The following is a 57,671-nucleotide window of genomic DNA, read 5'->3' as shown; positions in this document are numbered from 1 at the left end:
TGCGGTAAGGTATCCAAAGCGCCTGAGCTAATAGCGACAACACGATGTAATTGTTCTGGGTTGACACCTGCATCGATGTAGTGCGGCGCCACTAAAGGTAACGCAATGGCTTGCCCACCGGATGCCGAACCGGTTAAACCGGCTATTACACTTACCGCCACCGCGGCGCCAAGTAACTCATTACCCGGCATCTGTGTCATCATCTCGACCGCTAATTGAAATGCCTCGGTGTTTTTTGCTACCGCACCAAAACCCACTACCGCACTGGTATTACCGATAGCAACTAGCGCACCTGTTGTACCTAAGTTAATCGCGGCTCCCATGTTGTGAAAATGCTTAAAGTTAATCGCGACAATACTGAGTACACCGCCTAGCAACGCTACAATGAGTGCACTTTGCTGCAGCACATCATGAAGTGTAAAAGATAAAATCAACACCACGATTAAAGGCAGTACACCAGTGATTGGATGAGGATAGTTACGTTCATGGATTTCAGGGTCATCTTCTTTCGCCTCAAAGTGCTCACCATTTGCCACCGCTTTGGCTATCATCTTTTTCAACCACCAATAACCCATAATGGCCATAAATGTGGCGACCACTAGACTGACTTCCCAAGCTGCATAAGGTGAGGTACCCAAATATTTTATTGGGATCCAGTTTTGGATTTCAGGGGAGCCTGCCGAAGTCATGGTAAAGGTGACTGAGCCGAAGGCCAGAGTTGCGGGAATAAAGCGCCTTGGTAAATTGGCATCTTTAAATAAGCTAAGCGCCATAGGATAGACAGAGAAAGCGACAATAAAAACACTGACGCCGCCATACGTTAACACAGCACAGGCAATCACCACCGCTAATACCGCATGTTTCATACCTAACTTGTCGACAATATAGCGTGCCACGCTGTCGGCAGCACCGCTGTCTTCCATGAACTTACCGAACAAAGAGCCAAGCAAAAACATGAAAAACCAAGCACTCAAAAAGCCAGCAAAGCCATCCATATAAAGTGTAAGAAAGCTGCTTTCGACAGCTTCTGTGGGAAATAGCGCAACGCCACTCGTTAATGCGACCAATAAAGCGCACAGTGGAGCTGCGATAAACAAGTTTACGCCACGGAGAGTTAGCCAAATAAGCAGGCCAAGTCCTCCTGCCAGTCCAAGCATACTGAGCATAAGGGCTTCCTTTTATTGTTATTAATGCCCGTTATAAGTTGATGTGTTGGGCATACTGTTGATGAATATCAGTGTGGCGTGCAGGCGCAATAAAAACCATAGTACTAAGGTTATAGAAGCCCTACACCCCGTGTTAATCCTAGCGTATCAAGGCATTAGTACTAAGGTACTAATAGAAAAACTTTACAACTCCCCTATGCTTTGGTGTGACAACAAGCACCCAAAATGACAATAATAGGGACCACAGGATGAACATTTACCAACCTAGATATTCAGCTATCGCGTTGGCTATTACACTCGCAACTCAAGTCAGCCCAGCGGCAGCAGAACAAGCAACACAATCAGAAGGCAAGCTAGAACGCATTGAAGTCACGGCGCGTAAGACGGTAGAAAACCTTCAAACCGTTCCAGTTGCAGTGACTTCTATCGGTGAAACCGATCTACTTGAAAATGGCATTTCGGTCCTCTCTGAAGTCCAGCAGTTTTCACCCAATACCACGCTTCAAGCTAGCCGTGGCACTAACTCCACCCTCACTGCCTTTATTCGTGGTGTCGGGCAACAAGACCCATTGTGGGGTTATGAACCTGGTGTCGGCATTTACGTCGATGACATTTATTTAGCAAGGCCGCAAGGGGCTGTACTCGACCTCCTTGATGTACAACAGATTGAAGTACTACGAGGACCGCAAGGAACTTTATACGGCAAAAACACCATTGGTGGCGCAATAAAATATGTCACTAAGGAAATGTCTGGCGATGCGACATTTAACGTGGAGGGAACGGTTGGTAGTTATAATCAACGCGATCTTAAGATCACAGGTCAACTGCCGCTCGTGGAAGACACGCTCTACTTAGGTTATGGCTTTGCCACTTTGAATCGAGATGGCTTTGGTGAATTCAAGGTTTCAACGCTACCCGGCCAAGATAAAGAAAACTACAATAAAGAAATTCAAGCTGCGCGGTTAACCTTGGAATATCGTCCAAGCGATGATTTGTTCTTCCGTTTAGCATGGGATAAAACCGACGATGACTCCAACTCTAAAGGAGGTTATCGCTTGTTGCCGAGCTTACTGACTGACGCCCCCGTGCCTGACAGCGTATTTGATTCTTACACCAGTATGCCAACCTGGAATAAAGTCGAACTTGAGGGATATAGTTTGACCGCTCGCTGGGATCTTTCTGACGCCACCACAATAAAATACATCGGTGCTAGCCGAGAGAGTTACTCCCCGACTAATATCGACTTTGATAATACGCCACTGCGGATTTTTGATGTACCCGCCATTTATGATGACGAACAAACCACGCATGAGATACAACTAAGCCATGCAGGTAATGGCTATAAATTTGTCTCAGGTCTATATTATTACGATGGCGAGTCATGCGGCCAATTCCAAGCAATTTTGGAAGTGTTAGGACAAAGCTTAGGTGCCCCCGGTCTTACGCGAGAAGTTAGTGGCTGTAACAACTCAAATAGTAAAGCCGCCTATATTCAAGGCACCATTGATTTAGCAGAGCAGTGGTCGCTCACATTGGGCGCTCGTTACACTAAAGACAGCAAAGAGGCACAAGTCAGCAACGGTTTGGTCTTTGATGTCGTGTATCCCGAATCAAATTGGATCCCAGGTTATACACGCCCTGCAGGTGAGCTCGTACCGTCAGTGCTTGATGATGAAGAAGATTGGTCACGGTTTACGCCAAGAGTGGGAGTGGAATATCAATACAACCGCGATATCATGTTCTTCGCCAGCTACGCTCAAGGGTTTAAATCTGGTACCTTCAACCCCAGAGCCAGCACCGCGGAGCCTGCTGCAGACCCTGAAATCGTAGATTCATTCGAAATCGGTATGAAAAGCGAGTGGCACGATAATCTGAGAGCCAATATCACACTATTCACATTAGATCACAAAGACCGCCAATATATTTCCGTGTTGCCCGGTGCAACTTCTGCCGATCTAAACCAACGACTTGGCAACATTGGTAAGTCGACAGCAAATGGTATTGAAGCCGAGCTGAGCTATGTCGCTACCGAAGCGCTGAGTTTTGACGCCGCGATAGGATATATAGACAGCGACTTCGAAGAGGTACTCGATACTAACCCAGACACGGGGGCGACATTTGACAAATCTGACCGCTTTAGTATTTCTAACACCCCTGATTTAACTTTTAACCTTGGGGCGACATACAAACTCTACAGTGATATTGGCGACTGGGTGTTCAATGCCAGCTACTACCATCGTGGTGATTATGTTTTATTTGAGGAAGATAGCCTACTGACGCAGGATAGCTATGGTTTAGTTAATCTGAGTATTAATTGGTATAGCGCAGATGGCAATTGGCGTGTTGGTCTTCATGGGAAAAACCTGACCGATGAAGAATATATGATAGGAGGCTATCAGTTCGTGACACCAGACCCAAGCGATCCGAGTAATGTGAGTAAATATACGCCGGGGCTTGGTGGTGATAATACCTTAATAGGCTACTTTGGCGACCCAAGAACCGTTTCGCTTACCGTGGGTTATCGTTTTTAGCACCGCAAGCGAGGCTGTAAGGGAGCCTCGCTATCTCAATCACTTGATGTAGTTTCGGAAATACCCTATAACAACGGATACTAGGAGTTAGTTAAGGATGTCTCAGGTGCAAGCAATCATCGCTGATGACCACCCATTATTTCGCAGCGCACTCAAACAAGCCGCTGCACAAGCGATTGGTCATGAACCCATCAAAGAAGCCAGTACCTTAGACAGCTTATTCGAGATGTTGCTCGCGCATCCTGAGACAGAGCTAGTATTTTTGGACTTATCTATTCCTGGTGCGAAAGGTCTCGAAGGTCTTGCCCGGTTAAGAAATCAATACCCTGACATATTAGTGATCATGGTTTCAGCCAACGAATCGGCAGCCATTATTAGCCAATGCATTGCCCTCGGGGCAAGCGCTTATATTCCCAAATCGTCCTCTCTAGAGTTGATCAGTGATGCCATCAAGCTCGTTATAGAAGGAGAAACTTGGTTACCCGAAATCGTAGATATCGCGCCTGAAAATGACAGCGAACAAGCACAATTTGCACGTAATTTAGAAAAACTAACTCCCCAGCAATATCGAGTATTAACGATGATTGCCGATGGCCTTTTGAATAAGCAGATTGCGTATGCAATGTCGATTCAAGAGACCACCATCAAACAGCATGTTTCAGCTATTTTAAAAAAGCTCAATGTGTATAACCGCACCCAAGCTGGGATCCTCTTTAATCAGCTGGCTACGGATGTACATCTCGACGATGAAGCGAGCACATAAACAACTAGATTAGTCGCTTAATCATGCGCTTTAGAGCTGGCGTTTTAAGTGGTTTATAGAGTAATGGGATCCCTGCATCACTCACTCGCTCGCGGATGGCCTCGTCATGGTTAGCCGTATTAATAATGATTGGCATATCATCAAGCTCAAGCGCTGCTATTACCTCAAGTCCAGTGACACCATGATCAAGCTGATAATCTGCGATCAGCATATCTGCCCGACTCGTTGCTTGCAGCGCACTAAGCTCTGCTTCATCTCGCGCCACAGCTACTTGGCATCCCCAACTCAGTAACACTTGAGATAATGCATTAAGTGCATTGGCATCATTATCGAGCAACCAAATAGACAGACCCGATAGTTGCGAATCACCGCTGAGTTTATCAGCGGTTACTTCGGCCATTTGATCCGTCTGCTTCCCATAACTTGGTAGTGTTAAGGTAAATTGGGTGCCTTTATTAAGTTGTGAGCCAAGGGTGATGGGAATTTCCAACACTTCGCATATCCGTTTACTGATAGCAAGCCCGAGCCCTAACCCCTGCGCCAGCTCTTTACTGTGGAGCTGTTTGAACTCTTGAAATATGGCGTCCTGATCTTGCTTTGCAATGCCCACTCCAGTGTCTTCAACAATGATAGAAACACTCCCCCCCTGACATTCAGCGATAAGTCTTACCGTACCAGACTCAGTGTAACGGATAGCGTTGCTCAGTAAGTTTCCCAATACCCTTTTTAGCAGTGCTTTATCGGTGTAGAGCATGACATCACAAACCCGCACTGCAAACGCTAATCCTTTGTCTTTTGCTACTGCCCCATATTCATTTTCCAATGGTTCCAGCAGTGACGACAACGCAAAGCGCGAGCGATTAACCTTAAATGCCCCAGCCTCTAACTTTGTGAGCTCAAGAATGCTCGACAACAGTTCTTCAGCACTTGCCAATGAACTTTTGATGCTTTGCGAAAGCTCAGCTAAGTCGGTCCCTTGGGCCTTTTCACTCATCAATGAGCAAAACAGGCTCGCTGCGTTGAATGGCTGTAACAGATCATGACTCGCTGCGGCGAAAAAGCGGGCCTTACTCTCCGTTGCATGCTCCGCTTGGCGTTTCGCAGAAGATAAAGCACGGTTGGCGTCTATCAACTCTTTGGTCCTTGCCGCGACCGTTTCTTCTAGGTTTACATTAACTTGCTCTAGTAAGGATTGTTGTTTTACAAACTCGGTGATATCCGTATAGGTCGTTACAAATCCACCTCCTGGTAATGGGTTTCCTTGCATTTCAAACACTCGGCCATCATGGTGCTCTCGACGGTAGCGATACGCATTGCCTCGTCGTAAATGTGATAGACGCTTCTCTACTTGCTGCTCGACATCGGCATCACCAAATAGTCCACGCTGCGCATTGTAACGAATAAGCTCAGCCACAGGACGCCCGATAAACAACGCATTGTCTGGATAATTAAACATTTCTGCGTAGCGCTGGTTCCAAGCGACCAATTGCAGTTGGCTATCTACTACACTTATCCCCTGACTGACGTTTTATATCGTCGACTGCAGTAAGTCGCGATTAAAACGTAGCACCTGTGACGCTTCATCGACAAATTCTGCAACTTGCTCTAAAGGCTGGCGTTTTTCATCTTTGGCGACATCTAAAATCAGTTTCGCAGATGCCCCTCCAACGAGCGTCGACATCTCCCGCTCGATCATATTTTCAACTTGCAATGGCGCTGGCTGTTTCCAGTTTGCAGGCTCTTTAGGAAAATGAAGCTCAACAAGCTGCTGCGCACGTGCTTGCTCGCTAAAGCGCTGCAGTAATGTTGCCAAGTCTTGGTAACTCAATACCGTGTTTGCGGATTGTGCAGATTTGGACGGCATTACAAATTTATTGCTTTGTAAGCGCTCAGCAAGACGTGCAGATGAAATAAACGGCACCAGCAAATAAACCAACAAATTTGCACTTAAAGAGATCAGGACGGACTGGCTCGTACTGTCTAACCCCAGACCCAAAAAATCTAAAGGCGCTAACCATATGATATTCATAGGTCCTGCACTCAACCAGTGACTTTCGAAGTTAAAGCCACTAATGAGGCTCGGTAACAACAGCGTGTAAAACCAAATAGCAAACCCTGTCACAATCCCCAATTGCGCGCCTAAGCATGAAGCCCCACGCCACCATAAACCAACCACCATCGCGGGCGCAAACTGCGCAACCAAGGCAAATGACATGAGCCCCATATTGGCCAACGTGTTGCCCTCAGCAAGCACGCGATGACTGGCATAACTCAGTAATAAAATGCCAACAATGACCACCCGTCGAGCATTGAGCAGATTAAACTTAGATAAACCCCGATGGCTCGAATTTAACTGCGAGCGGCGCAACAAAAATTGATTGATAAAGTCATTGGTGATCATGATAGATAGCACGATGGCTGAGACTATCACCATGCTCGTCGCCGCAGAGAACCCTCCTAAAAAGGCTATCAAAGCGACTAACGGTGCGTCAGATCCCAGTGGTAAGGCGAGCACAAACGTATCGTAGCCAACATCTTGACCATTAAAATACACCAGTCCGGCGTAGGCGATTGGCAAAATAAACAAATTAATCAACAACAAATAAACGGGAAATAACCAGCGTGCGGTCTTAAATTGGTTTTGTTCATCATATTCAATAAAAGAGGTATGAAACTGCCTCGGTAAACAAAGCGTTGCCAATACCCCTAAAAGAACATGGACTAAATAAACATAGGTTGGGCTAGCCGATGCCTCTATTTGCTTGGTAATTCCCTGCAGCTCCGCTTGGTTAAATAAGTGAGTGGGCGATTCAAAGAGCACAAAACAGACATAAACACCGACAGCAATAAACGCCAGCAACTTAACTAATGACTCAAAGGCGATGGCAGTCATCAATCCCGGGTTATACTCACTCGGTCTTAGCCTACGTGTGCCAAACAAAATAGCAAAAAGGACTAACAGCAAGGTGATGTAAAAAGTACTATCCTGCCAAAACGCGACACTCACCCGCTGAGTGTCGCTTGTTAGCATACCGATACTGGCGCTGGTAGCATTGAGCTGAAGGGCAATATAAGGCACGACCGCAATAACAGAGATCAGAGAAATGAGTCCAGACAAACTAGAAGAATTACCGTAACGAGTGGCTATAAAGTCCGCCATGGAAGTGAGCTGCTGCTGGCGGCATATTTCAGCAATTCGTGTGTAGACTTGCCAACCAAATATAAACAGTAAAATCGTGCCAACATAAGTTGGGGCAAGCCACCAGCCATTATTTGCCGCTTGCGCGGTAGTACCAAAAAACGCCCAAGAAGTGCAATACACCCCTAGTGACAAGGCATAGGTGACTTGCTTGGCGCGATAAGATCTAAATTTAGTACTCGCCCTATCTGCGCCCCATGCAATGGTAAATAAAAGCGCTAAATATAGCAGCGCAATAAGACTGATCAGCCCGATAGAAAACATAACTGTGATGATTTTTTATTGTTTGCTCTAGCATAACGGCTGTACAGTAAAAAGACAGCACACTTTAGTGCTATCCCCCAATGCTTGGTATCATCACTTATAATCTAAAACTGCTCACCGACTTATCTAGTGCGCGGGATAAAGACAACAGTGATAACGCTTCCTCTGATGCCCGCTCCGCTCCCGTTGCAGTCTCTTGCGCGGTTTCGCTGATTTCTGTCACACTTTGCGAAATTTGCTGTGTAACCGTATTTTGTTCCTCAGAAGCACTGGCTATTTGTAGATTCATATCTTTAATCGTACTCACAGATGAAGAAATCGCTTGTAACACTTCATCCGTTTTCGCCGACTTGTCCGCTGTATCTTTAGCATCTTTAACGTTCTCTCGCATCATGCCAACGGAGCGCTTCGCTTCATTTTGCAACTTAGAGATCATCTCTTGAATTTCGTCCGTGCTCTTTTGGGTGCGACTCGCAAGGCTTCTCACCTCATCTGCCACTACGGCAAAGCCACGCCCTTGTTCACCAGCCCTTGCAGCTTCAATTGCTGCGTTGAGCGCTAACAGATTAGTTTGCTCCGCTATACCCCTGATGACATCCAAAATAGAACCTACCGACTCTGTTTCTTGTTCAAGATTCTCAATGGTCTGGCTAACATTTTCTATTTTACCCACTAGACCTTCCATTGCTTGCTGTGTTGCAACGACAACTTGAACACCTGAATTAGATTGAGAATCCGCATCGGTTGCGGCATCCGCTGCGAGTTGAGCACTTTGGGTTATCTCAGCAATCGTGGCAGCCATTTCATTCATCGAAACAGCACTATGACTGAGTTGCTCCATTTGGTTGTCCGCCCCTTGTTTGGACTGGGCGGTGATAGCACTAAGCGTTTCTGACGAGGAAGATAGTGCATGTGTAGAGCTTTGAATTTCTGCAATGATGGCTTTTAGTTTGTCAGCCATATCACGCATTGCCAAATAAATACCGCTGACTGATTCCCCTCTGTCAAATTGTATAGTGAGGTCGCCACTGGCAATCCTTGATGCCACTTCCGCGATTTCTTTTGGCTCCCCACCAATAGGGGCTTTGATTAGTCGTGTGATATACCAACTTAAAAAGCAGCCTAACAAAATTACCACAACAGATACTGCAATAATAATTGTTACTGTCTTCCTACTCTCAGTTTGAGCTATGGGGCCCAATTCATCCTGCCTTTCCTTGATCGATTCTTTCACACGTGCCAAATGCTCTGCGATATTTTGACCATTAATATTTAGTACTTCGGTAATCAGTCGATTTCTCTCTGTGATAATATCTTGTACTTCTCTCACTCCATCTAAGTAGCGTTCTCCTGATTGTTCTATATCAAGCAGTAAATTTTTTGCATTTTCATTCATAAACCTAGACTTAGACTGAGTTAGAAACATCTTCTCTTGCTTTAGTTCATCCATGGCTCTGTTGTAGTCATTTAACTGGTTACTCACTAAGAATTTCGTTACGAAAAGTCTTCCTAGCAGCAGCTTTTCCTGCATATGTGTAGCAGCGGCAAGTCCTTCAAAGTCACTCATATCAATGCTAGATTCTATTAATTGCGAAATATTCTTGCGCATTTGAGGGCCTATTTTATCCAGCCCGTCATGAACCACAGTATTTCTACGACCATAAAGTGCCATAATGTCTCTAAAAGCAGTTTCATATGTAACCAAAGCTGTTTTACTTTTCTCAATAAGCTGCTTGCTTTCTTTTTGACTAAGAGCCTCCTTGGCTTCCGCTAGTTCATCATGTAAAAGCCTTACCTTCTGTTCAAATTGTTCAATATCGTCTTTTGATTGCTGCTTCAAATAATTCAGCACATTGATCCTAAGTGAGAGCAAATTCGCTTCTAATGTACTTGCTAGATTGCTAGCCCTTGCCAAAGAGCGATACTCAACAAAATTACTATAACCGCCATTCAATCCAACATAAGCGACGCTAGAGAGTGCAACCATAAGTACAATCATTACTCCAAATGAAGTAGATAATTGTTGGCTTAACCTTAACTTAGAAAGCATAAAAGCACCTGACATTGTATTTATAGATAAGCCCATCAGCATTCATAGATGCCAAAACTATTAGCTTGTATTTAATACAATAATCATTGTCGTGTTTTTTGATTTAGTAAAGAAATGTACCGATTAGAAATCGAACAAAGTAAAGTAACGATCCTTAATGCTCCATATTTATGATTGGCTTGTTGAATAAGGAGCGACGCATTACGTCCAGCACTGTGATAAAACTATCTACTCTGGAACAAATATGTATATAGAGGTAATAACCAACCATCTTCGTTGCGCTCAAACATACATCCAGAAACGCAAAAGCCCCAGCAGATGCTGGGGCTTTATCAAAGTCTAATTTAGTTAAAAACTAAAATTAAGCTTTCTTAGGACGTTCAATCACGTCAACTAGCGTCCAAGATTTTTTCTTAGAGATTGGCGCACATTCGCGAATAGTCACGACGTCACCTGTGAGTAGCTGTGTTGTTTTCATCGTGTGCGTGCAACTTAGTTGTACGCTTGATGCTTTCTTTCTATAAAGAGTACCGTAGATCGGGTGCTTAATACCAATTTGACTTAATACTTGCTCAATTTGAAGGAGTAAATCTGACGCTAACAGCGTTAAAAATTTCTCATTTAGAACAACTAAATAGCAAAATTTTTGCCTTGTTATCGACAAGATTTTCTCGCCTCAAAATAGACCACTTAATTAAACAAATTGGTATAACCTGACGTTCGATAGCTATTTATAAAAATTATCCAGAAACGCAAAAGCCCCAGCAGATGCCGGGGCTTTATAAAAGTCTAATTTAGTTAAAAACTAAAATTAAGCTTTCTTAGGACGTTCAATCACGTCAACTAGCGTCCAAGATTTTTTCTTAGAGATTGGCGCACATTCGCGAATAGTCACGACGTCACCTGTGAGTAGCTGTGTTGTTTTCATCGTGTGCGTGCAACTTAGTTGTACGCTTGATGCTTTCTTTCTATAAAGAGTACCGTAGATCGGGTGCTTAATACCAATTTGACTTAATACTTGCTCAATTTGAAGGAGTAAATCTGACGCTAACAGCGTTAAAAATTTCTCATTTAGAACAACTAAATAGCAAAATTTTTGCCTTGTTATCGACAAGATTTTCTCGCCTCAAAATAGACCACTTAATTAAACAAATTGGTATAACCTGACGTTCGATAGCTATTTATAAAAATTATCCAGAAACGCAAAAGCCCCAGCAGATGCTGGGGCTTTATCAAAGTCTAATTTAGTTAAAAACTAAAATTAAGCTTTCTTAGGACGTTCAATCACGTCAACTAGCGTCCAAGATTTTTTCTTAGAGATTGGCGCACATTCGCGAATAGTCACGACGTCACCTGTGAGTAGCTGTGTTGTTTTCATCGTGTGCGTGCAACTTAGTTGTACGCTTGATGCTTTCTTTCTATAAAGAGTACCGTAGATCGGGTGCTTAATACCAATTTGACTTAATACTTGCTCAATTTGAAGGAGTAAATCTGACGCTAACAGCGTTAAAAATTTCTCATTTAGAACAACTAAATAGCAAAATTTTTGCCTTGTTATCGACAAGATTTTCTCGCCTCAAAATAGACCACTTAATTAAACAAATTGGTATAACCTGACGTTCGATAGCTATTTATAAAAATTATCCAGAAACGCAAAAGCCCCAGCAGATGCCGGGGCTTTATAAAAGTCTAATTTAGTTAAAAACTAAAATTAAGCTTTCTTAGGACGTTCAATCACGTCAACTAGCGTCCAAGATTTTTTCTTAGAGATTGGCGCACATTCGCGAATAGTCACGACGTCACCTGTGAGTAGCTGTGTTGTTTTCATCGTGTGCGTGCAACTTAGTTGTACGCTTGATGCTTTCTTTCTATAAAGAGTACCGTAGATCGGGTGCTTAATACCAATTTGACTTAATACTTGCTCAATTTGAAGGAGTAAATCTGACGCTAACAGCGTTAAAAATTTCTCATTTAGAACAACTAAATAGCAAAATTTTTGCCTTGTTATCGACAAGATTTTCTCGCCTCAAAATAGACCACTTAATTAAACAAATTGGTATAACCTGACGTTCGATAGCTATTTATAAAAATTATCCAGAAACGCAAAAGCCCCAGCAGATGCCGGGGCTTTATAAAAGTCTAATTTAGTTAAAAACTAAAATTAAGCTTTCTTAGGACGTTCAATCACGTCAACTAGCGTCCAAGATTTTTTCTTAGAGATTGGCGCACATTCGCGAATAGTCACGACGTCACCTGCTAGTGCTGTGTTGTTTTCATCGTGTGCGTGCAACTTAGTTGTACGCTTGATGAACTTACCGTAGATCGGGTGTTTAACCTGACGCTCGATAGCAACAACGATTGACTTGTCCATTTTGTCGCTAACTACACGACCTTGTACAGTACGGATCTTATCGCTCATTATGCACCTGCCTTCTGGTTGATAACCGTTTTCACACGCGCAATATTGCGACGTACTTTCTTAAGCTCGTGAGTTTGAGCTAGCTGACCAGTGCTCGCTTGCATGCGCAGGTTGAACTGCTCACGAAGAAGCTCTAGAAGTTCAGCATTTAGCTCTTCTACGCTTTTGTCTTTAAGTTCGCTAGCTTTCATTACATTACCGTCCGAGTTACAAATGTTGTTTTGAAAGGTAATTTACGAGCAGCTAGGTCGAATGCTTCACGAGCAAGCTCTTCTGAAACACCTTCCATCTCGTAAAGTACTTTACCAGGCTGAATTTCAGCAACCCAGTATTCAACAGAACCTTTACCTTTACCCATACGAACTTCAAGCGGTTTCTCTGTAATTGGTTTATCTGGGAATACACGGATCCAGATTTTACCTTGACGCTTGACGTGACGTGTCATAGCACGACGAGCTGCTTCGATTTGACGAGCAGTCATACGGCCACGGCCAGTCGCTTTCAAGCCGAAAGAACCGAAGCTAACTTTGTTACCGCTGGTAGCCAGACCACGGTTGCGGCCTTTGTGTACCTTACGGAATTTTGTACGTTTTGGCTGTAACATTAGTCGCTACCTCTTACTTAGCACTTTTTTTAGCTTTCTTCGGCGCACGTTTAGCTGGCTTCTCTTGCTCTTGAACTAGTGGAAGACCACCAATTACTTCGCCTTTGAAGATCCAAACCTTAACACCGATGATACCGTAAGTGGTCAAAGCTTCTGAAGTTGCGTAGTCGATATCAGCACGTAGAGTGTGTAGAGGTACACGACCTTCACGGTACCACTCAGAACGTGCGATTTCAGCACCGCCAAGACGGCCGCTTACTTCAACTTTGATACCCTTCGCGCCTAGACGCATTGCGTTTTGTACTGCGCGCTTCATAGCACGACGGAACATAACACGACGCTCTAGCTGAGAAGAGATACCGTCAGCAACTAACTGTGCATCTAGCTCTGGCTTACGTACTTCTGCGATGTTGATTTGCGCAGGTACACCAGCAAGCTTAGTTACAGCTTGGCGAAGCTTTTCAACATCTTCACCTTTTTTACCGATAACAACACCAGGACGAGCTGTGTGAATTGTTACACGGATTGATTTAGCTGGACGCTCGATAACGATCTTAGCTACAGAAGCACTTTTCAATTCCTTAGTAAGGTATTGACGTACTTTGTGATCGCCAAAAAGCTGTTCAGAGAAATCTTTTGTATTCGCGTACCAAGTAGATACCCAAGGCTTTGAGATACCTAGGCGAATACCAGTAGGATGAACTTTTTGTCCCATTACTTATATCTCCTAGCTATCCGATACCACAACAGTGATGTGGCTTGTACGCTTAAGGATGCGGTCTGCGCGTCCTTTAGCACGTGGCATAATACGTTTCATTGTAGGACCTTCGTCTACAAATACTTTAGCCACTTTAAGCTCATCAATGTCAGCACCTTCGTTGTGCTCCGCGTTCGCGATAGCAGACTCAAGTACTTTTTTAACTAATACAGCCGCTTTCTTCGGGCTGTACGCCAGGATTTCTAGCGCGCGATCAACCGGAAGTCCACGGATCTGATCTGCCACTAGACGTGCTTTCTGCGCCGAACCAGAGGCGAATTTGTGTTTAGCTAATGCTTCCATCATACCCTCCGATTAACGCTTCTTAGCTTTCTTATCCGCAGCGTGACCGCGGTAAGTACGTGTAGGTGCAAATTCACCCAGTTTGTGACCGATCATTTCGTCTGTGATGAACACAGGAACGTGCTGACGACCATTATGGACAGCGATGGTCAATCCGATCATGTTAGGTATGATCATTGAACGACGGCTCCAAGTTTTAATTGGCTTCTTGTCACCGCTTTCCAACGCTTTCTCTACCTTCTTCAGCAAGTGTAGGTCAATAAATGGACCTTTCTTGAGAGAACGTGGCATGGCAATTCCTCAACTATTATTTAGTACGACGACGTACGATAAACTTATCAGTACGCTTGTTCTTACGAGTCTTGTAACCTTTAGTAGGTACGCCCCATGGAGATACAGGGTGACGACCACCAGAAGTACGACCTTCACCACCACCGTGTGGGTGGTCAATCGGGTTCATGGCAACACCACGAACTGTAGGACGGATACCACGCCAACGATTTGCACCAGCTTTACCTAGTGAACGTAGCATGTGTTCTGCGTTACCTACTTCGCCAAGAGTCGCACGACAATCAGACTCAACCTTACGAACTTCGCCAGAGCGAAGACGTAGTGTTACGTATTGACCTTCACGAACAAGGATCTGTACGTAAGCACCAGCAGAACGTGCAATTTGTGCACCTTTGCCAGGTTTAAGTTCAACGTTGTGTACAGTAGAACCTACAGGGATATTACGCATAGGTAGTGTGTTACCAACCTTGATTGGTGCATCAACACCAGATTGGATTGCATCACCTGCTTTAAGACCCTTAGGTGCAATAATGTAACGACGCTCACCGTCTGCATATAATACAAGAGCGATGTTTGCGCTACGGTTTGGATCGTACTCTAGACGCTCAACTTTAGCTGGAATGCCATCTTTTGTGCGTGTAAAGTCGATTACACGGTAGTGTTGCTTATGACCACCACCGATGTGACGAACCGTGATACGACCGTTGTTGTTACGACCACCTGATTTAGAGTTTTTCTCTAATAGCGGAGCGTAAGGCTTACCCTTGTGTAGATCAGGGTTAACCACTTTAACGACGTGACGACGACCCGCAGAAGTTGGTTTACACTTTTGAAGTGCCATAATTCTAACTCCCCTTATTACTCGGCGCCGCCGACAAAGTCTAGCTCGCTACCTTCTTTAAGAGTAACGTATGCTTTTTTCCAATCGCTACGACGGCCAAAACGCATACCAGTACGCTTTGTCTTACCCTTAACATTTAGAGTGCGAACACCAGTTACTTCTACTTCGAAAAGCTTTTCTACAGCTGCTTTAACTTCAGCTTTAGTTGCATCTTTAGCTACTTTGAAAACGATAGTATTGTTTTCTTCAGCAGATACAGTGCTCTTCTCAGAGATGTGTGGAGCAAGGATTACTTTTAAAAGACGTTCTTCACGGATCATGCTAGCGCCTCCTCAAGTTGCTTAACAGCAGCAGCAGTAATCAGAACCTTATCGAAAGCGATTAGGCTTACTGGGTCGATGCCAGCTACGTCACGCGTGTCAACCTTGTACAGGTTACGTGCAGAAAGGAATAGATTCTCATCTACTTCTTCAGTCACGATTAGTACGTCTTTAAGCTCAAGTTCTTTAAGCTTAGCTACTAGTTCTTTAGTCTTTGGTGCTTCTAGACCAAAGTTTTCAACAACTACTAGACGATCTTGACGAACAAGCTCAGAAAGAATGCTCTTGATCGCACCGCGATACATTTTACGGTTAACTTTTTGGCTGTGATCTTGCGGCTTAGCTGCAAAGCTCACACCACCGCTGCGCCAGATTGGGCTGCGGATTGTACCAGCACGTGCACGGCCAGTACCTTTTTGGCGGAATGGTTTCTTACCACCACCGCGTACTTCAGAACGTGTCAATTGAGCACGAGTACCTTGGCGAGCACCTGCTGCATAAGCAACAACTACTTGGTGTACCAATGCTTCGTTAAACTCACGTCCAAAAGTAGCTTCGGAAACTTCAAGCGCGCCAGCGCCTTTAATTGCTAATTCCATCACTAAATCTCCAGGACTTATGCTTTAACAGCTGGTTTAACGATAACGTCACCGCCGATAGCGCCAGGTACTGCACCTTTAACTAAAAGCAAGTTACGCTCTGCGTCAACACGTACTAGTTCAAGGTTCTGTGTCGTTGAACGAACATTACCCATTTGACCGGCCATTTTCTTACCTTTGAAAACTTTACCAGGAGACTGGTTTTGACCGATTGAACCAGGAGCACGGTGAGATAGAGAGTTACCGTGAGTTGCGTCTTGCATGCTGAAGTTCCAGCGCTTAACACCACCTTGGAAACCTTTACCTTTTGAAGTACCAGTAACGTCTACTTTTTTCACTTCAGTGAAAAGTTCAACAGTTAGCTCTGAACCTACTTCAAATTCACCTTCACCGCCGTTAAGACGGAATTCCCACAGGCCGCGACCCGCTTCAACGCCAGCTTTAGCGAAGTGACCCGCTGCTGGTTTGTTTACACGGCTTGCTTTTTTCTCGCCTGCAGTAACTTGAAGCGCGTTATAACCGTCAGTTGCGTCAGATTTGATCTGCGTAACACGGTTAGGAGTCGCTTCGATAACTGTCACAGGGATAGATACACCATCTTCAGTGAAGATACGTGTCATACCCACTTTACGACCGACTAGACCTAATGCCATTTTCCTAAAACCTCTCTAATCTTCCGATTAACCCAGGCTGATTTGAACATCAACACCAGCAGCAAGGTCTAGGCGCATTAGAGCGTCTACAGTCTTGTCAGTTGGTTCTACGATGTCGATCAGACGTTTGTGGGTGCGGATTTCATACTGATCACGCGCGTCTTTGTTTACGTGCGGAGAGATCAATACTGTGAAACGTTCTTTGCGCGTAGGTAGTGGGATTGGACCACGAACCTGTGCACCAGTGCGCTTCGCTGTTTCCACGATTTCCGCCGTTGATTGGTCAATCAAACGGTGGTCAAAAGCTTTTAGGCGAATACGAATGCGTTGATTTGACATTCTTAAACCTCAAAATAAAAAGAGCATTTAAAAAGAGCATAAAAAAACGACCGAGACTAACTCAATTATTCCTGAGAAGTCGGTTGTTAATTTATTTCTACCGTTGAACTCACAATTGGAGTTCCTGTTCATAGGGCCTGAAATCCAGACCTTTCATTTACTTTCCTAGACGCTACGGTCAAGAAAGTCTGCATATTATAGTGATATTGGTGATAAATGCAACAACTAATATAAAGTAATTTTATCGCTCGGATCCATAGGCGCTATCACGCAGATAAAGCACATTGAGCATCCACAATATTTCACTCACAAAAAGCATTTAGAACAAAATTCACTCTACTCATGCATTCGCTTCTGTTAGTCTTCTACAGACAAATATTGCGACAAGAAAACATGGATGACGCCTTTGTAAATGGTCAGTCCAGTTAAATCTTGGTATTCTATAGCTAATGATAATTGTTCGGTATTCCCATGCAGATTTTTTCTTATTTGCTTACAACCATCGCTCGCTGTAGCAACTGGCTTTTTGTTAAAAGTAAAGTATTGCCAGAGCATCCCATCGAGGATTACGAGCTAGATCCCAGCATTCCCACATTCTATGTAGCGAGACTCGACTCGGTATCAGACATGATAGCGCTAGACGTTATGTGTAAAAAGCTTGGTTTACCAAGACCATCTCAAAAAGCGCGAATTGGCAATAAAGAGCTCAATCGTTTTGTTGGGATCCAGACTCCGCCAAGTGTCTTTGGTAATAGTCATAAACCAAGTGATGCGCTTGAACATAGCAAAGCAATTTTTGAAGCCTTAAAAGATGACGACAATACCGATGCGCAAGTTATTCCGGTCACCATATTGTGGGGTCGTAATCCAGGTAAAGAAAAGCCAGGTGTGGGAACTTTATTATCCAACTCATTAACTCCAAGCTGGCTACGCAAATGCTTTGTGGTCTTGTTTTCAGGCAGGGATAACTTTGTTCGATTTTCCCGCCCGATTGAACTCAATCAATTGTTAAATGATAAAGCCGACGTTGACGAACTGCCACATAAGCTGCTGCGCGTTGCACGCGTGCACTTCCGTCGTCAAAAATTGGCTGCTACGGGCCCCAAATTGCCATCACGTGAGCAGCTATTTAATTCTATCTTAGCGTCGCAAAGCATTAAAAAGGCCATTGCTGACGAAGCAAAGGCAAAAGGTCTAAGTCAAGAAGAAGCAAGATTACAAGCACTTAGATTATTAGACGAAATAGCCGCAAACTATTCAGACGCCATGGTGCGCGTAGCTGACAGGGCCCTCACTTGGCTGTGGAACAAGCTTTATAATGGTATTGAAGTTAATAACTCAGACAAAGTACAAGCGCTTGCAGACAAAGGACACGAGATCATTTACGTGCCATGTCATCGTAGCCATATGGATTACTTGCTTCTAACTTATGTGATTTACCATCAGGGTTTAGTACCACCGCATATCGCAGCTGGCGTTAATCTCAACTTTTTCCCTGCGGGCCCGATTTTCCGTCGTAGTGGTGCCTTCTTTATTCGCCGTTCTTTTTCGGGTAACAAACTCTATTCCGCGGTATTCAAGGAATATTTAAGTCAGTTATTTATCAAAGGATATTCCGTTAAGTTTTATACCGAAGGTGGTCGCAGTCGTACCGGTCGTCTTCTACCACCAAAAACGGGGATGCTGGCAATGACACTGCAATCTATGCTTCGCGGCATTGATAGACCTATATCATTAGTGCCCGTTTATCTCGGCTACGAACATGTTATGGAGATCAACACCTACCTCAAAGAGCTGGCTGGCAACAGTAAGAAAAATGAGTCTATTTTTGGTATTTTTAAGGCGATTAAGAACCTTAAAAACTATGGTAGAGGGTATTTAAATTTCGGCGATCCGATATCAGTCAACCAATTTTTAAATGAGCATCAACCAGATTGGCGTGGTTCTATTCACCCTACCGAAACTCAAAAGCCAGCTTGGCTGAACAAGCAAGTTGCCGATCTCGCTGATGTCATCATGACTGAGATAAATAACTCAGCAGCACTGAACTCAGTTAATTTGCTTGCGACAATTTTGCTGAGTAACGAGCAGTTTGCACTGCCTAAATCACAACTGCTACAACAGCTTGATTTGTATCTTGGATTACACAGAAATGCACCTTATCACGACAATGCGACGGTGCCAGATTCGAGCTCTGAGGGCCTACTCGATCATGCACTTAAGCTTGATAAGTTCGATATTATTGAAGACAGTTTTGGCAGCATCATTAGTGTTAAGGAAAAAGAACGCGCTCTACTTAATTATTACCGTAACAATATTCTGCACCTGTTTGCCGTACCTAGCTTAATCGCTCAGCAACTGTTCAACCGCTACAGCTTAACCGTTGATGAGTGCTGTAAAGAGGTAGCGCTTTTGTATCCCTTGTTTGCAAAAGAGTGGTTCTTAACAGGCCTTAAGACAGGATATATAGAGTCTATTTTTGAATACTTTGCGGCTAAGGATCTGATCACCTTTGATGGTCATCTAGCCTCTGTTAACAAAGATGGTAGCGCGTTGGCACAATTAGAAATGCTAGGTAAAGTGATCCACTTAACGCTTGAACGCTATGCAATCACGATTAACCTGGTTAAGCGTCATCAAGGATTAAGTCGTAGCGAGCTTGAAAAAGAAAGTGCACTTCTTGCCGACCGACTAGGAACTTTACACGGCATCAAAAGCCCAGAGTTTTTTGACAAAAAAGTGCTCAGCGCATTTGTCACTAGCCTAAAAGAGCAAGGCTTTATAGAACAAGATGAAGCCGCTGGCATTCGCGGCACAGAATCACTACATACTTTAGAGCAGTACTTAAAAGCCCTGCTACCGGCACGAATACATCAGTCTATTCAACATATCGTCTAATATCATAAGGCCCCAATTTAGGGGCCTACTTTATGGTGCATAGCAAAGCTTAAGCTAGACGATTATCTACTACTTGCTTTGTAACAACAGCAACAACACATAGTGCCGCCGCTATATCTACAGAGATTATTTGGTGCGGCCAAACTAAAGCGATACCTAAAAGCGCTAACCCTATCCTGATTGGTTTATTGAGCTTTGCCTCTGCATAACCGTATATCGCTGCTACCAAAGCGTACATTCCCACAAGCGCAGTGAAAAAAACCTGCATGATCTCAAAGTTACTCCCCCCAATAAACGGCGTATAAGCAAACAGTAAAGGAACGATGTATAGTGCTTTGGCCGTTTTCCATGCTTCTATTCCTGTTGCCATCGGCGGTGTTTTGGCAATTCCCGCAGCGGTAAACGCGACCAAGCATACCGGCGGTGTTACATTGCTATCTTGCGATAACCAAAAAATAATCATATGGGCAGAGAGTAACATCATGGCTAAATGCGTGGCATCAAATTGGCTACTGCGAATAATATCAATAGCCTCTGGCGGCAAGCTTGCCAAAATAGTAAACACTTGAGCCGTGGTAATATTTGGCTGGTTGTATATCTCACCTAGTGCTGGCGCCATCATACTCATCATCATCGTCGCAGTGTCATTGAGTTGACCATTTACTATGATCTCTACCAGTGCTGACTGGCTGATCAAGCCATACAAAGCCGGTGCAGAAAGCGTTGCCAATACAATATACGATGCCGTCACGGGCAGTCCCATACCGATAATTAACGAGGCCAATGCAATCAATACCAACAACAGTATCAAGCTTGCTCCCGCCCATTCATTTATCATTAGAGAAAAAGTAACCCCTAAGGAGCTGATCGAAATACAATTCACCAGTATGCCAATGGCAACCAATAATATTGCTGTCTTGGCGCTGTTTTCAGTTGCATTTGCAAGCCCAGCCAAAATCTTTGACCACCTCATCGGCGCAGGTGAAAACAAAGAAAACAGACACACACTGAGCGTCGCAATGCTGACTGCATAAGTTGGCGTAAAGCCATAAATCATCAATGTTACGAGCAACACGATAGGTAATAAATGATGCCAACCGGACTTCAGCTCTTGCCAAGCACTCAATTGCCCTGACTCTAATGCTGGCTGGATATTCAAACGTTTAGCTTGAATACGTACAAAGATGGCAATAGATGCAAAATAAAGCAGTGCGGGAACAAAGGCCGCCGCAATTATCGTAAGATAAGGAATTTGAGTATAAGAGGCCATCACAAATACACCTGCCCCCATAATCGGCGGGATCAGCTGACCTCCCGTCGATGCTCCGGCTTCAACTGCTGCTGCAAACTTTGCAGGAAAGCCAGCTTTCTTCATTAATGGAATGGTGATCACCCCAGTTGCCGCTGTATTCGCGATAGCAGAGCCCGATACGGAGCCCATCATACCCGAGCTCACGACAGCAACAAGTCCTTGCCCACCAACCATGCGGCCAACAAGTGCATTGGCAAAGCGAATGATAAAATCCCCTGTTCCTGCTTGGACTAGAAATGCGCCAAACAAGATAAACATAAAGACAAACGTCCAAGAAATTTTAGCAATAGGTCCAAACAAGCCGTCATCAAAGTAATTGCGAAACAAAATAGTTTCAGCGCTTAAACCAGCAAAATGAAACACACCATCAATATACTGTCCCAAAAACAGCACATAACTCATCGCCAGTAGGATCATCACCGGGATAAACCAGCCCATACAGCGCCGCACCAACTCAAGCGCGAGGAGTACAGCGGTCGAAGATGCTATCCAGTCAGCCGTAGCAAATTCATAATTACGCGCAGCCAACGCATCACTGTATAGAACAAGATAGCCGCAGCTCACGATTAAACCGATAAATAGCCCGATATCAATAACGCTAGAAAGCACTGCCAATTTGCCAACTCTAAGTGGCAAGGTGAGTAAGATAATGCTACCAAATAACATGAAATGGATGGCTGAAATATAATTATCCGGCCAAGTGGCGACCAAGTTAAAATAGAGGTGCAACAAACTCGTGAATATTGCTAAATAAAAAGCGATCCGCTCACGAGCCGCTGTTGGTACTGCTAATGTGCTTTGCTCATTGCTACTATTACTCATTGATAGATACTATCCCGTTTTACTTAGTTGGCGGCGTTACTGCAGATGAGCAGGTACGGTAATACCTATTTCTTTATAATACTTCAGCGCGCCGGGATGTAGCTTAGCAGGTAGTCCCATGAGTGCCTTTTCTATCGCCATGGCTTTAGTCGCTTTATGGATGGTTTGAAGAAAGACTAAATTTTCATAAATTGCCTTGGTGAGTAGATATACATCTTCCTCACTCATGTCTTTATGTGCTGCAAGAAAGTTTGGCTGCGCAATCGTTTTGATTGCGTTAGTTTGGCCGGGGTAAGTGTTCGCTGGGATCTCGAAGCGTGACCATAACTCTACCTCAGCGTTGACTTTATTTAGCTGCTCATCAGTGAAATCCAGCACAGTGATACCATTGGCATCGGCTGCATAAGCACTCGTAATAGCGCTGACCGGTACGCCTGCCGGAATATTCATTCCCGCAATCTGACCATTTTGTAGGGCGCTAGAAGAGCCCGCGTAACCTTTATGCACCAAAGTGAATTTGTCACTATCAACGCCCAGTGCAGCCATGATGTGCTTCCCAGAACCTTCCGTTCCAGAGTTACGCTTACCAATGCCAAACCCTTGTGAATATAGGTTTTTCAAATCTGAGACGTTGCCCGTTTTGGCATACTTCTTAGCAATGACAAAGTGCTCTACGTTTTGCCACAACATAGTCACTGAACGCAGATAATCTTGTTTGCCAACGGGTGCCATTGCCCCCGTCCCCTGCGTCGCCCACGCACCATAAAGACCCTGTAAAATAGCCAGTTCAGCTTCTTTATTACGCATGAGTTTGAGGTTATCACCAGAACCGGCAGAGGTAATGGCCGACACACTCATACCGTGCTGCGGCGTGACTTTTAGCTTAGTTAGTGTCGCAATCGCGACACCTACTGGGTAAAAAGTGCCACCAGATGAGGCTGTCGCCAAAATATAGGATCTGTCCTTATCTACATTGGCAAAGCTTGCAAAAGTACATAGTGACATTGTGATACTGAGCACAGCAGAAATCGTTCGAGCCGAAAGACCTAACATCTTTACACTCCCTAATTTTAGGTTTTATATGGGCTTATTGTGCACACCTTTACGTAATTAACCAAATTTTTACGTGACTGGTGGCAGGATATCAGCATATAGAATAGGGAGATTAAATGGTGAGAATATGGATTTTAAGCTGTCGAAAGTAAATATAAGAACATTATCGAATTGTTCGTTATAACCATCACAACGACAAAAATGATGCTTTAATAGGAGAATGACCCTTTTCGTTGGTCGCGATATAAAATCGCTGCTACGACAAAGAGTTTATCGCGAGGTAAACTCGCTCCCACCACAAAAATTCTATCTTTAAAATCGCGATGTAAAGTCACTGCTTCGACAAAGAGTTCATCTTTTAAAGCGTAATAATAAAAAGGTCTGTACTTCTTATTAGAGAACGACCCTTTTCGATAGTCGCGATATAAAATCGTATCAACAAAGGCATTAAAAAAGGCCGCCAAAGCGACCTTTTTTATGTGTGTTACGACAATCTACAGATTACTCTTCGATTGTTGCTACAACACCAGCACCTACTGTACGGCCACCTTCACGGATAGCGAAACGTAGACCTTCGTCCATTGCGATTGGTACGATTAGCTCAACAGTCATCTTGATGTTGTCGCCAGGCATTACCATTTCTACGCCGTCTGGTAGCTGGATGTCACCAGTTACGTCTGTTGTACGGAAGTAGAACTGTGGACGGTAACCTTTGAAGAAAGGAGTGTGACGACCACCTTCATCTTTCGAAAGCACGTATACTTCTGAAGTGAATTTTGTGTGTGGCTTGATAGAACCAGGCTTACATAGTACTTGACCACGTTCAACTTCATCACGCTTAGTACCACGTAGTAGTGCACCGATGTTCTCACCCGCACGACCTTCGTCTAGAAGCTTACGGAACATCTCAACACCTGTACAAGTTGTCTTCGTAGTTTCTTTAATACCTACGATTTCTACTTCGTCGTTCACGTTGATGATACCAGCTTCTACACGGCCTGTTACTACTGTACCACGACCCTGGATTGAGAATACGTCTTCGATAGGCATGATGAATGGCTTATCGATGTCACGCTCTGGCTCTGGGATGTAAGAATCTAGTGCTTCTGCAAGCTCAATGATCTTCGCTTCCCACTGCTCTTCGCCTTCTAGTGCTTTTAGCGCTGAACCTTGGATTAGTGGTAGGTCATCACCTGGGAAGTCGTACTCAGAAAGTAGTTCACGAACTTCCATCTCTACTAGCTCTAGTAGCTCTTCGTCGTCAACCATGTCACATTTGTTCATGAATACGATGATGTAAGGTACACCAACCTGACGAGAAAGTAGGATGTGCTCACGTGTTTGAGGCATAGGACCGTCAGTAGCAGCAACTACTAGGATCGCGCCGTCCATCTGTGCAGCACCAGTGATCATGTTTTTAACATAGTCAGCGTGTCCTGGACAGTCTACGTGTGCATAGTGACGAGTTGGTGTGTCATACTCAACGTGTGAAGTTGAGATTGTGATACCACGCTCACGCTCTTCTGGAGCGTTATCGATTGATGCGAAGTCTTTTGCTGTACCACCGTATACTTTTGCAAGTACGTTAGTGATTGCTGCAGTTAGAGTTGTTTTACCGTGGTCAACGTGGCCGATAGTACCAACGTTTACGTGCGGTTTTACGCGTTCAAACTTTTCTTTTGCCATGACGAAACCTATAAGTTTTGTGTATCTAGATTACATATAAAAATAATCCACGACGAGTGTGGATTAGAATTATTCAGTCTATTATAAATATTTTTTCGACAATTCAAAGGAAGTATTTGAGAAGATTCTTCGGAGACTGGTGCTGATAGGCAGATTTGAACTGCCGACCTCACCCTTACCAAGGGTGCGCTCTACCAACTGAGCTATATCAGCACGCCAGACGAACTGGAGCGGGCAGCGGGAATCGAACCCGCATCATCAGCTTGGAAGGCTGAGGTAATAGCCATTATACGATGCCCGCTTTAGGAACCTGTTCTTAACTACCTCTAACCGTCAAGAATAAAGTGGTGGAGGGAGCTGGATTCGAACCAGCGAAGGCTGAGCCGTCAGATTTACAGTCTGATCCCTTTGGCCGCTCGGGAACCCCTCCACGTAAAATTCTTTCCTAAAGCATCCTATACAAGATAGGGTAAAAAGATGGTGCCGACTATCCGAGTCGAACGGATGACCTACTGATTACAAGTCAGTTGCTCTACCAACTGAGCTAAGTCGGCACTGCTTTAGTACGGGGCGAGATATTAGAGCAACCATTGACTTGATGCAACAGGAATATGCAAAAAAATTTAAATTTATTGTTCAAACGCTCAGTTTTAAGCCAATCCCATGACATTTTTACAGTTATTGTGGGTTTTTCCACCAAACTGATAGCCCTTTGAATACCAAAAGGTCATCAAAAACCGCTGACGCAATATGGTTTTTTATTAACTCGCCATATCCACCTGCGCACAATACCAACGCAGACTCATTATTAAGTTGCTGTTTTGCACTATGTACGAGCCCAAGTGTTGCGGCTAACGCACCATTTTTCACCGCTTCTGGTGTATTTTTAGCAAATTCTGCGGCAAAAGGCGTGTTGTCATCACAAAATACCCGCTCTGCACGCGCGGTAATACTGGATATCATGAGATCGATGCCTGGCAAAATCCACCCACCCATGTGTATCCCTTGTGCAGTCACTACATCAACCGTGGTCGCAGTGCCAGAATCAATCACGATTATATCTTGCGTTGGATATAGAGCATGCGCGGCAAGTACCGCGAGCCACCTATCAATCCCCAAATTTTTAAAACTAGGATAGGCACAAGTTACCCCAGCTCGCCTAGGCGATACTTGTGCTTGCTCTAGCACAAGACCAAACTCAGAGGCGCGACTTTCCACCCACTGTAATCCCGCTCCCTTACCAACCTGAGAGCAGACAATTGCAGTTAGCTTTTGCCATTCAATATTACTTTCTTTTACAGGACTAATACGGCCTTCATGCTCAAGCGCATATTTAACTGCAGTATTACCTACGTCAATTAGCAGTTTCACGATATCACCTTTCTTAACGAAATTTCACCGCCATAAAAAGCTTTAAGCTCACCATCTTGCCTAAGCAATAAGCCACCTTGCATATCGATGCCTTCACAGATCCCACGCCACTCTCTTTGTCCAGTACTCAAGGTCACTGCGTCACCTTTAAAGGCATTTAGACTATTCCATTCGGTCACCATTTCGCTCAGTCCAGACTCTTTATACTGGGCAAGACGCTCAGACAAAGAGTGAGTGAGCTGCACCACTAACTGATTTTTATCAATTTGGCCTAAGTGCGTTTGCAGATCTGTCCAAGCTTGGTCGATGTGTTTAGAGGCTGATTCTGGCATGCATATATTTAGCCCAATCCCAATCACAAGATGGCAAGGCCCTTCTACTTGCCCCTCTAGCTCAACCAAAATCCCCGCCAGTTTTTGCTGGTTGAGATATATATCGTTTGGCCATTTTAATTCAACGGAAATACCATAAAGGACCTTTAACGCATCATATACCGCAAGTCCTACAGCAATAGATAAGCCCATCGCGGCTTGCATACCAGCGTCAAACTGCCTGCTTTAGTACGGGGCGAGATATTAGAGCAACCATTGACTTGATGCAACAGGAATATGCAAAAAAATTTAAATTTATTGTTCAAACGCTCAGTTTTAAGCCAATCCCATGACATTTTTACAGTTATTGTGGGTTTTTCCACCAAACTGATAGCCCTTTGAATACCAAAAGGTCATCAAAAACCGCTGACGCAATATGGTTTTTTATTAACTCGCCATATCCACCTGCGCACAATACCAACGCAGACTCATTATTAAGTTGCTGTTTTGCACTATGTACGAGCCCAAGTGTTGCGGCTAACGCACCATTTTTCACCGCTTCTGGTGTATTTTTAGCAAATTCTGCGGCAAAAGGCGTGTTGTCATCACAAAATACCCGCTCTGCACGCGCGGTAATACTGGATATCATGAGATCGATGCCTGGCAAAATCCACCCACCCATGTGTATCCCTTGTGCAGTCACTACATCAACCGTGGTCGCAGTGCCAGAATCAATCACGATTATATCTTGCGTTGGATATAGAGCATGCGCGGCAAGTACCGCGAGCCACCTATCAATCCCCAAATTTTTAAAACTAGGATAGGCACAAGTTACCCCAGCTCGCCTAGGCGATACTTGTGCTTGCTCTAGCACAAGACCAAACTCAGAGGCGCGACTTTCCACCCACTGTAATCCCGCTCCCTTACCAACCTGAGAGCAGACAATTGCAGTTAGCTTTTGCCATTCAATATTACTTTCTTTTACAGGACTAATACGGCCTTCATGCTCAAGCGCATATTTAACTGCAGTATTACCTACGTCAATTAGCAGTTTCACGATATCACCTTTCTTAACGAAATTTCACCGCCATAAAAAGCTTTAAGCTCACCATCTTGCCTAAGCAATAAGCCACCTTGCATATCGATGCCTTCACAGATCCCACGCCACTCTCTTTGTCCAGTACTCAAGGTCACTGCGTCACCTTTAAAGGCATTTAGACTATTCCATTCGGTCACCATTTCGCTCAGTCCAGACTCTTTATACTGGGCAAGACGCTCAGACAAAGAGTGAGTGAGCTGCACCACTAACTGATTTTTATCAATTTGGCCTAAGTGCGTTTGCAGATCTGTCCAAGCTTGGTCGATGTGTTTAGAGGCTGATTCTGGCATGCATATATTTAGCCCAATCCCAATCACAAGATGGCAAGGCCCTTCTACTTGCCCCTCTAGCTCAACCAAAATCCCCGCCAGTTTTTGCTGGTTGAGATATATATCGTTTGGCCATTTTAATTCAACGGAAATACCATAAAGGACCTTTAACGCATCATATACCGCAAGTCCTACAGCAATAGATAAGCCCATCGCGGCTTGCATACCAGCGTCAAACTGCCAATAATAACTGTAATAAAGGTTAGCACCAAAGGGCGATTGCCATACCCGACCTCTGCGCCCTCTGCCAGCTTGCTGCATTTCTGCCACCAAGACATGGCCTGAGCCCATATTCTGTTTGTCCTGCAAACGACGCATTAGCTCGCTATTCGTTGAGTCTATAATTGCGTGATATTCGATAGGACACTCACTTTGAAACTGCTGTTGCCATAGAGTATTCAACTTACTTTGATGAATAAGCGGTAAGTTATAATTGAGTTTATAGCCGCGGCCATTGACTCGAAAAATATCCACGCCCATCTCTTGCAACGCCGCTATATGCTTCGCAATAGCCGCGCGACTAATACCTAATTGTTCGCCAAGTTCTTGCCCTGAGACAAATTCTCCTTTATTCAAGGCTGCTAAAATCGTTTGCTTTTTATGATCAGGCGTTTTCATGGCATTCCACACTTTGCAACTGACATTCACCATGCTTTGTTATAAGGCGCACTTCATGCTCGAGTAACACAGCAAATTTTTGCCAAACGGTTTGCTGAATATGGCTCACTAACTGTGTTAAATCTTCGCCGGTGCTGCCACCACTATGAACAAGTACCAGCGCTTGTTTCTCATACACACGAATGGCTCCACGGTGACAGCCTTTTAGACCCGCTTTGTCAATTAACCAGCCAGCCGCAAGTTTTACATGGTCATTGTCCACATCAAACGCTGGCACCTCAGGAAATTTACTTTTCAACTGAGCTGCAAACGCCCTATCAACCACTGGGTTTTTAAAAAAGCTCCCGGCATTTGCAAGTGTCGCAGGATCGGGCAATTTACTGTTTCTGGTAACTATCACCGCTTCACAAATCTCTTGTGCAGTTGCTGTATCACTCAAGCTTTGTAGTGGGCCATAACTTAACGTTGGCTGCCAACGTTTAGGCAGTGTAAATGTCACTTCTGTAATCACAAACTTATCTTTTAGGCGGTGTTTAAAGACCGAATCTCGATAGCCAAATTCACACTCTGCATTTGTTAATGTAGTGAAGCGCCGCTCGGCAATATCAAATCCTCTAACGGCAGTGATAAATTGTGATACTTCAACGCCGTAGGCGCCGATATTTTGTACCGGCGCCGCGCCAACGGTACCAGGGATCAGCGCGAGATTTTCTAACCCGTCAATTCCGTTATCAAGCAGCTTTGTAACGAGCTGGTGCCAGTTTTCTCCAGCTGCGACTGTAACAACATAACTATCATCTTGTTGCTCGATATCGACACCTAAGGTCGCAAGCTTAATAACGGTTCCAGCATAGTCTTCCAGAAAAATGGTATTACTCCCTTCCCCGATTAAAAAGAAAGGGCGACTGAAATCGAGCTCAACCAGCGCATGTGGATCTGTGATAATAATAAGGGACTCGCAACCCGACGGCAGCGAAAAAGTGTGATAAGACTGCAAACTAGTCACTGCAGCACCTTGCCAATATTAACTAAACTGGCGCTAGTGTAGCGCATTGCCCTGACTTACGCATTAACGTCATCTTGCCCACCATTTTATGTAACCCATCGGCTTATACTGTTTAAATGGTCAGAAATTAGTTATGTTAGCCGTTCTAATTGGGAATATTCTTTTTATAAGAGCAGCATTATGATTAAACTTTCGGCACTTACGCTCAGCCTTGCCATGGCTGGCCTTGTCCACACTGCTGATGTAAACGCAGCCGTTGACCAACACACTTACGCCAATCTTAACGATGTTATTACCACACACTTGCATTTAGACCTAGACGTTGACTTTGAAGATAAGCAACTAGAAGGTTTTGTTGAACACACACTAGATTGGCAGAATCGCCAAGCAAGAACGCTGGTACTAGATACGCGTGACCTCGAAATCGACAAAGTGATGTATCAAGGTAAAGATGATAAATGGCATACCGCCAAGTTTGATCTTGCCAAGCGCGATGATGTGAAAGGTGCTAAGTTAACTATTCACTTTAAAGAGCAAGCAAAAAAAGCACGTATTTATTACAACAGCTTGCCAGTAGCATCAGGTCTACAGTGGTTAACACCGCAGCAAACCGCAAGTAAATCTCACCCATTTATGTATAGCCAATCTCAAGCTATTCATGCTCGTAGTTGGATCCCTGTGCAGGATACGCCAGCAATGCGTGTGACTTACTCTGCTCGCGTACATACGCCTAAAGATGTACGTGCGGTAATGAGTGCGGACAATACCGGCGCATTGATCAAAGATGGCGATTATTGGTTTGATATGCCGCAAGCTATCCCACCGTACCTAATTGCAATTGGTGCAGGTAACCTTGAATATAAAGAGATGTCGCACCAAACTGCGATTTTTGCAGAACCGCAAATCCTCGATGCCTCTGTTGCTGAGTTTAATGATACGCAAGCGATGATCGATAAAACCAATGCCATGTATGGTGAATACGCTTGGGGTAGATACGACCTGCTCATGTTGCCGCCTAGCTTCCCGTTTGGTGGTATGGAAAATCCACGCCTGTCATTTATCACGCCAACTGTAGTTGCCGGTGACAAAAGCTTAGTAAACCTAATCGCCCACGAGCTAGCGCACTCTTGGTCTGGCAACTTAGTGACCAACGCGACGTGGGAAGACCTATGGCTAAATGAGGGTTTCACCTCTTACGTTGAAAACCGTATTATGGAAGAAGTGTTTGGTCGTGACCGCGCGGTGATGGAACAAGCACTTGACGCTGCAGGCCTACGCGCACAACTTAAAACTATTGCCGCCCCTGATACACGCATGAATTTAGAGCTTAATGGCCGCGACCCTGACGATGCGTTTAGCTCTGTACCTTACACTAAAGGTCAATTATTCCTTATTTATCTAGAAGAAAAGTTTGGTCGTGACAAGTTCGACAAGTTTGTTAAAACCTACTTTAACACTTTCTCTTTTAAATCTCTGACTACTGATGAATTCGTCGCGTACTTAGACAAAAACTTGCTACAGCAATATCCTGGTATCGTGAGCTTAGAAAAAGCCAAAGAGTGGATTTATGAGCCAGGCTTGCCAAGCGACGCACCGAACCCAACTTCTGATGCCTTTGAAAAAGTGGATGCGCTAACTCAAGCTTGGTTAAAAGACGAGAAAACACTTGCAGATTTACCGACCGACACTTGGACAGTACATGAGTGGCTGCACTTTATTAATAACTTACCAAGAGATCTCGCCATTGAGCGTATGGAAGCATTGGACAAGGCGTTTAAGCTGACCCAATCGACCAACGCTGAACGCGCATTTGCTTGGTATATGCTAGCAGTAGGTAACGGCTACCAAGCTATTTACCCAGACCTTGAAAAGCATCTAGTAAGTATTGGTCGTCGCAAGCTTATTGTGAATTTATACAAGTCTCTCATTAAGAATGGCAAGCGTGACTGGGCTTACCGTGTTTATCAACAAGCACGTCCGGGATACCACCCACTTGCTCAAGGCACCATCGACGCCTTATTTGAATAATACCAATTGTATTAGGTAAATGAGCTATTTGAATCGGAGAAATAGCTTTAGTAGCTAGGCAAAAATTTTGCTATTTAGTTGTTCTAAATGAGAAATTTTTAACGACGCTAATATGGTATTTCACCCTTCAAATTGATTGGAGACTTAGTGCAATTGGTATAATACATTTCAAAAACAAAAAGAGCGCTTCAATAAGCGCTCTTTGCTATTTTAAGTTTAAGTTCAAACTTAAATTACTTGTGATATTGACGGCTAAATTCGTGAACCGCATTGATGAAAACACCTGCATTTTCAGGGTCAACATCAGGCGTAATGCCATGACCTAGGTTAAATACGTGACCATTACCTTCACCAAAGCCAGCTAAGATATGCTGAACTTCTTCACGAATACGCTCATGGGTACCGTGTAGCATTGAAGGATCCATATTACCTTGTAGTGCGACTTTATCGCCTACACGACGTTTTGCATCGGCGATATCAATCGTCCAATCAAGGCCAACTGCATCACATCCAGTGGCTGCAATCGCTTCAATCCATTGACCGCCGTTCTTCGTGAATAATGTCACAGGTACTTTACGACCGTCATTTTCACGGATCAGGCCATCTACAATTTTGTGCATATATTGTAGTGAAAACTCTTTGTAGTCACGCGGGCTTAATACTCCACCCCAAGAGTCGAAGATCATTAGCGACTGAGCACCAGCTTTTACTTGCGCATTTAGGTAGTCGATAACCGAATCAGCCACTTTATCTAGCAGTAGGTGCAGTGTCTGCGGCTCCGCAAACGCCATCTTTTTAATCTTACCGAATGTTTTGCTGCTACCGCCTTCAATCATGTAAGTCGCTAGCGTCCATGGTGAGCCGGAGAAACCAATAAGTGGTACTTCACCTTTAAGCTCACGACGAATTGTGCTCACCGCATTCATTACATAACCAAGCTCATCGGTTGGATCTAATTTTGGTAGCTTTTTAACATCGTCTAACGATTGGATAGGACGCTCAAACTTTGGACCTTCACCAGTTTCAAAGTAAAGCCCAAGTCCCATTGCATCTGGAATAGTCAAAATATCGCTAAACAGAATCGCCGCATCTAGTGGATAACGACGCAGCGGCTGTAATGTCACTTCACATGCCAGTTCTGCATTTTTACAAAGGCTCATAAAGTCACCAGCTTGTGCTCTGGTGGCACGATACTCTGGTAGATAACGACCAGCTTGGCGCATCATCCATACTGGTGTGACGTCAACTGGTTGTTTTAATAGCGCTCGTAAATAACGATCGTTTTTTAATTCGCTCATAGCGTCTCTATTCCAATACTTAAATTCAATTGTGCGGATTGTATCACTAAGTGCACATGGGCACTATCTAAACTATCCTTGCCTGCGCCTCGTTATGATCTAGATTAAACCTCACTTTATTAGGAACAAATTCATAAGCTTGTGTAAAAATTACCGAAACAAAATACATTTCAAAAACAAAAAGAGCGCTTCAATAAGCGCTCTTTGCTATTTTAAGTTTAAGTTCAAACTTAAATTACTTGTGATATTGACGGCTAAATTCGTGAACCGCATTGATGAAAACACCTGCATTTTCAGGGTCAACATCAGGCGTAATGCCATGACCTAGGTTAAATACGTGACCATTACCTTCACCAAAGCCAGCTAAGATATGCTGAACTTCTTCACGAATACGCTCATGGGTACCGTGTAGCATTGAAGGATCCATATTACCTTGTAGTGCGACTTTATCGCCTACACGACGTTTTGCATCGGCGATATCAATCGTCCAATCAAGGCCAACTGCATCACATCCAGTGGCTGCAATCGCTTCAATCCATTGACCGCCGTTCTTCGTGAATAATGTCACAGGTACTTTACGACCGTCATTTTCACGGATCAGGCCATCTACAATTTTGTGCATATATTGTAGTGAAAACTCTTTGTAGTCACGCGGGCTTAATACTCCACCCCAAGAGTCGAAGATCATTAGCGACTGAGCACCAGCTTTTACTTGCGCATTTAGGTAGTCGATAACCGAATCAGCCACTTTATCTAGCAGTAGGTGCAGTGTCTGCGGCTCCGCAAACGCCATCTTTTTAATCTTACCGAATGTTTTGCTGCTACCGCCTTCAATCATGTAAGTCGCTAGCGTCCATGGTGAGCCGGAGAAACCAATAAGTGGTACTTCACCTTTAAGCTCACGACGAATTGTGCTCACCGCATTCATTACATAACCAAGCTCATCGGTTGGATCTAATTTTGGTAGCTTTTTAACATCGTCTAACGATTGGATAGGACGCTCAAACTTTGGACCTTCACCAGTTTCAAAGTAAAGCCCAAGTCCCATTGCATCTGGAATAGTCAAAATATCGCTAAACAGAATCGCCGCATCTAGTGGATAACGACGCAGCGGCTGTAATGTCACTTCACATGCCAGTTCTGCATTTTTACAAAGGCTCATAAAGTCACCAGCTTGTGCTCTGGTGGCACGATACTCTGGTAGATAACGACCAGCTTGGCGCATCATCCATACTGGTGTGACGTCAACTGGTTGTTTTAATAGCGCTCGTAAATAACGATCGTTTTTTAATTCGCTCATAGCGTCTCTATTCCAATACTTAAATTCAATTGTGCGGATTGTATCACTAAGTGCACATGGGCACTATCTAAACTATCCTTGCCTGCGCCTCGTTATGATCTAGATTAAACCTCACTTTATTAGGAACAAATTCATAAGCTTGTGTAAAAATTACCGAAACAAGCGATTAAACTGTTTGCAACACGATTAAAAGGTTGGTATAAAATTACCGCGTTAGAAAAATAACAACAAAACACCTTCAATTAGAAAAATAACAACATTACGCAACAAGCTAAACTGCTATTTTGAACCACCTTGAGTTTCTCTCGGTGGTTTTTTTATTTTTATCCTCCTGAATTTGTTAACATTCCCGATAATCAAACCAATAATCTTTTGATCTTTTTACGCTTTTACAGAAAAAATTGGTTGACCTTTTGCCCCGTTTCCCTTTCCATAGAGGTAGGTAACCCGCTTAAGGAGAATCACTATGCTTTCGCAGTTAGAACAAGCCCAACAGAAATGGGGAGGCAGCCATAGTGTAATTGATGCATGGTTAGCAGAGCGTCAGGAACTATTGGTTTTATATTATAAAGTTGCAGGATGCTCACCAACTCGAAATGGTAAAGCACTTCCTGAGCAAGTTGACATTCAGTCATTCTGCCAGATTTTGATGGACTATCTTTCAGCTGGTCATTTTGAAATTTATGACAACATTGTTGAGGCCTGCCAAGAAAAAGGCCCTGAAAGCGCAAAACTGGCTCAGTCACTGTACCCTCGGATCACAGATACGACTGATACCGCACTTGATTTCAACGACAAATACGCTGAAGTAAATCAAGAAACACAAGAATTAACAGACTTCGATAACGACCTGTCTGTGTTAGGTGAAACGCTTGAGTTACGCTTCCAATTGGAAGATGAGCTGATCGATAACCTTTATTCTAATCACACTGAATAGTCTAAATTTGCGGGCACCAAAATATAAAAAAAGGTGAGATAGCTATCTCACCTTTTTCTTTACGGACACTGCCAAATTATTCAGCAGCTTCTTCAGCTTCGTCTTCGATACCTAGCAGTTCAACTTCAAATACCAGTGTTGAGTTTGCTGGAATTTTACCAAGGTTACGAGTGCCGTATGCAAGCTCCGCAGGAATCGTAAACTTATACTTAGCGCCAGTGTTCATTAACTGTAGACCTTCAGTCCAACCTGCAATAACTTGATTTAGGTTGAAAGTGGCAGGCTCATTACGTGCGTAAGAGCTATCGAACTCAGAACCATCTAACAAAGTACCTTTATAATGTACTGTCACCTTGTCTGTTGCAACTGGCTTTTTCCCATCACCTTCGCTTAGCACTTCATACTGAAGACCTGACTCAGTTACCTGGACGCCTTCTTTCTTCGCGTTCTCAGCTAGGTACTTATCGCCTTCTTCTTTATTTTTCTTCGCGTCAGCTTCAACTTTAGCAGCTTGCTTTTCACGAACAGAAGAATCTAGTGAAGTGAGTACTTCACGAATTTTTGCTTCATCCAGCTTAGCTTCACCAGCCAATGCGTCTTTAAAACCACGCATGAGTAACTCTTGATCAAGTTCAATACCTAGCTCTTTTTTATCCGCTAAGTCTTTTTGCAAGAAGTTACCAACTGAAGCACCGATACCGTATGCTTGCTGTTGCACTTCTGTATCTAGCTTAACTTCAGCAGGCTTCTGCTCTTCTGCTTTTTTATTACACGCTACTAGTGCTAACACTGAAGCAGCAACGAGTGACAGTTTAATCGTCTGTTTCATTCTCAACTCTCCGACAGTCCCTACTATCAAAACACCAATGCTCGCGCAAGAGAGCTTGATATGCGGTGCCATTGTAAATTTTATATTAATAAGAAAAGGTGCTAGCCACATTAACATTCTCTGATCAGAATGCCAATATGCATTTGCTTGCCATTATCGCGTAACGACATTACGCTTTTAATACGCTAATATCAAAATAATATCTTGTTTTTAGTGCCTTTAGTCTACCTGTTGTAGACTTTGGAGTTAAGGAGGATTTACCTAATTTATGGTCAAACTCGTCAACATTAAGTGGACAAGCCTCCTCTTTGCATGCGCGATGCTCAGTTGCTTCACCTTAACCGGCTGTGGCCCTGACACTTCAAAAGCCGTTCTGACCGTAGAACATGCCAGCAGAGGCGCATTTTCTGCTGCTATCTCTGCGGACGGTCACTACAGCCTTGTTTCTTCCATAGAGCATGGGGCCGTACTTTGGGATAATCAAGAGCAAGGCCTCAAATTTCAATGGCGTCACTCTGATGCCCCCGACGATCTCATTCACTCACTGGCTTTAGCTAATGACAACTCCACGGCCGTCACTGCCACTGATAAAACATTCGCCATCTGGAGCATCGAAAGCGGTCAAAACCTAGGATATTTTGAGATCGAGTCTGGCACTATTCGAGATATCGCAATTAGCAATGCGGGCCGATATTTACTCTATGCCCGCAGTGATAACGTTGTCGTTCACCTCGACTTAGAGAGTGGAAGGCGGATAGAGTTCCTTGGACATCAAGAAAATATCAATTCTATTGCCATGTCTCCCAATGGTCACTTTGCCTTAACCGGAGGCAACGACTATACCGCTTACTTTTGGGATACTAGAACGGGGCAAGTGATCCACCGCTTTAACCACCCAAGTCGCGTGACCAAAGTTGCATTAGATGACCAAGGAAGATTTGCTTTTACCGCAGATAGCATGAAAAAAGCGAGTATTTGGCAATTAACTTCTGGTGATCTCAAAGCACAATTACAGTATATTGCTCGCCAGAAAATTTTCAGTGCAGTGCGCTTTAATCAAGACGCAACGCTCTTGGCTACCGGCTCACCTAACCGCGAGCTTATTTTATGGCAAGTGAGTGATGGCGAACGATTGCAAACTTGGCGTGTACAACCCCGAGAAGGCAGCCGCCCCAAGTCTGCGGTTGTATTTGACGTTGCTTTTCAAGACCAAGACACTGCATTGTTAACCGAAAGTTCCAGCGGACTACTGGAAAAATTTGCGCAGGTGAAAAAGCCATGAACGAAATCGAAAACAGAATTACTGAGCTTGAGGCTAAGCTTGCCTTTCAAGAAGATACAATCGAAACCTTAAATGAAGAGCTAAAGGCACATCAGCAGCGCTTGGCTAAAATGCAACGACAAATTGAGCTATTGGCAGAGAAAATGAAGGAAGGCCGCGACCCAGGTTTAATGCCTCAACATCAAGAGCCACCACCACCGCACTACTAACAAATAAATTGAAAACCGGGGTGAGCACTCACTCCGGTTTGAATACCCCAATAACTTGCTCAAACTGGCGTGTAGAAGCCTGTACCGCGTCTTTCGGCTGTGACATTACGTGGCCACACTCAACACATTCAACTTTTTCAACATCATGCTCTTTGTAGAGCATCATTACGTCGATTTTTTGGCATTCTGGACAACTTGCCCCTGCAATAAAACGCTTCTTAACTTTCAACTCTACACCTCTAATGAACACCGAGTTTAAGGTTTGTCATTTTATCCTAATTTTATTTGTCATGATACGCTTGGAGTAAGGGATTGGATCCATGCTATGATGCGCGCAATTTAGACAGACTTTTAGAATTATGATCCAACTTTCTGATATCGAGCTACTTCGTGGCAGTAAAACACTGCTAAAACAAGCAAATGCAACGCTTTATCCACAACATAAGGCGGGCCTAGTCGGTGCCAATAGCTGTGGTAAATCATCTCTCTTTGCGCTGCTAAAAGGTGAGCTGCAACTCGATTCAGGTGATTTTTCTATTCCAAAAGATTGGTCTATTGCATCGGTAAAACAAGAAACCCCAGCACTCTCCAGTAGCGCCCTCGAATATGTGCTACAGGGGCACCCCGAATACTATGTATTGAGAACGCAGCTGCAACAAGCGGAGCGGGACGGTGATGGTGAACTACAAGCAAAAGCACACCAACAGCTAGAGAACATCAAAGGGTATAGTATTGAAGCCAAAGCGGGTGAACTACTCCATGGCCTTGGTTTTAGCAATGAACAGATTGAGTTTGCCGTTAGCGACTTTTCTGGTGGTTGGCGCATGCGCTTGAACCTTGCGCAAGCGCTGATCCGCGATGCCGATTTATTGCTTTTGGATGAGCCAACCAACCACTTGGATTTGGACGCTGTTTATTGGCTAGAACGCTTTTTGCGCGCCTATCAGGGTACATTAGTGCTTATTTCTCACGACCGCGAATTTTTAGATGCGGTTGTTGGCGAGATTTGGCATATCGACCAACAGCAGATCAACGTCTATAAAGGTCACTATTCTCAGTTTGAGCGTCAAAAAGCAGAGCGCATGGCACAGCACCAAGCGCTTTACGAGAAGCAACAAGAAACGATTGCACATTTAGAGAAGTTTATTACCCGCTTTAAAGCGAAAGCGAGTAAAGCAAAACAAGCGCAAAGTCGTGTGAAGGCCCTTGAACGCATGGAAATGCTCGCGCCCGCTCATGCAGATTCACCATTTAATTTTGAATTTGCAGATCCAACGAGCTTGCCTAATCCATTGATGACACTAGAGCAAGCCAAAGCGGGCTATGGTGACGTTACCATTTTGCATGACATCAAGCTTAATCTGGTCCCAGGTAGCCGTATTGCGTTACTTGGCCGTAACGGCGCTGGTAAATCGACCCTAATCAAGTTACTTGCCGGCGATTTAACCCCACAAGCTGGTGAAGTGTTCCAACACCAAGGATTAAATGTAGGCTATTTTGCTCAGCATCAGCTTGAGTCTCTCGATCTTGAGGCCAGTGCGGTTACCCATATTCAACGTCTAGACCCTAAAGTACCAGAGCAGCTTATTCGTGATTTCTTGGGCGGTTTTGCTTTTCATGGTGATAAGGCCCTCGAACCCGTTGCGCCGTTTTCTGGTGGCGAAAAAGCACGACTCGTACTAGCAATGTTGGTGTATCAAAAACCGAACTTGCTATTGCTCGATGAACCGACCAACCACCTAGATTTAGAAATGCGACACGCACTTGTGATGGCCTTGCAAGGTTTTGAGGGTGCAATGGTCACGGTTTCCCACGATCGCCACATGCTGAAAAATACCGCTGACGAGTACTATTTAGTTGATAATGGAACCGTTTCTCAGTTCGGCTATGACTTAGATGCTTATTACCAATGGCTCATGAATGCCAATAAAGAGCAAGCGAAACCAAGTGGCTCCGAGTCTGAACCAAAGCAAAACTCTAATGCCAATCGTAAAGAGCAAAAGCGTCTTGAAGCCGAATTCAGAAAAACCATTCAGCCGTTGAAAAAGTCGATTGAAAAGCTCGAAAAACAGCTCGACCAGCTCACTGAACAAGCAGACGAAATTGAGCAAGCTTTGGCTGACAACAGCCTATACACGGACGAGAACAAAGCAAAATTAAGTGACTTACTGGCAAAACAAGCCAAGATAACCCCAGAGCTTAATGACACAGAAGAAAACTTATTAATGGCACTGGAAGAGTTAGAAGAAAAGCAAAACCATTTCGATGAGACTGGAGAGATATGCTAAGTCGTGAAGACTTTTGGCAGTTTGCCTGTGAATTCTACAGCCGCCCGCAAATGCAATCGCGGCTGCTGAATTTGCAAGATGCTGCAGGCAAAAATATCAACCTGTGTTTGTTACTTTGTTACCTAGACACTTTAGCACTGACGATTACCCCCGACACCCTAGCCTCACTGGTAAATACTGCTAAGCAATTTGACCAAGCGGTGTTACAACCTCAACGCGCGATCCGCAACACCCTAAAAGCACATCATCAAGACTACCAAGACTATAAAAAGTTGCGTTCAGCGATGCTGACTGCAGAGCTTGAGCTTGAAAAGCGCCAACAAGCGTTATTGCTGGAGACATTAAAGCGCTTTTCATTTGTGCCACTGCAATCATGTAGCAATGTGCTGCTCTATTTGAGTCAGAGTGAGTACGACGCTTTATTCAATACGACTGACTTCTAAACCATTAAATCAATATAAGCCCTGTTATTTACCCAACTTAGATATAGAACCTGATCGAGATCAAGCCTTTGCCTAGGTTTAATTTCACTCAGGATTGAAACTTGATCTTGATCATATCAAGTCCCTCAGACCTCCACTACTATTTACTCATCGACAAATTAGGAGGCACAGCCATGAACGTATTCTTTAGAGACTTTTTTTCCGACCCTGTGTTGTTTCTGTCTTTTGGCTTTTTAGGGATTGTAATTTTGCTGTGCTGTTATTACGTCTACTTTTTCATTAAAAAAGTCATGGACGCTGAAGTACCTAACGAACAATAGAACAGATTTAAATGTATTACCTTGGGGCGATTGAAGAATAAGTAGTAGAAGATCGGCTCGACGTAGTTCCCCAACTTGCAGAATTAAGCACGACGCACAAAGCACCTTATCAGTTTACTGGTCGGGTGCTTTTTATTTGCTTAACCCTCAACTGATAATACGTTAAACTGGCTAAAACGTGTTTTGCAACTGGATAGCTTCCTTTCTTTGCTTTGCGAGCAACCGTCAAAAAGACGCAGTTTCTATTATGAATCAAGCCATGAAAACAATAACAGCCGATAATTACGAATTTAAACCCGCTTGGTGGATGCGCAACCGCCATGCCCAAACCATACTACCGCGATTCTTTAGGCCGAGATTACAGGTGCCCGTCGACTATGAAACACTAGACACACCAGACGATGACTTTTTAGAACTTGCATGGGCAAAACACGGCGATAAATCGGCACCGCTGGTTGTGGTATTGCATGGGCTAGAAGGCAATATCAACAGCTTTTATGCAAAAGGCCTATTAAAAGCGTTGGTACACCATGGTTTTGACGCCGTACTGATGCACTTTCGCAACTGCTCACGTGAAGTAAATCGCCAAGCCAGAGCTTATCATAGCGGCGAAACCTCAGATCTTGGCTTTTTTATAGACACGCTAAAATCCCGTTTTCCTAAACGGCCATTATTTGCGGTTGGTTTCTCGCTCGGTGGCAATGTACTTGCCAAATACTTGGGAGAAACCAAATCGCAAAGCGGTCTTGAAGCTGGCGTCGTTGTCTCAGCGCCTTATCACCTTTCTTCCTCTTGCCAGGTGATCAGGAAGAGCTGTTTTAAACTCTATCAAAAATACTTGCTAGACAGGATGAAGAAGTCTTTTTCACGTAAGCTAGACACCATCCAGTCGCAAATTAGGATAGACAAGCCTGCCCTTTATGCCATTGATGACCTATGGCAATTTGACGATAAGATAACGGCTCCGCTGCATGGTTTTAACGGCGCGGAAGACTATTACGCACAAGCAAGTTCGCAGCCCTACTTAACCCAGATCACGACACCAACACTCCTGATCCACGCCGAAGATGACCCCATGCTATCATCACAAGCCGTGCCTACAGCCGCTCAGGTTAACTCACCGGTGACGCTCGCAGTGAGTCCGCACGGTGGTCACGTAGGATTTATTTCGGGAAGTAATCCCTTTAAACCTAGGTTTTGGCTAGAAAGCGTTATCCCACAATATTTACAGCAAATTTATAGTAAGGCTAAGTAGTATGCTCATTCCCTATCAACAACTTCCGCAAGAGACGCTAGACAACCTTATTGAACACTATGTACTGCGTGAAGGAACAGACTATGGCGATACTGAAGTCTGTACCGAGAGCAAAGTCGCGCAAGTGAAAGCACAGCTAAAATCCGGAGAAGCACTGATCGTTTTCTCGGAATTACATGAATCTGTGAATATTGTGAGTAAGCAGCAGTTTCAAGCCATGCAAGCGCAAGAAGATTACGAGTATTAAAAAACCTTCAGCTTTCTTTACATTCAGCACTAATCGTAAACAGTTGTCGTAGTGACAGGAGTTGTTACAATCAAATTTCTATAACTATAAAGGAAAGGCAATTTTATGAAGCTCGGCACTGCTCTTTGCGCCCTAGCGCTGGCTGTTTCTACCGCTAATGCAACTGAATACAAAGCCTCTGAGCGCGCAGTTAAACTCGCTCACGATAACATCCTAATTGATACACACATCGACGTTCCATATCGCATCCAAAGTAAATGGGATGATGTTAGCCAAGCAACCGAAGGCGGTGATTTTGACTATCCTCGCGCGGTCAAAGGCGGTCTTAATGCGCCATTTATGTCTATTTATATTCCTGCTAATTTAGAATTTGAAGGTAAAGGTAAAAGCTATCAACTCGCCAATCAACTGATTGACGGTATGGAAGCCTTAGCACATCGCGCACCAGATAAATTTGCAATGGCTTACAATACCGACGATATTTATGCGCAATTTGACAATGGTATTATGTCTATCGCAATGGGCATGGAAAATGGCTCGCCCATTGAAGGTGAGATGAAAAACCTTAAGCATTTTTATGACCGTGGCGTACGCTACATCACCTTAGCACACTCGCAAAGCAACCATATTTCTGACTCATCTTATGACGTACGCCGCAAATGGAAAGGCTTAAGCCCATTTGGTAAAGAGCTTGTGGTTGAAATGAACAAAATTGGTATGCTCATTGATGTATCACATATTTCCGATGACGCCTTTTATCAGGTTATGGATATTTCAAAGGTACCGGTCGTTGCTTCACATTCATCCCTGCGCAAATACACCCCAGGATTCGAGCGCAATATGGATGACGAAATGCTCAAAGCCTTGGCAAAAAATGGCGGTGTGATCCAAATTAACTTTGGTTCGAGCTTTGTGACGGCAAAAGCAGGTGCTTGGTATGACAAGCGTGACGAAGCACAAAAAGAAGCTAAAGACAAAGATCGCACCGACTTTAGAGCGGCGTTTAGAGCAAAAAATCCGTTCCCATTTGCCACGCTTGATCAAGTGCTAGATCACATTGATCACGTCGTTAAGTTGATAGGGATAGATCACGTAGGGATTGGTTCAGATTACGATGGTGTGGGTGACTCACTACCAGTTGGCCTAAAAGACGTGTCAACGTATCCAAATCTTGTGCAAGGTCTTTTGGATAGAGGCTACAGCGATGCTGATATCAAAAAGATTTTAGGTGGCAATACCCTGCGCGTGTGGAAACAAGCCGAAGCTTACGCAAAGAAGTTTGCTAAATAACCTGTTAGCACATCCCTTATCCAAACCTCAGGTTAAATAACTGTTCAAACCTCTTATTTCATAAGGTGTGCCGCACGGCACACCATACAATACCTTAGACTTTAAACTGAGATAATTCATCCACCAACTTACTGGTGACTCGCAGCACATCATCCGAAATTTGGTGTGTTTCTCCTGACAACCGCTCGCCATCCAATGTTCTGTCATTTAAATCGGTCAGATTACTGCTAATCTCTGTAGATACTGCATTTTGCTGCTGAGTCGCATGAGCGGTTTGCTCAGAAAGCTCCGTCACTTTCACCGCACTTTGTGCAATTAACTCTAATAGCTCCGTTGCCTTCGTAAAACTTTCTACTGCAACATCAACATACTGCTTACCATCTTCAATGGTCTTTTGTGAGTCCTCTACGCTATGTGAGAATGCTTCCAACATCTTCTGAATATCATTAGTGCTGTCTTGTGTTCGAGTGGCCAGTGACCTAACCTCGTCAGCTACCACTGCAAATCCGCGACCTTGTTCACCTGCTCTTGCCGCTTCAATTGCCGCGTTGAGCGCTAATAAATTGGTTTGCTCAGCGATCCCGCGAATAACATCGAGCACTTGCGTAATGTTTTCAGAGTTTTTTTGTAAAGCTAACGAACTGGAGAGTGCCGTTTCCATATTATCAGCAAGATGAGTGATTTTTTGTTTTGAATCTGCCAACACCGTTTTACCTTGTGCTGCGTAGCGATGTGAAGCTTCAGCCTCTTTCAATGAGTTTTCTGCCACCGACGAGACTTCTTGGCTTGAGTGACTTAGCTGATGTACCGCGCTAACAATGGTATGTGATGACTTACCAAGCGAGTCGATTAAGTCATGGCACTGTGTAGCATAATGACTGAGTTTTGACGACAAACTCGACAGCTCGCCACCATCTTTCACAAGTGCTGTAACCATCGCCTGTAAACTTTCGAGAAAATGATTAAAGTTTAGCGACAGCTTTGCAAACTCATCATTTCCTTTGATTTCAATACGACCTGTTAAGTCTCCGTCCCCAGAGGCAATTTCAGAGATCCTATCCGACACAAAATTTATCTGCTTTGCTAACTGACGAGGGATCCGATAAGCAATCCAACAAGCAATACCAAGTAGGAGCAAGGCACCAACGCCAAGTCCCCACTTTATCTGAGTAACCTCAGAAACGACTACCGCACGACTTGCAGCCGATTTTCCATCGGCTAATTCACCTGCTTTATCAAGCACATCACGAACTGCACCAAATAACTTAGCCGACTCAGTTTGAAGCGCTTTATCAGTCGGTGTTTTAATACTCGCCACCGTCACGCGATACCAACTTTGAAAGTCCGCATCAAAAGTTGCAAAACTACCAAGTTCACTCTGGTGGAGTGACATAAACTGAAGATACTTTTGATAGCGTTGTTTCACCTGCTCGGCGTTTTCTTCAAAATCCGCCCACTTATCTTCACCCGCTAATAATTTAAGGTAGGCTTCTTGAGCTTGATAAAAGTCTCTATCCGCATTGAGTACCACTGACACGGCTTTTAAATAGTTTTCAGTTTGGATCTCAAGTGCCGATTGCACTTTATTGAGCAACACTGAAAAACCAAAAAACACAAATAGCAGCACGATCGTCAACATAGCCGTTGGCAATGAACTTTTGACTCGAATACTATGTAAATCCATCTTCATACACCTCAAATAAGAGATAGTAAAAGCCTAGACCATATAAAGATTTATAGACAAATATTCGCAGCGTATAGCTACCGAATTTAATGCGGAAAAGATGAAAATTGGGGCGATGACCTAGAGAGTAAATACTTAGATTTCAAACCAATTAAGAAGTGTTTGCAAGAGCGGCTAATTTATGAAGAGTGAACCGACTAGTTTTGGAGTAGTTCTTTAGATTCTACAGTCCAATTAAGAATTGGTTACGGGAGCCATTAACTTATGAAGAGTGAACCGACGAATTTCGGAGTAGTTCTTTAGATTATGCAGTCCAATTAAGAATTGGTTACGGGAGCCATTAACCTATGAAGAGTGAACCGACGAATTTCGGAGTAGTTCTTTAGATTATGCAGTCCAATTAAAAATTGGTTGCGGGAGCCGGATTTGAACCGACGACCTTCGGGTTATGAGCCCGACGAGCTACCAGGCTGCTCCATCCCGCGCCTGTATATTTATGTGAATCTATTCTTCGTCGGGGACCGACGACCTTCGATTCTTTCCAGGTTTAGCGAGTCTGACGAATGATTTATCATTCTGCTCCATCCCGCGCCTGTATTTGTACTTAATTTTGAGTCTTGTACTTGAGACTTTATACATCCAACAAATGTTGGTTGCGGGAGCCGGATTTGAACCGACGACCTTCGGGTTATGAGCCCGACGAGCTACCAGGCTGCTCCATCCCGCGCCTGTATATTTATGTGAATCTATTCTTCGTCGGGGACCGACGACCTTCGATTCTTTCCAGGTTTAGCGAGTCTGACGAATGATTTATCATTCTGCTCCATCCCGCGCCTGTATTTGTACTTAATTTTAAGTCTTGTACTTGAGACTTTATACATCCAACCAATGTTGGTTGCGGGAGCCGGATTTGAACCGACGACCTTCGGGTTATGAGCCCGACGAGCTACCAGGCTGCTCCATCCCGCGCCTGTATATTTTTTGAATCTATTCTTCGTCGGGTACCGACGACCTTCGATTCTTTTCAGGTTTAGCGAGCTCGACGAATGATTTATCGTTCTGCTCCATCCCGCGCCTGTAAACTCTTAAAAAGGACTTCCCTTTCAAGAGGCCGCTATAATAATGGATTAAAATTTTATTGCAAGGGATTTAATGCTTAAAACAATTCAAGTGCGCAAAAATCCCACAACCTTCAACTTAAACCGTTATTTATTCTATCGTTCGATGATGTGGACTGATCAACTTTTGCCATTGCCAATCGGGATGCCCCATAACAATAAAGTCTGGGTTTTCGGTAGTTTCTCGTCGATTGTAGGTCAGCGGGTTAAACTCAGCATCGGTAATACAACCTCCGGCTTCTTCGACGATGATTTGTGACGCGCCAGTATCCCACTCTCCCGTTGGCCCTACTCGTAAAAAACAATCCGCCTTACCTTCTGCGATAATGCAGGCTTTTAATGAACATGACCCAAGTGCCACAGTGTCGAACTGACTATTTAAGTACTGACTTACCGCTTCAAGCTTTTGTCTGCGACTTACTGCCAATGTCAGCGTTTCTCGTGGCGAGACGAAAATACGTTTACTTTCGCCTGAGTCACTACGTTTAAACGCACCTTCATCTTTGCTCGCGTAATATGTCAGCCCTTGAGATGGCCAGTAAATGACGCCTAACACAGGATGATTATTTTCGATTAGCGCAATATTGACGGCAAAGTCACCGCTTTCAAGAATAAACTCCCCAGTGCCATCCATAGGATCGAGTAACCAGTAGCGCTGCCAACTTTGTCGCTCACTCAATGGTGGAATTGGTGTTTCCTCAGACATTACCGGAATGTCAGGTGCTATTTCAGCAAGACCCGCCATTAAGATCTCATTAGATGCCAAATCTGCGGCAGTGACTGGAGTGTGGTCAGACTTTTCTTTTTTACCAATATCATCGGCTTGATAAATTGCCATAATGGCTTCACCGGCACGTTGTGCCAGTGCGATGCAAGGCTCTAAATAGGACTGCAATTTACGCCTCCAAATTCAAATGTGCTTTTAATAACAGTAGTGCCGCGACACTTCTTGCTTCGGTAAAGTCCTCTTGATGTAACAGGTCATATAGTTTATCTAGCGGCCACTTCACTACTACCAGTGGCTCTGGCTCATCACCTTCAAGCTGCTCAGGGTAAAGTTCACTAGCGACCAAAATATGCATTTTGGCATTAAAGTAACTCGGTGCCAGTGACACTATTTTGAGTTCAGAGAAAGCATTTGCACCAAAACCCACTTCTTCTTTTAGCTCTCGGTTACCCGCTTCCACCGGGGTTTCGCCAGGGTCAATTAGCCCTTTGGGAAAGCCGAGTTGATAGTCATGTGTTCCTGCACAGTATTCTCTCACTAATAATAGCTCATTATCAGCAGTTATGGGCACGATCATTACTGCGCCACGACCACCGCCACGAACTCTTTCGTATTCTCGTTGCTCGCCATTTGAAAAAGATAACGAAAGTGCTTCTACCGTGAATAATTTGCTTTTAGCCACGACGTCGCAAGCTAAAATTTCTGGTGGTGTGGGATGCTTTTTATGTGACATAGATCATTATTTGCTATCATGGCGAATAACCTAATCATAAAGCCTTTGAAGTTAAATGCCTATGCTAAATTGGTCAAATATCGATACCGTTTTGTTAGATATGGATGGCACATTACTCGACCTCCATTTTGATAATCACTTTTTTCTCGACGTCGTGCCTAAGGCACACGCAAAACGTCAAGGCTTAACCCTTGAGGCTGCAAGGGCCGACATCCTCGCGCGTTATGACGCGGTAATGGGCCAGATAGAATGGTATTGCCTAGATTATTGGCAGGAGCAACTACAGCTACCCATTATGGAGCTTAAACGTGAAGTGCAACACTTGATCTCAATTCGTGAGGATGTACCAGCGTTTTTAGAGGCCTTAAGAAAGAGTGGAAAACAGCTTATCTTGTTGACCAACGCTCACCCAAACAGCCTAAGTTTGAAAATTGAGCGTACCCAATTCGATAAGTATCTCGACAAATTGGTTTCAACCCATGAATATGGCGTAAGTAAGGAAAGTCAGATATTGTGGCAACAGGTAGAGCGTGATTTGGGCTTTGATAAGTCCCGCACTTTATTTGTGGACGATAGCATTAGCGTGTTAAATGCTGCGAAAGAATTTGGTATTGGCCATTTGCTTGCCGTTGCTAACCCTGACAGTCGGCAACCAGAGCGAGAGATCACTGAATATCTTTCAGTCTCCGATTACCGTACCTTGCTACCTATTATAGATTAAGCTGGGTAGCGAGCTTTTAAGCCGTCGTACACGTGTGTTTTAAAGTCTGGGTGCGCTGTATCTAGACTTTTTACCACTTCGACTAAGTGTTCGTTATCTTCTTGGCCATTCCATACCTTGATATAAGAACCATCTTTATAGCCATGGTCTTGACGGAAGAAGTTAAGCGTGTTTTTACCGACATATCCACGGTATAGGTCATCAATAGACATCCCGACTTGCTGCATACATCCCGCAAACGCATGGGCATCAAATTCGCGTTTGGTCACAGCCGCACTTGCAAGCAATTCAAGGGTTTCCTTGAAGTCTTCTGCGGTAGTCGGCTTTGCCAATTGAGCTTCTAACTGAGTCGCTAGTTGCTCAAATGACGTTTCGCCATCGATACGTAAAGACAAGCCAAAATGAAAAATATCCACTAGCTCTAAAATCACTTGCTCAGTATCTGGCGTTTGCTTTTTCCACCATTTCCAACCGTAGTGATCTAGCATTTCTGCACACTCAACCCAAATTGCGCGGTACCATTCAAACCCTTGTTCAAACCATTGTTGGTGTACTTTGGTGTTCATGGCATGTTGCATTTCTAGCATAACCACAAGCTTAGTGATGTTTGCAGACATTGTGCTCTCTCTTCATGGAAATCAATTACGAGCGATATCATACCGAAGTGAAAGATTTTCGCCAGCGCTTAGGTCTTCTGAGTCGATATCAACTTGAAACCCTAGGAACTTTTTATGCGTCATTTTATTTTATCGCTCGCTTTGGTTTGCTCAGCCTTTGTCAGCGCAGCTGAAATCACCAATATCGCCGCAGCACCTGAGCAAGTGAGCCCACTCCTTCCCGGCATTGATGCCCCTGCATTACAACTCAAAGATAAGTCAGGTAAAACTGTCGACCTCGCGACACGCTATAAAGAAAATATCACCGTACTGGTGATTTATCGTGGTGGCTGGTGTCCATACTGTTCAAGACAGCTCGCGGGGATCCAAGAAATTGAACCACAGCTTGTTAAAATGGGGGCACAAATTATTGCTATCGCACCAGACTCACCTGAGGCACTGGCAAAAAGTACAATTGAATCCCCTCACTACCAACTGTTGTCTGATAACGAAATGCGGATGAGCCAAGCGTTAGGTCTCGCCTATTTCCTAGATGATAAAACAGCCCTTGCTTATCGCAACAAGTTGGGCGTAAATTTTGTTGATTTTGAGGGGAACGATAAAGTTGCCTTGCCGGTGCCGGCGGTATTTGTAGTCGATAAGAAGGGCTTGATCCAATTTCAATACGCAAACCCAAATTACAAAGTGAGATTGGATGAAAGTGTGCTACTAGCTGCGGTAAAAGCCGCGAGTCAACTATAGGAAAAGCACATAAAAATGGAGTCCGAAGACTCCATTTTTAGCGATTTTCTAACCGGTTATAATCAAATAAGCCATATTCAACGCCACGTGTTTGCTTGGCAATATCGTGGATCAAATCACTGTAACGCCAAAACTCTGGGTGAGTCCTGCGGATCCCGTATTTCGCTCGTAGCGCTCGGTAATCCGACTCACTATTCATGTGGCTAAATGATGAGACGAAGTCCTCTTGTGCTGCCTCGCTTTCTAAATACCAAATTGCCTCTGGGTAATCTCCGATAAAGCCTGGCACAATCGTCGCAGTGTCTTCTGTATAAGCTCTTTGCCCTTCTTCATTTAACAAACTGGAGATGTTGTAGTGAGCATTATGGTGTAATAGCGAGAACGCTTGATGTGAACCGTCGCTTTGTTTAGTAATAATAAACGAGACCTGAGGAAGCAAATTAATCGCCCTAACGGACATGCTATTGAGTGCCTGCAGTGGCTTGCCTACGGCTTGATAGTCATAATCCCGATTTAGAACGGGTTTAAGCACAGCATGCAGTTTGTCATACAGCTCTTGCTTTGGATCGTCCGTTTCGTATTTTATCCCCGTTGGCGCACCGATTAGTGATTTACGATTGATAAACTCACTTAAACTCAAGTGTGACTTACGATACCAATAGCGTTTAATTTCCTGACGATGACTAAGTGGCAGTAAATTTAAAAAGTTTTGCTCACCTTCAAGCCTCAAGAAGTCCATATATAAGCGTGTGATCAGCTGATGACCAATGTTGCCATACACATCAAAACCCGCCACCAGTAAGTAGTGAATGCGCTCGAACAAGGCATAGTCTAATACCCAAGCTGTTTTGGGAGGCTGACCAATAAAACCTTTAACCACCGTTGCGCTGTCAAAATGACGGAAGATAGTTAATGCTGCATTCGGGTTTTCCCCCTCACCACGCCAAATCAAGTCCATATTGAGACGCTGCCCATCGGCAAACATCTTATCTGCAAGCTCAGTTTTAGCACGTAAGTAATCCTGCTGCTTAGTAGCGTATTTAGCCCAACTGGAAAGCGGTAACGCATTACTTTGCTCAGCCGCAGGTAGCACCAAATCTTCATCATGTTTAAGCAGCAGCTGGTTCACCGCTTCATTGCTATTTTTTTCAGGATCAACAAACGCCACCCAAAAATGGTCGTTAATGACGTTAAGCGCTATTTGACCTCGGCATACAGGGCCTTTGATAAAGCCTTTTACAATTAACTCGGCCTCATCCAGCATAAATTGATAACGAGAATTGACCGGAATATCTTTGAATACCTTAAATGGGTTTGCTGCAAGCTCTGGCTCATAACCTGGCAGTTCATCCACGTGATAATCCGCTGCATAAAATTGCTGATGTAACCGTGATAGCTTAGCGTCGTTCAATGCCAGTGGCATGTGAGTTTTTGACAAAATAGTACTGCGCACTTGCATCAATCGATAATACACCCTATCGATCTCAGGATCGTCAAACGGACGCACCGAGCTCACCAGCGCGATTGGCTGACCAGGCGGTGTGCTTGAGCGTACCAATTGGAAAAACGCGGGGTCATCCAGATGAGGGAAGTGGATATGGGCTAAATACCAATGCTCAAATATATAACGCGCGGCAAGGCGGTGTTTATTCGAGTCCTGATTAAGAAATTGTTCCCACTTCTTCACTTCTTTTTGTGCTGCAATACTTGGCTTCGCAATCTGGCTCATTTTACTGCCACTTTGCAGCCATGCTTCCAAGGTTTTGAATTCATCCTGCGTGAGCGCTGGTAAGCCGTAGGGCATACCCGCATGAGGCTGTTGTTTCGCAAGGGTAGAAAATTCATCCATGGTTGGGCAAGACTGCGTTCTATCTAAAGAGAAATCAAACTCTTTACCCAAGATGCCTTGCTCAGGAAAACGATGAGACATTTTTAACAGCAAGCTATTATAAAGCACACTTCCAGCTAGGTTGCTGTATTCAGATTGATTGCGCTCATTCAGCACTGGGGTAAAACCACGCTCACGCCACTGTGTCGTAGTTTGGGCGTCAAACAACAGCCGGGTTGGTGTTTGAGCTAACAACCGCGTGCCGTCATACACTAATTCCTTCGACAATCCCCTATCTATTCCTTCTGGAGATGACAGTTTGAGCTGGCAAGGTGCATCATAACAACCATGACAAACCACACAACGCGACTCCAAAATGGGCTTCACGCTTTGTAAGTAACGTGCACCGCCTTGGTGATATTGTTCGATTCGTGCTTGGGGTTGCTCTGGTCCAAACATATCATCATATTTAGACACACCCAAAGCCACACATCCAGAAAGCACGGCGACAACCACCGCACAAAACAGTACACGTTTAGACATTTACTCGCCCTCGTCGTCATCCAGCCCAAGATCAAAAGTCGGCATCATTTCTACTGGAGGCGAGACAAATAATGCATCGCTACTGGTGCTCAGCACAGCACTGAGAATAGGCCCGCGATTAATGAGCAATTGCAACTGATGCTCTGCCCCTATCAACTCAGTCACTGTCGTACTGATGTTGTTGAGCGCATAGTCATCAATATGCAAGCTAATATTCTCATCTTCTTTTGGGTTTTGGCACAAATGAGCAAGGAGGTTCTCACTCAACATCACTGATACTTCAGCATCTGGAGAGTCGATATCACGATTCTCGATGTTGTCGTCTAACAAAAAAAGCGGCAGTGACAATGGGGTATCTTGTTGTAATTCCATCAAAGGTTACCATCTGAGTATTTGCTTTATATTAGCACAGTTAGATGGCTGATGGCTGAAAAGGGGGCGACGATGCGCCCAGCTTGATTACCAAGGAAGCGTGTCGCCATTGGAGTGCCAAAAACCACCACTGTTTTCGATAGTTAGGTGTTCAATTCTCTTAATTAAACGTTCCGCCGCAACATCTGGACCAATATCACCTGCAAATCCCACCATCTGCGTTTGTACAAAGCCTGGATGGAATAGTCCAACAGCGATATCTTGGTTTTTCAGCTCGTGAGCCATACTCACACTCGCCGCGTTTAATGCTGCTTTCGACATTCTATAACCAATGTAACCACCAGAACCATTATCTGCAATCGAACCCATACGACTTGTGATCATGGCAACTTTACTACCTGTTTTGAGGTTATCGAGCAGTGCATGAGTAACTCGAATTGGTCCTAACGCATTAACGTTAAATTGGTGGTCGATATTTTCAAAATCCATTTCCGCTAGCGTTTCATTATGAAATACCCCAGCGTTATTAATAAGAATGTCTATCTTCTTCGAGCCCAATGCCGCCAATAACTTTTTCGCACCATTTTCTGTCGCAACATCGATATCTTCAATGATATCCACGCCTAGAGATTCTAGTTCTGCCGATGCTTTGCGAACAACCGCAGTTACTTTGCAGCCTAGAGATAAGTATTGTTTACAAAACTCTAATCCGATCCCACGGTTAGCACCGGTCACTAAAACATGTAGTGTCATATCCTTCTCCTCACGATTTTTATGCTCAAACTATTACAATTGGTATGAGTTTACTAAACTCAAGGTCAATCTCGACTGAATTCATTTTTATGATGTACTTTTTCACTTTCTGACAACTTTGCTACAGTTATAACTCTGAAAACCGTAAGGATATGTTGTGAAACTCGCACTTAGCACCCTCTTGCTTCTCTTTATCCACAAGGCGGCGTTCGCCTACCAAATCAATGTCAGTGAGCTGGTCGCTTATCAGCTTGGCCAACAGCAAATCGCGCAACTCATGCAAAAGATATACGCACCTTTGGATATCACCCCCACACTCGTCGTGTTACCCAGTGAGCGCGGATTAGAATATGTAGATCAAGGGTTTTATGATGCGGAAGCAGGACGCACTAGCGCTATTGCAAATGCCTATCCTAACTTACTGCAAATACCCGAACCACTTGTAACCGTGCAAATGGCGGTGTTTTGTCTCAAGAAGGAACATTGTACTTTGTCGACCCAGCAAGACTATGTGGTCATACAAGGAAGTTTAATAACGGAGCAAGTTTGTCAGCGTAAGAAGTTGACCTGTAATGCGGTTTCTAACGACGTTTCTGCGTTTCAAGCGCTTGAAAAAGGTCATGTAGAACAAATTTTAGCTGATGACTTATTTGCGCTTGGTGCGCTATGTCAGTCAGGACTCGCCGCGGTTTATGTGCGTAGGCTACGAGATGCGAGTTATCCTATTTATCACTATATCAATCGCAAACACCAAGACCTACTGCCGAAATTAACTGCGTCTATCAAGCAGCTAAATAGCAGTGGCGAGCGCGACATTATCTTTAGTAAACTCTTAGGTCACTTTGCCACTTGCCATGGCAAAGTGATTGAATTAGAAATGCATTAAGTTGAAATATCATCCATAGCAGATTCTATGATAGAGAATACCGCCCCTTGAGGGTCGGTTATCACGCTAAAGCGACCCACTTCTGGTATATCTGTCGGCGGTACACAAATTTCTCCGCCAAGCTTTTGGGCATATTCAGCTTTACTATCACAGTCCAATACCGCAATGTAAATCATCCAGTGCGGAGGAATGTCTTCACCCCACTCTGTCGTCATTTCTAACATGCCAGCGACGGGTTGCTCATTTACTTTGAATAAGGTGTAGTCCATATTTCCCATGTCTTTAACTTCGATTTGCCACCCAAATAATGCTGAATAAAAGTCACGACTTTTGGCGCTGTTTTTACTCACTAATTCAAACCAATAAGGGGTATTCGCTTCAAGGTGACGTTGCGTCCCAATATGACCACTCTCTTGCCATAACGCAAAAACCGCTCCACCAGGCTCCTTTAACATCACCATCCGCCCAGCCCCTGGGACATCGTGAGGGCCTGCAAGCACTTCAGCACCGAGTTCGTAGGCTTTGTTTAGACATTCATCGACATTGTCTACCGCCACATAAGCAAGCCAGTGACTAGGCATGCCTCCTTGTTGTTGCTCAGCGGTCATCTGATACATAGCAGCGACATCATCGGCTTCTTTTTGCAACATGGTGTAATAACAATCTTCACCAATGGGTTGGTCAAGAATTTGCCAATCAAATAGTTGGCTATAGAAGGGTTTTGCTGACTGCCAGTCGCTTGAACACAATTCAATCCAACAAAAATAACCGGGTCTAAATTCACTAATTATTGCCATGATAAGCACCAAACTCATTCAAGTGTATTGAATATAGCAGCAGTAGCCTAAAGCCGCCTGAGGCATTTACACAAATTTATAAGTGTGGGGGGGTTATTGTTGTGGAATTAAAAATTAACCTATAGAATTCCGTTCCGCCTTTGAAGACTAGGCGAAATAAAAATAACTATGAGGATGTAAAATGTTTAAAACAACTCTAGCTGCAGCAATCATCGTTGGCGCAATGACTGCCCCTCTAGCTGCACACGCTTCTGATTCTGTAAACCCTTGGCAAGAATGTGGTATCGGTGCAATCATATTCCCAGATAATGGTACTGCCGCTGCAATTTCGAATATCATTTGGGACCTTGGTACGACTGCTGTTTCTACAAAAATTTCATCTGTAGAATCTTGTGCTGGTCGTGAAGTTAAAACTGCAATGTTTATTCAGCAAACATTCCCTACACTTGAGCAAGAAATTGCGGAAGGTCAAGGTGAATACGTATCTGCGATGTTAGCAGTACGTGGCTGTGACGCAGCAGCAACAGCTGACATTGTAACCGCTATCAGAAATGACTACGCAGCGCAGCCTGCGAATAACGCTGAAGCACTATACAACATCGTAGAAACTCGCGTTTCGACTAGCTACTCAGCTCAGTGTAACGCAAGCTAAATAGTATAGGTGAGCACATCTAGTAGCGCAGCGCTCACTTTTTTGATGAAGACCGTTCTCAAATATTCAGCTTACAGCTTACTATTTTATAGTACAGCCACATTAAGCTTTGATACCAACGAGCTGGCCCAAAACACAACGTGGCAAAGACTTCTCCATCTAAAGAAGGATGGCCACAGTTTAATAAAATCAGCTTCTTTTTTTCTGTCTGATAACACCCAATTCTCACCAGCTAATGAACTTAGTGCAACTATTGTAGCTTTTCAACGAGAGCCTAGTTCACAGTGCCAATTCCCGGCTCGAGCAAAGTGGCTGAGATCCCAAGGCGTTCCCTTGCCAAACCCGCCAGCTTGCGTGGCTTTTGATGATTGGAAAAATGAAGGTAACTGGAGTTCTATCAGCTTAGTGTTTGCCTCCGGATACATGAGCAACCCAGCCTCGTTGTATGGGCATATGTTACTTAAAATCGGCTCTCAATCAGATCACAATATCCTGTTAGACCGGAGTGTCAATTATGGCGCAATCGTTCCAGAGGACGAAAATGGGTTAGTTTATATAGCTAAAGGGTTGTTTGGCGGCTACCAGGCTGGCTTTTCAGATCAGCGATTTTTTCATCACCACCACAACTACAGTGCGGACGAGCTGCGTGACCTTTGGGAGTACAAATTAAACTTAACACCAGATGAAGTCGAATTGATTATAAAACACCTTTGGGAGTTACTAAACGCTCAATTTGATTATTACTTTGCTGACGAAAATTGCGCATTTCATATCGCCCAACTTATCGAGCTTGTGCTTGATAAGCCATTAACGGCTGACCTACCACCTTGGGTGATACCTGTCACTATTTTTGATAGATTGAATCAAGCTAAGCACCAAGGTAATTCTTTAGTGTCAGCGATTCATTATATTCCCTCAACAAGCAGTAAGTTCTACAACCTATATGAAAAATTAAGTCCTGAGCTCAGATCGTTGGCAGTCCATCTTTATCACCATCAAAAAGACTTCAATAATGAAAAGTATCAACAGCTTCCAACTGAGCAAAAAGTAACATTACTTGAGGTATTGATGAGCTTTATACAGCTGCAACTTACCTTAGAAAGAGATGAGACGCGTAACAGTGAATTTAAACGTGTACTGCTAAAAGAGCGAATAAAGCTTCCAGCAGGCATCAGTAAGGCGAAATCTCTCTTGGCTATAACACCAAGTGACAAAGCACCACACTTGGCAACAAAACCGTCGAAAGTAAGCCTAGCCGTTCAATCACAGCCCGATTCCGAGTATACCGTGAGGTTTGGCTTTAGATTGACGTATTTTGATTCGCTTTCTCCAGACACCGCTAGAGTTAAATTTTCAAACTTAGAAATGCTGGATGTAGAACTTGCACTAGCTGATAACGACATTGATATTTACAAGTTTGACGTGCTGGATTTAGAGTCTTTTAATCCAAGCTATGCAAAAGGGTTTGATAACCAAAACTGGGCTTGGCGCCTACGCTTAGGCTATGAAAAGCAGCAGGCTTATTGTAATGATTGCGCTTTTTTTGGATTAAATACTGCTGCAGGCTACGCCCACCTGCTAAATGCTAGCAGCATCACATTTGCTCTCGCAACAATAGAAACTTTTTCTATAAATAACAATTACTATCTCAGCCCTGGCATTGAAGTTGGCTTACTTTCAAGGCTAAATAATTCTTTTGCATTAAGAACATCCATCGCGAAAAATACCCATCACGCAACACATATCAAACTTGAGCTCTCAAACCAGCTTTCGCCTCAATCCGATGTAAGATTTGGCTGGGACTATGCAGAAACATCCCGACTTTCATTACAATTAAATTACTACTGGGATTAAGGGCTCACTTCGGATGCCCATACTTAGGTGAGCGCACGCCATAAAGCAAACCATTGCTTGAGTCCGCTGATAATAATCTCTGTGATGCTTTCTGTGAAACTTCGAATCCTTTATCTGAAGTGCTTTCAATCACCTGATTAAGTACCGCGCCAATCAATGCGCCAGCCAAACTGTTATCACGGTCATCTCTGTCTTCACTACTTGACGCTTTTGACTTACCACGCCAAATTACTTGGCCAGTTTTTAAATCAACCAACCTTGCCGATAGTGCGACTGTAGTATCACTATCTAATACAACGTATGACGTACCATAAT

56 protein-coding genes, 7 tRNA genes and 2 pseudogenes (2 of these 65 running past the window's edge) are annotated in these 57,671 nt (G+C 44.0%); 18 read left to right on the top strand and 47 right to left on the bottom strand.

Going from position 1 to position 57,671, the window contains the following annotated elements; all coding sequences use genetic code 11:
* Nucleotides 1–1,166 carry the 5' portion of a GntP family permease gene (locus PPIS_RS16315; RefSeq protein ID WP_010376363.1) on the bottom strand. The gene continues 139 nt to the left of window position 1, outside the view, so the window shows 1,166 of its 1,305 coding nt (coding positions 1–1,166); the start codon lies at nt 1,164–1,166; its stop codon lies off the left edge, out of view.
* 248 nt (nt 1,167–1,414) lie between these two features.
* Here PPIS_RS16315 and PPIS_RS16310 point away from each other — a divergent pair, with 248 nt between their 5' ends.
* Both PPIS_RS16310 and PPIS_RS16305 read left to right on the top strand, forming a co-directional pair.
* On the top strand, nt 1,415–3,697 hold the full coding sequence (locus PPIS_RS16310; protein ID WP_010376365.1) for a TonB-dependent receptor: 2,283 nt from the start codon (nt 1,415–1,417) through the stop codon (nt 3,695–3,697).
* A gap of 97 nt (nt 3,698–3,794) precedes the next feature.
* The gene (locus PPIS_RS16305) at nt 3,795–4,460 is read left to right on the top strand and encodes a response regulator transcription factor (protein ID WP_010376367.1); all 666 of its coding nucleotides are present in this window, start codon (nt 3,795–3,797) and stop codon (nt 4,458–4,460) included.
* Between the two features lie 4 nt (nt 4,461–4,464).
* Here PPIS_RS16305 and PPIS_RS16300 read toward each other — a convergent pair.
* The 17 genes and pseudogenes from PPIS_RS16300 to rpsJ form a co-directional block, all read right to left on the bottom strand.
* Nucleotides 4,465–7,923 (bottom strand): annotated as a pseudogene (locus tag PPIS_RS16300) (PAS domain-containing hybrid sensor histidine kinase/response regulator).
* Between the two features lie 97 nt (nt 7,924–8,020).
* Nucleotides 8,021–9,973 (bottom strand): HAMP domain-containing methyl-accepting chemotaxis protein, encoded by a 1,953-nt coding sequence (locus tag PPIS_RS16295; RefSeq protein WP_026345609.1) that lies wholly within the window; start codon nt 9,971–9,973, stop codon nt 8,021–8,023.
* A gap of 361 nt (nt 9,974–10,334) precedes the next feature.
* Entirely contained in the window at nt 10,335–10,637 is a 303-nt protein-coding gene (gene rpsQ, locus PPIS_RS25820; protein WP_010376370.1) for a 30S ribosomal protein S17, read from the bottom strand.
* 147 nt (nt 10,638–10,784) lie between these two features.
* Nucleotides 10,785–11,087: a 30S ribosomal protein S17 gene (gene rpsQ, locus PPIS_RS25815; RefSeq protein WP_010376370.1), complete on the bottom strand. Its 303-nt coding sequence runs from the start codon at nt 11,085–11,087 to the stop codon at nt 10,785–10,787.
* 147 nt (nt 11,088–11,234) lie between these two features.
* A complete protein-coding gene (gene rpsQ / locus PPIS_RS25810) occupies nt 11,235–11,537 on the bottom strand; it encodes a 30S ribosomal protein S17 (RefSeq protein ID WP_010376370.1) in 303 nt (100 codons plus the stop codon).
* A gap of 147 nt (nt 11,538–11,684) precedes the next feature.
* Complete coding sequence (gene rpsQ / locus PPIS_RS25805) at nt 11,685–11,987, bottom strand: 30S ribosomal protein S17 (protein ID WP_010376370.1); 303 nt, start codon at nt 11,985–11,987, stop codon at nt 11,685–11,687.
* A gap of 147 nt (nt 11,988–12,134) precedes the next feature.
* Nucleotides 12,135–12,392, bottom strand: a complete 258-nt coding sequence (gene rpsQ / locus PPIS_RS16270) for a 30S ribosomal protein S17 (protein WP_010376371.1) — start codon at nt 12,390–12,392, stop codon at nt 12,135–12,137.
* Nucleotides 12,392–12,583, bottom strand: coding sequence for a 50S ribosomal protein L29 (gene rpmC, locus PPIS_RS16265; protein ID WP_010376372.1), 192 nt, complete (start codon nt 12,581–12,583; stop codon nt 12,392–12,394). Before rpmC ends, rpsQ (PPIS_RS16270) begins: the two co-directional genes overlap by 1 nt.
* Nucleotides 12,583–12,996, bottom strand: a complete 414-nt coding sequence (gene rplP / locus PPIS_RS16260; RefSeq protein WP_010376373.1) for a 50S ribosomal protein L16 — start codon at nt 12,994–12,996, stop codon at nt 12,583–12,585. Before rplP ends, rpmC begins: the two co-directional genes overlap by 1 nt.
* Before the next feature lie 13 nt (nt 12,997–13,009).
* A complete protein-coding gene (gene rpsC / locus PPIS_RS16255; protein ID WP_010376374.1) occupies nt 13,010–13,711 on the bottom strand; it encodes a 30S ribosomal protein S3 in 702 nt (233 codons plus the stop codon).
* Between the two features lie 12 nt (nt 13,712–13,723).
* Nucleotides 13,724–14,056, bottom strand: coding sequence for a 50S ribosomal protein L22 (gene rplV, locus PPIS_RS16250; protein WP_010376375.1), 333 nt, complete (start codon nt 14,054–14,056; stop codon nt 13,724–13,726).
* 12 nt (nt 14,057–14,068) lie between these two features.
* Nucleotides 14,069–14,347, bottom strand: coding sequence for a 30S ribosomal protein S19 (gene rpsS / locus PPIS_RS16245; RefSeq protein WP_010376377.1), 279 nt, complete (start codon nt 14,345–14,347; stop codon nt 14,069–14,071).
* A gap of 16 nt (nt 14,348–14,363) precedes the next feature.
* Nucleotides 14,364–15,188: a 50S ribosomal protein L2 gene (rplB, locus tag PPIS_RS16240; RefSeq protein ID WP_010376379.1), complete on the bottom strand. Its 825-nt coding sequence runs from the start codon at nt 15,186–15,188 to the stop codon at nt 14,364–14,366.
* 17 nt (nt 15,189–15,205) lie between these two features.
* Nucleotides 15,206–15,508 (bottom strand): 50S ribosomal protein L23, encoded by a 303-nt coding sequence (gene rplW / locus PPIS_RS16235; protein ID WP_010376382.1) that lies wholly within the window; start codon nt 15,506–15,508, stop codon nt 15,206–15,208.
* Nucleotides 15,505–16,107, bottom strand: coding sequence for a 50S ribosomal protein L4 (rplD, locus tag PPIS_RS16230; RefSeq protein WP_010376385.1), 603 nt, complete (start codon nt 16,105–16,107; stop codon nt 15,505–15,507). The genes rplW and rplD overlap by 4 nt, the downstream gene beginning before the upstream one ends.
* A gap of 17 nt (nt 16,108–16,124) precedes the next feature.
* On the bottom strand, nt 16,125–16,760 hold the full coding sequence (gene rplC / locus PPIS_RS16225; RefSeq protein ID WP_010376387.1) for a 50S ribosomal protein L3: 636 nt from the start codon (nt 16,758–16,760) through the stop codon (nt 16,125–16,127).
* A 27-nt stretch (nt 16,761–16,787) separates the two neighbouring features.
* Nucleotides 16,788–17,099 carry a 30S ribosomal protein S10 gene (gene rpsJ, locus PPIS_RS16220; RefSeq protein WP_010376390.1) on the bottom strand — a complete coding sequence of 104 codons (312 nt, stop codon included), beginning with the start codon at nt 17,097–17,099 and terminating at the stop codon, nt 16,788–16,790.
* A gap of 471 nt (nt 17,100–17,570) precedes the next feature.
* Here rpsJ and plsB point away from each other — a divergent pair, with 471 nt between their 5' ends.
* A complete protein-coding gene (gene plsB / locus PPIS_RS16215) occupies nt 17,571–19,997 on the top strand; it encodes a glycerol-3-phosphate 1-O-acyltransferase PlsB (RefSeq protein ID WP_010376392.1) in 2,427 nt (808 codons plus the stop codon).
* A gap of 49 nt (nt 19,998–20,046) precedes the next feature.
* Here the strand turns inward: plsB and PPIS_RS16210 are convergent, their stop codons facing one another.
* The 13 genes and pseudogenes from PPIS_RS16210 to murB form a co-directional block, all read right to left on the bottom strand.
* Nucleotides 20,047–22,131, bottom strand: coding sequence for a TRAP transporter permease (locus PPIS_RS16210; RefSeq protein ID WP_010376394.1), 2,085 nt, complete (start codon nt 22,129–22,131; stop codon nt 20,047–20,049).
* Between the two features lie 36 nt (nt 22,132–22,167).
* Nucleotides 22,168–23,184, bottom strand: a complete 1,017-nt coding sequence (locus PPIS_RS16205) for a TAXI family TRAP transporter solute-binding subunit (protein WP_010376395.1) — start codon at nt 23,182–23,184, stop codon at nt 22,168–22,170.
* 209 nt (nt 23,185–23,393) lie between these two features.
* A complete protein-coding gene (locus PPIS_RS16200) occupies nt 23,394–23,648 on the bottom strand; it encodes a hypothetical protein (protein WP_010376397.1) in 255 nt (84 codons plus the stop codon).
* Between the two features lie 37 nt (nt 23,649–23,685).
* Entirely contained in the window at nt 23,686–24,870 is a 1,185-nt protein-coding gene (gene tuf / locus PPIS_RS16195; protein WP_039494551.1) for an elongation factor Tu, read from the bottom strand.
* A 137-nt stretch (nt 24,871–25,007) separates the two neighbouring features.
* A tRNA-Thr gene (locus PPIS_RS16190) sits at nt 25,008–25,083 on the bottom strand.
* A gap of 13 nt (nt 25,084–25,096) precedes the next feature.
* A tRNA-Gly gene (locus PPIS_RS16185) sits at nt 25,097–25,171 on the bottom strand.
* A 44-nt stretch (nt 25,172–25,215) separates the two neighbouring features.
* A tRNA-Tyr gene (locus PPIS_RS16180) sits at nt 25,216–25,300 on the bottom strand.
* Nucleotides 25,301–25,348: 48 nt separating this feature from the next.
* Nucleotides 25,349–25,424, bottom strand: a tRNA-Thr gene (locus tag PPIS_RS16175).
* A gap of 124 nt (nt 25,425–25,548) precedes the next feature.
* Nucleotides 25,549–26,241, bottom strand: a complete 693-nt coding sequence (locus tag PPIS_RS16170; protein WP_010374559.1) for a type III pantothenate kinase — start codon at nt 26,239–26,241, stop codon at nt 25,549–25,551.
* Nucleotides 26,238–26,792: pseudogene (locus PPIS_RS16165) on the bottom strand (biotin--[acetyl-CoA-carboxylase] ligase); the annotation flags it as partial. The gene PPIS_RS16170 and the pseudogene PPIS_RS16165, both read right to left, overlap by 4 nt.
* Before the next feature lie 124 nt (nt 26,793–26,916).
* Entirely contained in the window at nt 26,917–27,609 is a 693-nt protein-coding gene (locus tag PPIS_RS16160; RefSeq protein WP_010374559.1) for a type III pantothenate kinase, read from the bottom strand.
* Nucleotides 27,606–28,598, bottom strand: a complete 993-nt coding sequence (birA, locus tag PPIS_RS16155; protein WP_010374557.1) for a bifunctional biotin--[acetyl-CoA-carboxylase] ligase/biotin operon repressor BirA — start codon at nt 28,596–28,598, stop codon at nt 27,606–27,608. The genes PPIS_RS16160 and birA overlap by 4 nt, the downstream gene beginning before the upstream one ends.
* Nucleotides 28,585–29,604, bottom strand: a complete 1,020-nt coding sequence (gene murB / locus PPIS_RS16150; RefSeq protein WP_010374554.1) for a UDP-N-acetylmuramate dehydrogenase — start codon at nt 29,602–29,604, stop codon at nt 28,585–28,587. Before murB ends, birA begins: the two co-directional genes overlap by 14 nt.
* 180 nt (nt 29,605–29,784) lie before the next feature.
* On the opposite strand from murB, the gene PPIS_RS16145 reads away from it, so the two are divergent.
* A complete protein-coding gene (locus PPIS_RS16145) occupies nt 29,785–31,632 on the top strand; it encodes a M1 family metallopeptidase (protein WP_010374552.1) in 1,848 nt (615 codons plus the stop codon).
* A gap of 233 nt (nt 31,633–31,865) precedes the next feature.
* Here the strand turns inward: PPIS_RS16145 and hemE (PPIS_RS16140) are convergent, their stop codons facing one another.
* Together hemE (PPIS_RS16140) and hemE (PPIS_RS16135) are read right to left on the bottom strand one after the other, a co-directional pair.
* The gene (hemE, locus tag PPIS_RS16140) at nt 31,866–32,930 is read right to left on the bottom strand and encodes a uroporphyrinogen decarboxylase (protein WP_010374544.1); all 1,065 of its coding nucleotides are present in this window, start codon (nt 32,928–32,930) and stop codon (nt 31,866–31,868) included.
* A 235-nt stretch (nt 32,931–33,165) separates the two neighbouring features.
* Nucleotides 33,166–34,230, bottom strand: coding sequence for a uroporphyrinogen decarboxylase (gene hemE, locus PPIS_RS16135; protein WP_010374544.1), 1,065 nt, complete (start codon nt 34,228–34,230; stop codon nt 33,166–33,168).
* A gap of 466 nt (nt 34,231–34,696) precedes the next feature.
* On the opposite strand from hemE (PPIS_RS16135), the gene PPIS_RS16130 reads away from it, so the two are divergent.
* On the top strand, nt 34,697–35,167 hold the full coding sequence (locus PPIS_RS16130; RefSeq protein ID WP_010374541.1) for an Rsd/AlgQ family anti-sigma factor: 471 nt from the start codon (nt 34,697–34,699) through the stop codon (nt 35,165–35,167).
* Nucleotides 35,168–35,243: 76 nt separating this feature from the next.
* Here the strand turns inward: PPIS_RS16130 and fkpA are convergent, their stop codons facing one another.
* Nucleotides 35,244–35,996 carry an FKBP-type peptidyl-prolyl cis-trans isomerase gene (gene fkpA / locus PPIS_RS16125; RefSeq protein WP_026001096.1) on the bottom strand — a complete coding sequence of 251 codons (753 nt, stop codon included), beginning with the start codon at nt 35,994–35,996 and terminating at the stop codon, nt 35,244–35,246.
* A gap of 268 nt (nt 35,997–36,264) precedes the next feature.
* On the opposite strand from fkpA, the gene PPIS_RS16120 reads away from it, so the two are divergent.
* On the top strand, nt 36,265–37,278 hold the full coding sequence (locus PPIS_RS16120) for a WD40 repeat domain-containing protein (RefSeq protein ID WP_010374537.1): 1,014 nt from the start codon (nt 36,265–36,267) through the stop codon (nt 37,276–37,278).
* On the top strand, nt 37,275–37,487 hold the full coding sequence (locus PPIS_RS16115; protein ID WP_010374533.1) for a SlyX family protein: 213 nt from the start codon (nt 37,275–37,277) through the stop codon (nt 37,485–37,487). The genes PPIS_RS16120 and PPIS_RS16115 overlap by 4 nt, the downstream gene beginning before the upstream one ends.
* 28 nt (nt 37,488–37,515) lie before the next feature.
* On the opposite strand, the gene PPIS_RS16110 is transcribed toward PPIS_RS16115, so the two are convergent.
* Nucleotides 37,516–37,716: a YheV family putative zinc ribbon protein gene (locus tag PPIS_RS16110; RefSeq protein WP_010374531.1), complete on the bottom strand. Its 201-nt coding sequence runs from the start codon at nt 37,714–37,716 to the stop codon at nt 37,516–37,518.
* A gap of 130 nt (nt 37,717–37,846) precedes the next feature.
* Here PPIS_RS16110 and PPIS_RS16105 point away from each other — a divergent pair, with 130 nt between their 5' ends.
* The 6 genes from PPIS_RS16105 (at nt 37,847) to PPIS_RS16085 (ending at nt 43,330) form a co-directional block, all read left to right on the top strand.
* Entirely contained in the window at nt 37,847–39,775 is a 1,929-nt protein-coding gene (locus PPIS_RS16105) for an ATP-binding cassette domain-containing protein (protein ID WP_010374529.1), read from the top strand.
* The gene (locus PPIS_RS16100; RefSeq protein ID WP_010374528.1) at nt 39,769–40,218 is read left to right on the top strand and encodes a TIGR02444 family protein; all 450 of its coding nucleotides are present in this window, start codon (nt 39,769–39,771) and stop codon (nt 40,216–40,218) included. Before PPIS_RS16105 ends, PPIS_RS16100 begins: the two co-directional genes overlap by 7 nt.
* Nucleotides 40,219–40,391: 173 nt before the next feature.
* Complete coding sequence (locus PPIS_RS25170) at nt 40,392–40,538, top strand: hypothetical protein (RefSeq protein WP_010374526.1); 147 nt, start codon at nt 40,392–40,394, stop codon at nt 40,536–40,538.
* 247 nt (nt 40,539–40,785) lie between these two features.
* On the top strand, nt 40,786–41,793 hold the full coding sequence (locus tag PPIS_RS16095; RefSeq protein ID WP_010374523.1) for a hydrolase: 1,008 nt from the start codon (nt 40,786–40,788) through the stop codon (nt 41,791–41,793).
* A gap of 1 nt (nt 41,794) precedes the next feature.
* Entirely contained in the window at nt 41,795–42,040 is a 246-nt protein-coding gene (locus PPIS_RS16090) for a YheU family protein (protein WP_010374521.1), read from the top strand.
* A gap of 105 nt (nt 42,041–42,145) precedes the next feature.
* Entirely contained in the window at nt 42,146–43,330 is a 1,185-nt protein-coding gene (locus tag PPIS_RS16085; RefSeq protein WP_010374519.1) for a dipeptidase, read from the top strand.
* A gap of 94 nt (nt 43,331–43,424) precedes the next feature.
* Here the strand turns inward: PPIS_RS16085 and PPIS_RS16080 are convergent, their stop codons facing one another.
* The 6 genes from PPIS_RS16080 to nudE all read right to left on the bottom strand — a co-directional run bounded on the left by PPIS_RS16080 (nt 43,425) and on the right by nudE (nt 47,592).
* Nucleotides 43,425–45,014, bottom strand: a complete 1,590-nt coding sequence (locus PPIS_RS16080; RefSeq protein WP_010374515.1) for a methyl-accepting chemotaxis protein — start codon at nt 45,012–45,014, stop codon at nt 43,425–43,427.
* Nucleotides 45,015–45,422: 408 nt separating this feature from the next.
* Nucleotides 45,423–45,499: transfer RNA gene (locus tag PPIS_RS16075), tRNA-Met, on the bottom strand.
* Between the two features lie 165 nt (nt 45,500–45,664).
* Nucleotides 45,665–45,741: transfer RNA gene (locus tag PPIS_RS16070), tRNA-Met, on the bottom strand.
* A gap of 165 nt (nt 45,742–45,906) precedes the next feature.
* A tRNA-Met gene (locus tag PPIS_RS16065) sits at nt 45,907–45,983 on the bottom strand.
* Nucleotides 45,984–46,223: 240 nt separating this feature from the next.
* Entirely contained in the window at nt 46,224–47,027 is an 804-nt protein-coding gene (gene cysQ, locus PPIS_RS16060; protein WP_010374513.1) for a 3'(2'),5'-bisphosphate nucleotidase CysQ, read from the bottom strand.
* Nucleotide 47,028: 1 nt separating this feature from the next.
* On the bottom strand, nt 47,029–47,592 hold the full coding sequence (nudE, locus tag PPIS_RS16055) for an ADP compounds hydrolase NudE (RefSeq protein WP_010374511.1): 564 nt from the start codon (nt 47,590–47,592) through the stop codon (nt 47,029–47,031).
* Between the two features lie 61 nt (nt 47,593–47,653).
* On the opposite strand from nudE, the gene yrfG reads away from it, so the two are divergent.
* On the top strand, nt 47,654–48,313 hold the full coding sequence (gene yrfG / locus PPIS_RS16050; protein WP_010374509.1) for a GMP/IMP nucleotidase: 660 nt from the start codon (nt 47,654–47,656) through the stop codon (nt 48,311–48,313).
* On the opposite strand, the gene PPIS_RS16045 is transcribed toward yrfG, so the two are convergent.
* Nucleotides 48,310–48,930: a dUTP diphosphatase gene (locus PPIS_RS16045; RefSeq protein ID WP_010374506.1), complete on the bottom strand. Its 621-nt coding sequence runs from the start codon at nt 48,928–48,930 to the stop codon at nt 48,310–48,312. The genes yrfG and PPIS_RS16045 overlap by 4 nt on opposite strands.
* Before the next feature lie 114 nt (nt 48,931–49,044).
* Between PPIS_RS16045 and PPIS_RS16040 the strand changes: the two genes are divergently transcribed.
* The gene (locus PPIS_RS16040) at nt 49,045–49,671 is read left to right on the top strand and encodes a peroxiredoxin-like family protein (protein ID WP_010374504.1); all 627 of its coding nucleotides are present in this window, start codon (nt 49,045–49,047) and stop codon (nt 49,669–49,671) included.
* Nucleotides 49,672–49,708: 37 nt separating this feature from the next.
* On the opposite strand, the gene PPIS_RS16035 is transcribed toward PPIS_RS16040, so the two are convergent.
* The 3 genes from PPIS_RS16035 to PPIS_RS16025 form a co-directional block, all read right to left on the bottom strand.
* Nucleotides 49,709–52,042, bottom strand: a complete 2,334-nt coding sequence (locus tag PPIS_RS16035) for a fatty acid cis/trans isomerase (protein WP_010374502.1) — start codon at nt 52,040–52,042, stop codon at nt 49,709–49,711.
* Entirely contained in the window at nt 52,043–52,414 is a 372-nt protein-coding gene (locus PPIS_RS16030) for a hypothetical protein (protein WP_010374501.1), read from the bottom strand.
* 87 nt (nt 52,415–52,501) lie between these two features.
* Complete coding sequence (locus tag PPIS_RS16025) at nt 52,502–53,167, bottom strand: SDR family oxidoreductase (RefSeq protein WP_010374499.1); 666 nt, start codon at nt 53,165–53,167, stop codon at nt 52,502–52,504.
* Between the two features lie 157 nt (nt 53,168–53,324).
* Between PPIS_RS16025 and PPIS_RS16020 the strand changes: the two genes are divergently transcribed.
* A complete protein-coding gene (locus tag PPIS_RS16020; RefSeq protein ID WP_010374497.1) occupies nt 53,325–54,053 on the top strand; it encodes a type 2 periplasmic-binding domain-containing protein in 729 nt (242 codons plus the stop codon).
* Here the strand turns inward: PPIS_RS16020 and PPIS_RS16015 are convergent.
* Nucleotides 54,050–54,850, bottom strand: a complete 801-nt coding sequence (locus PPIS_RS16015) for a VOC family protein (RefSeq protein ID WP_010374495.1) — start codon at nt 54,848–54,850, stop codon at nt 54,050–54,052. The two genes, PPIS_RS16020 and PPIS_RS16015, sit on opposite strands and share 4 nt — an antisense overlap.
* A gap of 181 nt (nt 54,851–55,031) precedes the next feature.
* On the opposite strand from PPIS_RS16015, the gene PPIS_RS16010 reads away from it, so the two are divergent.
* Entirely contained in the window at nt 55,032–55,502 is a 471-nt protein-coding gene (locus PPIS_RS16010) for a DUF3015 family protein (protein ID WP_010374493.1), read from the top strand.
* 45 nt (nt 55,503–55,547) lie between these two features.
* Nucleotides 55,548–57,356: an Lnb N-terminal periplasmic domain-containing protein gene (locus PPIS_RS16005; protein ID WP_010374491.1), complete on the top strand. Its 1,809-nt coding sequence runs from the start codon at nt 55,548–55,550 to the stop codon at nt 57,354–57,356.
* Nucleotides 57,357–57,360: 4 nt separating this feature from the next.
* Here PPIS_RS16005 and PPIS_RS16000 read toward each other — a convergent pair whose 3' ends face one another.
* Nucleotides 57,361–57,671 carry the end of a DUF799 domain-containing protein gene (locus PPIS_RS16000; protein WP_010374489.1) on the bottom strand. The gene runs 346 nt beyond the window's last position, so 311 of the gene's 657 nt are visible here — the last part of the coding sequence; its start codon lies off the right edge, out of view — the gene reads right to left on this strand; the stop codon is at nt 57,361–57,363.

It is taken from the genome of Pseudoalteromonas piscicida (assembly GCF_000238315.3).
In the GTDB taxonomy this organism is placed as follows: domain Bacteria; phylum Pseudomonadota; class Gammaproteobacteria; order Enterobacterales; family Alteromonadaceae; genus Pseudoalteromonas; species Pseudoalteromonas piscicida.
Note: the sequence above shows the minus strand (reverse complement) of the source record. Positions and strands in the feature narration are given on the sequence as shown.

Coding starts and splice junctions, on each gene's coding strand:
- PPIS_RS16310 (WP_010376365.1), top strand. CDS start 1,415: ATGAACATTTACCAACCTAGATATTCAGCTATCGCGTTGGCTATTACA.
- PPIS_RS16305 (WP_010376367.1), top strand. CDS start 3,795: ATGTCTCAGGTGCAAGCAATCATCGCTGATGACCACCCATTATTTCGC.
- PPIS_RS16295 (WP_026345609.1), bottom strand. CDS start 9,973: ATGCTTTCTAAGTTAAGGTTAAGCCAACAATTATCTACTTCATTTGGA.
- rpsQ (WP_010376371.1), bottom strand. CDS start 12,392: ATGAGCGATAAGATCCGTACTGTACAAGGTCGTGTAGTTAGCGACAAA.
- rpmC (WP_010376372.1), bottom strand. CDS start 12,583: ATGAAAGCTAGCGAACTTAAAGACAAAAGCGTAGAAGAGCTAAATGCT.
- rplP (WP_010376373.1), bottom strand. CDS start 12,996: ATGTTACAGCCAAAACGTACAAAATTCCGTAAGGTACACAAAGGCCGC.
- rpsC (WP_010376374.1), bottom strand. CDS start 13,711: ATGGGACAAAAAGTTCATCCTACTGGTATTCGCCTAGGTATCTCAAAG.
- rplV (WP_010376375.1), bottom strand. CDS start 14,056: ATGGAAGCATTAGCTAAACACAAATTCGCCTCTGGTTCGGCGCAGAAA.
- rpsS (WP_010376377.1), bottom strand. CDS start 14,347: ATGCCACGTTCTCTCAAGAAAGGTCCATTTATTGACCTACACTTGCTG.
- rplB (WP_010376379.1), bottom strand. CDS start 15,188: ATGGCACTTCAAAAGTGTAAACCAACTTCTGCGGGTCGTCGTCACGTC.
- rplW (WP_010376382.1), bottom strand. CDS start 15,508: ATGATCCGTGAAGAACGTCTTTTAAAAGTAATCCTTGCTCCACACATC.
- rplD (WP_010376385.1), bottom strand. CDS start 16,107: ATGGAATTAGCAATTAAAGGCGCTGGCGCGCTTGAAGTTTCCGAAGCT.
- rplC (WP_010376387.1), bottom strand. CDS start 16,760: ATGGCATTAGGTCTAGTCGGTCGTAAAGTGGGTATGACACGTATCTTC.
- rpsJ (WP_010376390.1), bottom strand. CDS start 17,099: ATGTCAAATCAACGCATTCGTATTCGCCTAAAAGCTTTTGACCACCGT.
- plsB (WP_010376392.1), top strand. CDS start 17,571: ATGCAGATTTTTTCTTATTTGCTTACAACCATCGCTCGCTGTAGCAAC.
- PPIS_RS16210 (WP_010376394.1), bottom strand. CDS start 22,131: ATGAGTAATAGTAGCAATGAGCAAAGCACATTAGCAGTACCAACAGCG.
- PPIS_RS16205 (WP_010376395.1), bottom strand. CDS start 23,184: ATGTTAGGTCTTTCGGCTCGAACGATTTCTGCTGTGCTCAGTATCACA.
- tuf (WP_039494551.1), bottom strand. CDS start 24,870: ATGGCAAAAGAAAAGTTTGAACGCGTAAAACCGCACGTAAACGTTGGT.
- birA (WP_010374557.1), bottom strand. CDS start 28,598: ATGAAAACGCCTGATCATAAAAAGCAAACGATTTTAGCAGCCTTGAAT.
- PPIS_RS16145 (WP_010374552.1), top strand. CDS start 29,785: ATGATTAAACTTTCGGCACTTACGCTCAGCCTTGCCATGGCTGGCCTT.
- hemE (WP_010374544.1), bottom strand. CDS start 32,930: ATGAGCGAATTAAAAAACGATCGTTATTTACGAGCGCTATTAAAACAA.
- hemE (WP_010374544.1), bottom strand. CDS start 34,230: ATGAGCGAATTAAAAAACGATCGTTATTTACGAGCGCTATTAAAACAA.
- PPIS_RS16130 (WP_010374541.1), top strand. CDS start 34,697: ATGCTTTCGCAGTTAGAACAAGCCCAACAGAAATGGGGAGGCAGCCAT.
- fkpA (WP_026001096.1), bottom strand. CDS start 35,996: ATGAAACAGACGATTAAACTGTCACTCGTTGCTGCTTCAGTGTTAGCA.
- PPIS_RS16120 (WP_010374537.1), top strand. CDS start 36,265: ATGGTCAAACTCGTCAACATTAAGTGGACAAGCCTCCTCTTTGCATGC.
- PPIS_RS16115 (WP_010374533.1), top strand. CDS start 37,275: ATGAACGAAATCGAAAACAGAATTACTGAGCTTGAGGCTAAGCTTGCC.
- PPIS_RS16105 (WP_010374529.1), top strand. CDS start 37,847: ATGATCCAACTTTCTGATATCGAGCTACTTCGTGGCAGTAAAACACTG.
- PPIS_RS16100 (WP_010374528.1), top strand. CDS start 39,769: ATGCTAAGTCGTGAAGACTTTTGGCAGTTTGCCTGTGAATTCTACAGC.
- PPIS_RS25170 (WP_010374526.1), top strand. CDS start 40,392: ATGAACGTATTCTTTAGAGACTTTTTTTCCGACCCTGTGTTGTTTCTG.
- PPIS_RS16095 (WP_010374523.1), top strand. CDS start 40,786: ATGAATCAAGCCATGAAAACAATAACAGCCGATAATTACGAATTTAAA.
- PPIS_RS16090 (WP_010374521.1), top strand. CDS start 41,795: ATGCTCATTCCCTATCAACAACTTCCGCAAGAGACGCTAGACAACCTT.
- PPIS_RS16085 (WP_010374519.1), top strand. CDS start 42,146: ATGAAGCTCGGCACTGCTCTTTGCGCCCTAGCGCTGGCTGTTTCTACC.
- PPIS_RS16080 (WP_010374515.1), bottom strand. CDS start 45,014: ATGGATTTACATAGTATTCGAGTCAAAAGTTCATTGCCAACGGCTATG.
- nudE (WP_010374511.1), bottom strand. CDS start 47,592: ATGTCACATAAAAAGCATCCCACACCACCAGAAATTTTAGCTTGCGAC.
- yrfG (WP_010374509.1), top strand. CDS start 47,654: ATGCTAAATTGGTCAAATATCGATACCGTTTTGTTAGATATGGATGGC.
- PPIS_RS16045 (WP_010374506.1), bottom strand. CDS start 48,930: ATGTCTGCAAACATCACTAAGCTTGTGGTTATGCTAGAAATGCAACAT.
- PPIS_RS16040 (WP_010374504.1), top strand. CDS start 49,045: ATGCGTCATTTTATTTTATCGCTCGCTTTGGTTTGCTCAGCCTTTGTC.
- PPIS_RS16035 (WP_010374502.1), bottom strand. CDS start 52,042: ATGTCTAAACGTGTACTGTTTTGTGCGGTGGTTGTCGCCGTGCTTTCT.
- PPIS_RS16030 (WP_010374501.1), bottom strand. CDS start 52,414: ATGGAATTACAACAAGATACCCCATTGTCACTGCCGCTTTTTTTGTTA.
- PPIS_RS16025 (WP_010374499.1), bottom strand. CDS start 53,167: ATGACACTACATGTTTTAGTGACCGGTGCTAACCGTGGGATCGGATTA.
- PPIS_RS16015 (WP_010374495.1), bottom strand. CDS start 54,850: ATGGCAATAATTAGTGAATTTAGACCCGGTTATTTTTGTTGGATTGAA.
- PPIS_RS16010 (WP_010374493.1), top strand. CDS start 55,032: ATGTTTAAAACAACTCTAGCTGCAGCAATCATCGTTGGCGCAATGACT.
- PPIS_RS16005 (WP_010374491.1), top strand. CDS start 55,548: ATGAAGACCGTTCTCAAATATTCAGCTTACAGCTTACTATTTTATAGT.